The organism is Candidatus Woesearchaeota archaeon, assembly GCA_018303425.1.
Taxonomy (GTDB): domain Archaea; phylum Nanobdellota; class Nanobdellia; order Woesearchaeales; family JAGVYF01; genus JAGVYF01.
The window spans coordinates 1-46,606 of the sequence record JAGVYF010000034.1; the positions used below are offsets into that span (position 1 = coordinate 1).

The 46,606-nt window shown below is 32.1% G+C and carries 54 protein-coding genes and 1 tRNA gene; 40 read left to right on the top strand and 15 right to left on the bottom strand.

What is annotated here, in order from left to right; genetic code table 11:
- The coding region (locus tag J4418_04790) for a hypothetical protein (protein ID MBS3113371.1) at positions 1 to 536 on the bottom strand (536 nt) is incomplete at its 3' end.
- Between the two features lie 350 nt (positions 537 to 886).
- Here J4418_04790 and J4418_04795 point away from each other — a divergent pair.
- The 21 genes from J4418_04795 to J4418_04895 all read left to right on the top strand — a co-directional run bounded on the left by J4418_04795 (position 887) and on the right by J4418_04895 (position 15,658).
- Entirely contained in the window at positions 887 to 2,356 is a 1,470-nt protein-coding gene (locus tag J4418_04795; GenBank protein MBS3113372.1) for a DUF835 domain-containing protein, read from the top strand.
- A 273-nt stretch (positions 2,357 to 2,629) separates the two neighbouring features.
- A complete protein-coding gene (locus tag J4418_04800; protein ID MBS3113373.1) occupies positions 2,630 to 3,112 on the top strand; it encodes a hypothetical protein in 483 nt (160 codons plus the stop codon).
- 9 nt (positions 3,113 to 3,121) lie between these two features.
- Positions 3,122 to 3,817: a thioredoxin domain-containing protein gene (locus J4418_04805; protein MBS3113374.1), complete on the top strand. Its 696-nt coding sequence runs from the start codon at positions 3,122 to 3,124 to the stop codon at positions 3,815 to 3,817.
- A 1-nt stretch (position 3,818) separates the two neighbouring features.
- On the top strand, positions 3,819 to 4,376 hold the full coding sequence (locus J4418_04810) for a 4Fe-4S binding protein (GenBank protein ID MBS3113375.1): 558 nt from the start codon (positions 3,819 to 3,821) through the stop codon (positions 4,374 to 4,376).
- A 43-nt stretch (positions 4,377 to 4,419) separates the two neighbouring features.
- Complete coding sequence (locus J4418_04815) at positions 4,420 to 5,244, top strand: cupredoxin domain-containing protein (GenBank protein MBS3113376.1); 825 nt, start codon at positions 4,420 to 4,422, stop codon at positions 5,242 to 5,244.
- A 34-nt stretch (positions 5,245 to 5,278) separates the two neighbouring features.
- On the top strand, positions 5,279 to 6,607 hold the full coding sequence (locus J4418_04820) for a 4Fe-4S binding protein (GenBank protein MBS3113377.1): 1,329 nt from the start codon (positions 5,279 to 5,281) through the stop codon (positions 6,605 to 6,607).
- A 1-nt stretch (position 6,608) separates the two neighbouring features.
- Complete coding sequence (locus J4418_04825) at positions 6,609 to 7,055, top strand: hypothetical protein (protein ID MBS3113378.1); 447 nt, start codon at positions 6,609 to 6,611, stop codon at positions 7,053 to 7,055.
- Positions 7,056 to 7,082: 27 nt separating this feature from the next.
- Positions 7,083 to 7,388 carry a winged helix-turn-helix transcriptional regulator gene (locus tag J4418_04830; protein ID MBS3113379.1) on the top strand — a complete coding sequence of 102 codons (306 nt, stop codon included), beginning with the start codon at positions 7,083 to 7,085 and terminating at the stop codon, positions 7,386 to 7,388.
- Positions 7,389 to 7,390: 2 nt separating this feature from the next.
- Entirely contained in the window at positions 7,391 to 7,759 is a 369-nt protein-coding gene (locus tag J4418_04835; protein MBS3113380.1) for a hypothetical protein, read from the top strand.
- Between the two features lie 266 nt (positions 7,760 to 8,025).
- Complete coding sequence (locus J4418_04840) at positions 8,026 to 8,202, top strand: hypothetical protein (protein ID MBS3113381.1); 177 nt, start codon at positions 8,026 to 8,028, stop codon at positions 8,200 to 8,202.
- Positions 8,196 to 10,826 carry a heavy metal translocating P-type ATPase gene (locus J4418_04845; protein MBS3113382.1) on the top strand — a complete coding sequence of 877 codons (2,631 nt, stop codon included), beginning with the start codon at positions 8,196 to 8,198 and terminating at the stop codon, positions 10,824 to 10,826. Before J4418_04840 ends, J4418_04845 begins: the two co-directional genes overlap by 7 nt.
- 132 nt (positions 10,827 to 10,958) lie before the next feature.
- Entirely contained in the window at positions 10,959 to 11,171 is a 213-nt protein-coding gene (locus tag J4418_04850; GenBank protein ID MBS3113383.1) for a hypothetical protein, read from the top strand.
- 118 nt (positions 11,172 to 11,289) lie between these two features.
- Entirely contained in the window at positions 11,290 to 11,490 is a 201-nt protein-coding gene (locus J4418_04855) for a DUF2892 domain-containing protein (protein MBS3113384.1), read from the top strand.
- A 209-nt stretch (positions 11,491 to 11,699) separates the two neighbouring features.
- On the top strand, positions 11,700 to 11,861 hold the full coding sequence (locus J4418_04860) for a hypothetical protein (GenBank protein ID MBS3113385.1): 162 nt from the start codon (positions 11,700 to 11,702) through the stop codon (positions 11,859 to 11,861).
- A 251-nt stretch (positions 11,862 to 12,112) separates the two neighbouring features.
- Positions 12,113 to 12,346 carry a hypothetical protein gene (locus J4418_04865; GenBank protein ID MBS3113386.1) on the top strand — a complete coding sequence of 78 codons (234 nt, stop codon included), beginning with the start codon at positions 12,113 to 12,115 and terminating at the stop codon, positions 12,344 to 12,346.
- Positions 12,347 to 12,406: 60 nt separating this feature from the next.
- Positions 12,407 to 12,730 (top strand): DsrE family protein, encoded by a 324-nt coding sequence (locus tag J4418_04870; protein MBS3113387.1) that lies wholly within the window; start codon positions 12,407 to 12,409, stop codon positions 12,728 to 12,730.
- 17 nt (positions 12,731 to 12,747) lie between these two features.
- A complete protein-coding gene (locus tag J4418_04875; GenBank protein MBS3113388.1) occupies positions 12,748 to 12,900 on the top strand; it encodes a hypothetical protein in 153 nt (50 codons plus the stop codon).
- Between the two features lie 5 nt (positions 12,901 to 12,905).
- Entirely contained in the window at positions 12,906 to 13,154 is a 249-nt protein-coding gene (locus tag J4418_04880) for a hypothetical protein (protein ID MBS3113389.1), read from the top strand.
- A gap of 485 nt (positions 13,155 to 13,639) precedes the next feature.
- Entirely contained in the window at positions 13,640 to 14,125 is a 486-nt protein-coding gene (locus J4418_04885; protein MBS3113390.1) for a hypothetical protein, read from the top strand.
- On the top strand, positions 14,122 to 14,961 hold the full coding sequence (locus tag J4418_04890) for a vitamin K epoxide reductase family protein (protein ID MBS3113391.1): 840 nt from the start codon (positions 14,122 to 14,124) through the stop codon (positions 14,959 to 14,961). Before J4418_04885 ends, J4418_04890 begins: the two co-directional genes overlap by 4 nt.
- Positions 14,951 to 15,658, top strand: a complete 708-nt coding sequence (locus J4418_04895; GenBank protein ID MBS3113392.1) for a sulfite exporter TauE/SafE family protein — start codon at positions 14,951 to 14,953, stop codon at positions 15,656 to 15,658. Before J4418_04890 ends, J4418_04895 begins: the two co-directional genes overlap by 11 nt.
- A gap of 165 nt (positions 15,659 to 15,823) precedes the next feature.
- Here J4418_04895 and J4418_04900 read toward each other — a convergent pair whose 3' ends face one another.
- From J4418_04900 to J4418_04910, 3 genes are all read right to left on the bottom strand, one after another.
- Positions 15,824 to 16,414, bottom strand: a complete 591-nt coding sequence (locus J4418_04900; protein MBS3113393.1) for a hypothetical protein — start codon at positions 16,412 to 16,414, stop codon at positions 15,824 to 15,826.
- Positions 16,415 to 16,431: 17 nt separating this feature from the next.
- A complete protein-coding gene (locus tag J4418_04905; protein ID MBS3113394.1) occupies positions 16,432 to 16,737 on the bottom strand; it encodes a hypothetical protein in 306 nt (101 codons plus the stop codon).
- A 197-nt stretch (positions 16,738 to 16,934) separates the two neighbouring features.
- Positions 16,935 to 17,561: a hypothetical protein gene (locus J4418_04910; protein MBS3113395.1), complete on the bottom strand. Its 627-nt coding sequence runs from the start codon at positions 17,559 to 17,561 to the stop codon at positions 16,935 to 16,937.
- Positions 17,562 to 17,763: 202 nt separating this feature from the next.
- Between J4418_04910 and J4418_04915 the strand changes: the two genes are divergently transcribed.
- A complete protein-coding gene (locus J4418_04915) occupies positions 17,764 to 19,671 on the top strand; it encodes an ATP-dependent DNA ligase (protein ID MBS3113396.1) in 1,908 nt (635 codons plus the stop codon).
- Positions 19,672 to 19,839: 168 nt separating this feature from the next.
- The gene (locus J4418_04920) at positions 19,840 to 20,223 is read left to right on the top strand and encodes a hypothetical protein (protein ID MBS3113397.1); all 384 of its coding nucleotides are present in this window, start codon (positions 19,840 to 19,842) and stop codon (positions 20,221 to 20,223) included.
- An 11-nt stretch (positions 20,224 to 20,234) separates the two neighbouring features.
- On the opposite strand, the gene J4418_04925 is transcribed toward J4418_04920, so the two are convergent.
- Positions 20,235 to 20,921 carry a hypothetical protein gene (locus tag J4418_04925; GenBank protein MBS3113398.1) on the bottom strand — a complete coding sequence of 229 codons (687 nt, stop codon included), beginning with the start codon at positions 20,919 to 20,921 and terminating at the stop codon, positions 20,235 to 20,237.
- A gap of 287 nt (positions 20,922 to 21,208) precedes the next feature.
- Positions 21,209 to 21,559 (bottom strand): translation initiation factor eIF-1A, encoded by a 351-nt coding sequence (gene eif1A, locus J4418_04930; protein ID MBS3113399.1) that lies wholly within the window; start codon positions 21,557 to 21,559, stop codon positions 21,209 to 21,211.
- A 53-nt stretch (positions 21,560 to 21,612) separates the two neighbouring features.
- Between eif1A and J4418_04935 the strand changes: the two genes are divergently transcribed.
- Positions 21,613 to 22,164: an RDD family protein gene (locus J4418_04935; GenBank protein ID MBS3113400.1), complete on the top strand. Its 552-nt coding sequence runs from the start codon at positions 21,613 to 21,615 to the stop codon at positions 22,162 to 22,164.
- Positions 22,161 to 23,105, top strand: coding sequence for a signal peptide peptidase SppA (gene sppA / locus J4418_04940; GenBank protein MBS3113401.1), 945 nt, complete (start codon positions 22,161 to 22,163; stop codon positions 23,103 to 23,105). The genes J4418_04935 and sppA overlap by 4 nt, the downstream gene beginning before the upstream one ends.
- A 107-nt stretch (positions 23,106 to 23,212) precedes the next feature.
- Here the strand turns inward: sppA and J4418_04945 are convergent, their stop codons facing one another.
- Both J4418_04945 and J4418_04950 read right to left on the bottom strand, forming a co-directional pair.
- The gene (locus J4418_04945) at positions 23,213 to 23,398 is read right to left on the bottom strand and encodes a hypothetical protein (GenBank protein MBS3113402.1); all 186 of its coding nucleotides are present in this window, start codon (positions 23,396 to 23,398) and stop codon (positions 23,213 to 23,215) included.
- A gap of 164 nt (positions 23,399 to 23,562) precedes the next feature.
- Positions 23,563 to 24,222: a diphthamide synthesis protein gene (locus J4418_04950; GenBank protein ID MBS3113403.1), complete on the bottom strand. Its 660-nt coding sequence runs from the start codon at positions 24,220 to 24,222 to the stop codon at positions 23,563 to 23,565.
- 249 nt (positions 24,223 to 24,471) lie between these two features.
- Between J4418_04950 and ppsA the strand changes: the two genes are divergently transcribed.
- On the top strand, positions 24,472 to 26,856 hold the full coding sequence (ppsA, locus tag J4418_04955; GenBank protein MBS3113404.1) for a phosphoenolpyruvate synthase: 2,385 nt from the start codon (positions 24,472 to 24,474) through the stop codon (positions 26,854 to 26,856).
- Positions 26,857 to 26,949: 93 nt separating this feature from the next.
- The gene (locus tag J4418_04960; protein MBS3113405.1) at positions 26,950 to 27,966 is read left to right on the top strand and encodes an HD domain-containing protein; all 1,017 of its coding nucleotides are present in this window, start codon (positions 26,950 to 26,952) and stop codon (positions 27,964 to 27,966) included.
- A 6-nt stretch (positions 27,967 to 27,972) separates the two neighbouring features.
- Here J4418_04960 and J4418_04965 read toward each other — a convergent pair whose 3' ends face one another.
- A complete protein-coding gene (locus tag J4418_04965; GenBank protein ID MBS3113406.1) occupies positions 27,973 to 28,722 on the bottom strand; it encodes a hypothetical protein in 750 nt (249 codons plus the stop codon).
- A 224-nt stretch (positions 28,723 to 28,946) separates the two neighbouring features.
- Between J4418_04965 and J4418_04970 the strand changes: the two genes are divergently transcribed.
- Positions 28,947 to 29,744 (top strand): hypothetical protein, encoded by a 798-nt coding sequence (locus J4418_04970; GenBank protein MBS3113407.1) that lies wholly within the window; start codon positions 28,947 to 28,949, stop codon positions 29,742 to 29,744.
- On the opposite strand, the gene J4418_04975 is transcribed toward J4418_04970, so the two are convergent.
- Together J4418_04975 and J4418_04980 are read right to left on the bottom strand one after the other, a co-directional pair.
- A complete protein-coding gene (locus J4418_04975) occupies positions 29,741 to 30,088 on the bottom strand; it encodes a hypothetical protein (GenBank protein ID MBS3113408.1) in 348 nt (115 codons plus the stop codon). The genes J4418_04970 and J4418_04975 overlap by 4 nt on opposite strands.
- 193 nt (positions 30,089 to 30,281) lie before the next feature.
- Complete coding sequence (locus J4418_04980) at positions 30,282 to 32,192, bottom strand: hypothetical protein (GenBank protein ID MBS3113409.1); 1,911 nt, start codon at positions 32,190 to 32,192, stop codon at positions 30,282 to 30,284.
- Between the two features lie 92 nt (positions 32,193 to 32,284).
- On the opposite strand from J4418_04980, the gene J4418_04985 reads away from it, so the two are divergent.
- The 10 genes from J4418_04985 (at position 32,285) to gyrB (ending at position 41,838) form a co-directional block, all read left to right on the top strand.
- The gene (locus J4418_04985) at positions 32,285 to 32,905 is read left to right on the top strand and encodes an MFS transporter (protein MBS3113410.1); all 621 of its coding nucleotides are present in this window, start codon (positions 32,285 to 32,287) and stop codon (positions 32,903 to 32,905) included.
- 80 nt (positions 32,906 to 32,985) lie between these two features.
- Positions 32,986 to 33,168 (top strand): hypothetical protein, encoded by a 183-nt coding sequence (locus J4418_04990; protein MBS3113411.1) that lies wholly within the window; start codon positions 32,986 to 32,988, stop codon positions 33,166 to 33,168.
- Between the two features lie 2 nt (positions 33,169 to 33,170).
- Positions 33,171 to 33,851, top strand: coding sequence for a hypothetical protein (locus J4418_04995; protein MBS3113412.1), 681 nt, complete (start codon positions 33,171 to 33,173; stop codon positions 33,849 to 33,851).
- A 105-nt stretch (positions 33,852 to 33,956) separates the two neighbouring features.
- Positions 33,957 to 34,097, top strand: coding sequence for a hypothetical protein (locus J4418_05000; protein MBS3113413.1), 141 nt, complete (start codon positions 33,957 to 33,959; stop codon positions 34,095 to 34,097).
- A gap of 2 nt (positions 34,098 to 34,099) precedes the next feature.
- Positions 34,100 to 34,819 carry a hypothetical protein gene (locus J4418_05005; protein ID MBS3113414.1) on the top strand — a complete coding sequence of 240 codons (720 nt, stop codon included), beginning with the start codon at positions 34,100 to 34,102 and terminating at the stop codon, positions 34,817 to 34,819.
- Positions 34,820 to 34,942: 123 nt separating this feature from the next.
- Positions 34,943 to 35,689, top strand: coding sequence for a diphthine synthase (dph5, locus tag J4418_05010; protein ID MBS3113415.1), 747 nt, complete (start codon positions 34,943 to 34,945; stop codon positions 35,687 to 35,689).
- Between the two features lie 105 nt (positions 35,690 to 35,794).
- Entirely contained in the window at positions 35,795 to 36,520 is a 726-nt protein-coding gene (locus tag J4418_05015; GenBank protein ID MBS3113416.1) for an ABC transporter ATP-binding protein, read from the top strand.
- A complete protein-coding gene (locus tag J4418_05020; protein MBS3113417.1) occupies positions 36,517 to 38,283 on the top strand; it encodes an ABC transporter permease in 1,767 nt (588 codons plus the stop codon). The genes J4418_05015 and J4418_05020 overlap by 4 nt, the downstream gene beginning before the upstream one ends.
- A gap of 59 nt (positions 38,284 to 38,342) precedes the next feature.
- Positions 38,343 to 38,462: transfer RNA gene (locus J4418_05025), tRNA-Gln, on the top strand.
- Between the two features lie 172 nt (positions 38,463 to 38,634).
- Positions 38,635 to 41,838, top strand: coding sequence for a DNA topoisomerase (ATP-hydrolyzing) subunit B (gene gyrB / locus J4418_05030; GenBank protein MBS3113418.1), 3,204 nt, complete (start codon positions 38,635 to 38,637; stop codon positions 41,836 to 41,838).
- On the opposite strand, the gene J4418_05035 is transcribed toward gyrB, so the two are convergent.
- A complete protein-coding gene (locus J4418_05035) occupies positions 41,822 to 42,832 on the bottom strand; it encodes an amidohydrolase (protein MBS3113419.1) in 1,011 nt (336 codons plus the stop codon). The two genes, gyrB and J4418_05035, sit on opposite strands and share 17 nt — an antisense overlap.
- Positions 42,807 to 43,745, bottom strand: a complete 939-nt coding sequence (locus J4418_05040; protein ID MBS3113420.1) for a hypothetical protein — start codon at positions 43,743 to 43,745, stop codon at positions 42,807 to 42,809. Before J4418_05040 ends, J4418_05035 begins: the two co-directional genes overlap by 26 nt.
- A gap of 184 nt (positions 43,746 to 43,929) precedes the next feature.
- Between J4418_05040 and J4418_05045 the strand changes: the two genes are divergently transcribed.
- Positions 43,930 to 44,649, top strand: coding sequence for a hypothetical protein (locus J4418_05045; GenBank protein ID MBS3113421.1), 720 nt, complete (start codon positions 43,930 to 43,932; stop codon positions 44,647 to 44,649).
- A gap of 32 nt (positions 44,650 to 44,681) precedes the next feature.
- Positions 44,682 to 45,326 (top strand): ribonuclease HII, encoded by a 645-nt coding sequence (gene rnhB, locus J4418_05050; protein MBS3113422.1) that lies wholly within the window; start codon positions 44,682 to 44,684, stop codon positions 45,324 to 45,326.
- Here rnhB and J4418_05055 read toward each other — a convergent pair.
- Positions 45,323 to 45,943: a hypothetical protein gene (locus tag J4418_05055; protein ID MBS3113423.1), complete on the bottom strand. Its 621-nt coding sequence runs from the start codon at positions 45,941 to 45,943 to the stop codon at positions 45,323 to 45,325. The genes rnhB and J4418_05055 overlap by 4 nt on opposite strands.
- Before the next feature lie 50 nt (positions 45,944 to 45,993).
- Complete coding sequence (locus tag J4418_05060) at positions 45,994 to 46,263, bottom strand: winged helix DNA-binding protein (protein MBS3113424.1); 270 nt, start codon at positions 46,261 to 46,263, stop codon at positions 45,994 to 45,996.
- Between the last annotated feature and the right edge of the window lie 343 nt (positions 46,264 to 46,606).

Here is a 46,606-nt window from a genome sequence, read left to right on the forward strand (position 1 = left end):
TTTTGAAAGCCTTGTGGATTATTTTTTTCGGTTTCAGCTTTAAGTCCCCTATACATTTTTGAAAGCGTGTCAAGCGAACCAACTGGATCATCAAAACTTACCCCTAGCTCCGCGCCATACTCAGGCGTACCGGTAGGGAATATTATTGCAATTGCATCATCAGATGTCTGAATATTTTCAACAGGGAAAACTGCTGCTAAAGTATGACCGGTGGATTTTAATGAATTAATATCAATACCGCTTAAGTCTGCGAAACCTCCGGAAAAAGATTTATAGCCCCCCCCTAAAGACAGGCCTATAATTTCATTTATTTGATACTGATTAAACAAAATCAAAACTGCAGCTAAAACTATTAGAGTTACAATTGGCTTGGAAAATAAAGTTTTTTCTTCATTTTTTACCTGTTTATGATTTACCTGTTTATGAGATTCTAAATGTCCATAATGTTCATGATCTCCTTGGTGTTCATGAGATTCTAAATGGTCATGATGTTCATTATCATCATGATGTTCGTAATGTTTATGGCGTTCATCCATTTTTTTGCCCCCCTATGGTTTAATTGTAAACCTTATGGTTTAATTGTAAAAATATTTATTTAGCCAGTATTTAAATAGTAAGCAATAATAGTGAAAAAATAGGGTAAATTTATATACAAACCCCCTATTTTTTAGAAATATGGGAAAAAAGTTCATCAAAGGAAACTTGTTATTAGTACTTATTTTAATCTCATTAATAATTATTGGAATAGCTATATTCACAATCAATTAAAACTGAATCTGCCGCGAATAAAATCGAAAATCATATTGTACAGGTAAAAAATGATCTTGTGACTTTAACCAAATTTCCATTATTAAAATCTTTAAATATAAATAACTGCAGCGGAGATATGAAAATAATACATGAAAATATTAATTCTAAGATTAATTCATTATTAAGAATTGATAAAGGGGGTAATATAATAGAGTGTTCTTCATCTGATTTTCAGGATTATTTAGGATTAAATGTTGAAAATATAGATTATTTCAAAATTCCAAAAGAAACTAATGAACCCTACATTACAAGCATTGAAAGGCAAGGACAGATTATAGTAACAGCCCCATTATTTGAAACAACGGAATATACGCCCTATCCTAATTTTATTGGTGAATTTAAAGGGGCATTAATGAGTATTATTGAATTGAAATACCTTTACAACCTATATCTTTTGCCTGCGCTAAAAACACAAAATAACCATTACTTAATAATTAACGCCAAAACAAATCAAATGATTGATAAGAGCACGCACCTTAGTGAATATGAAGATTTAAAGTTAAATTTACCTGAATTAAAAGATGGATTCGCAACAATTGTTAATATTGCAGGTTTTGGCGATACTATTATTACGGTTTCAAATTTAATATTGGGCAGTGAAAACTGGAGACTTATACTGATTACTCCCATTAAAACGGTTAATAATGAAATTTTAAGTATTCAATACAGGCTATTTTTCAGTTTGGGAATTGTTGTTTTAGTAATATGTATAATTGTGGGAATACTAATATTTCTAAAGAGATCTAATGATGCAACGGAATTAAAACTGAAAGAAGCCCAGGTTACACTTGAAAAATTAGGAATTAATATTGAAGTTGAACAGGATAAATTTAATCAGGCAGATATCGCACTTGAATCTAAAAAAATATACCTCATAAAAGAAGACCATGAAAATCACGCGTATGAACTTTTTATTAATACATTAAATAATGGTTTTGCAGGGTTAGGATTGGTAAGAGATGATCCAAAAAAAGTTAAGGAAAAATATAATCTGTTTAAAACTCCATTTATCTGGTTAACTAATCAGAAAATTCCGGAAATTCCATGTGAAACTAACATTGAAAATTTATTCGTTATAATTAATCAATTCATTAAAAAAAGCCAAAAAAGTGTTATATTAATAAATAGGCTAGACTATTTAATAAAAGAAAACGGATTTGAAAATGTTATTAAAAAATTACATGCTTTAAAAGATTCAATAAATAGTTCCAATTCAATTGTGATATTATCAATTAATCCTGAACTTATCTTGGATTATGAGATTAAGGCTATAGAAGCTGAAACCATAGATTTATACGGCAAACATTTGAAAAGCAGGGTTGAACTTTCTTCAATTGAAATGGAAATACTCAAATTTGTGAACGAACACAATATTATTAATAGGTTAGTTTCTTACAAGGACATTACTTTAAAATTTAACATTACAAAACCCACAACAAGATCAAAAATTAGCCGGCTTGAAAAATTAGGACTTTTATCAGTTGAACAGCGAGGAAGGGTTAAAGCAATTAAAGCAAGTTCTGCAGGAAGGAAAATTCTTGGATAGGATGATACATTCTGTCTAAAAGTCCATTAATTTTGATATTCATATCTAAAACTTAATTTAAAGCCCGTAAGAACTATCTTACCCTACGAATTAAAAAAAAGTATACTAATTGGCAATGGAACTACTTCAACAACATAAGCATAGATTTATTTTTCCAAGTATAATAACTTTCACATCAAACCCTGGCGCAATAGTTAATTTTCCCTATTTTTTCACTGTTTTTTATACGAATATTTATATATGACTTGTTAAGCATAGATTGGTGAATATACGATGAAAAAACTAACTACAAATGCAAAAGTAGGCATTGGAATAATCGCAGTAATCTTAATCATACTTGCAGTTAATTATGATGCTACTCCTAAAAATGCAATAATCAATACTTATCAAGGCACTAAAATAACGATCTTCAAATCACAATCATGCGGTTGTTGTGGGGGGTTTATAGCTGAAATTCAAAGGCAAGGATTTGATGTGAGTGTTAAAGAAATGAGTAATATCAATGATATTAAAGAAAAGCACAGGATACCTGAAACAATGACAAGTTGCCATACTTCAGAAATAGAGGGGTATTTTATTGAAGGACATATGCCGATTGAGGCCATTATTAAACTATTAGATGAAAGACCTGATATTGATGGTATTGCTTTGCCGGGGATGCCTCCAGGTGTGCCGGGAATGGCGGGGGTAAAGAATCAAGAATGGATTGTTTACAGTATCAAAGATGGCAAATCTGAAGTGTTCATGAGAATATAGAGTTCGAAATTGAAAAAGCTTAACATTAAAATCGGGAAAATAAGCATTGCAATTGGAATTCTCTTTTTTTTATTATATATTATAATTGGTTTTATAATAAGTAATAATGAGAATGTATCTGGCGAATTCACAGAAACTTTTTCAAAAAATTCAAAAAATAAAGAAATAGGTAATCTTAACATGAGTATTTTAGCAGAAAATAGCCAATTTAAAGGGAATGTTAGCGCACCAATCACTATAATAGAATGGTCCGATTTTGAATGTACATTTTGTAAAAATTTTTATTCAGAAACCTCTTGGTTGATTGATGAAACATATGTTAAACAAGGAAAAGTAAAATTTGTATATAAACATTTTCCAATAACTTTTCTTCATGAAAATGCAAAAAAAGCTGCCGAAGCTGCTGAATGCGCGGGAGAACAGGGAAAATTTTGGGAAATGCATGATTTTTTATTTGAAAAAGGAGTGGATGGGGGCATGAAAACATTTATGAATTATGCAAAAGCTCTAAATTTAGACAATGCAAAATTTGATCAGTGTCTTAAATCCGGCGTAATGGCTAAAAAAATAGAAAAAGATATGCAGGAAGGCGCAAGTTTGGGCATAGAAGGCACACCCACATTTATTGCTAATGGTATCTTATTTTCAGGGTCGCAACCATTTGAATTATTTAAACAAATAATTGAGGAAGAATTAGTAAAATAATATGATTAACAAGTTCCTAAGAAAGTCATGGTTTCCAAATATCACAAGGATAATTGGTTTAATTTTTTTCTTTTACCTCTCTTATTTGCTATTCACAAGCACAGGGAGTAAAATTGCGATGTTTATAGTTTGGACACTTTGGTGGCCAATGCTTTATATTACCCTATTGTTTAGCGCAAGAGCATGGTGCGGTTTTCTTTGCCCGTTAAGTCTCGTAAATCAATACGGCAACAAATTACGAAAAGGTAAAACAATTAATTTTGTAAAATGGGAATTTATTGCATACATTTTATTTTTCTTAGTTATAATATTTGAACAAGTATCTGGAATGTTTTTGTCAACACAAATAACACTAATTGTTTTTATATTCTTGTTTTTGCTGGCTTTTATAATGGGATTATTATTTCAACGACATAGTTTTTGTAATATTGTTTGTCCGATTGGCGCAATTTTGGGTATATTCAGCAGACTTTCGTTTATTGGAGTAAGAGTTAAAAAAAATATTTGTAAAACTTGCCGCGATAAACCCTACAAATCAAAATTGTTTATTGTGCACTAACTGTATAAAAAATTGTCCATACGACTCTGCAAACCTCCAATTCGTGTCACCTACTGAAGAGCTTACACGTAGCGTAAAATTTAAATTAGCCGAGTCTTTATTTATAATTGCATTACTCGCATTTACAACAACTCTTACTACGGCTGGCACTAAATTTTATAGAATATTAAACTTGGGTTTAACCGGAAATTTGTTAAGAGTTTCAGATTTAGTGATTGCAATTTTGTTATTCTTTATAATTTATTATATAATAACTTTCATTAGTTCTAAAATTAACGGCAAACAATTTAAGGACAATTTGAAGGATGATGGTTATGTTTATTTGCCCTTAACATTTGCAATTTTATCATACACTATTATTATAGGGTTCCTTAACCCATGGTTAAATGTTAATCAATCATTACTTTCAATTATTAAATATAGCGTAATCCTTTTAGGTGGATTATGGAGTCTTGACGTTTTGCATGAAAGGGCTAAAAAATATATAGAAATGTTGCCACATGCTATTTTAATTATAGGGATTGCTTTATTATGGTTGTTTATGTTAATACCTCAAGCGCCGGATGGGATGGGTGAAGATATATATCAAGTTGTCTCTGGTGAGATAATCAAGATGGACGCATTTAGCATGGGTTTCTCACCTTCAACATTAATGGCTAAAAAAGGCGACAAAATCATCTTAGAGATAATTAATAAAGATATTACACACGCTTTTGATATTGATGTTTTTAATATACACGAGATATTAAAACCAGGTGAAGTTAAAATGGTTGAATTTGTAGCTGACACAAAAGGAGTGTTTCAATTCTATTGCCAGGTACCTGGTCATTCCGAAGCAGGGATGAATGGTAAATTAATGATTACATAAAATTTAAATACTTGAATAACTGCTCAATTAATTAATGGGACATATTATTGCAAAAGATTATTTAAGCTTGCAAAAAAGATTGGACATGGCTGTGCAAGGCGCGCCAAAATCTGAAACAATATACAAAATTTTAGAAGTCTTGTTTACTAAAAAAGAGGCTGAATATGCTTCTTTGCTGCCATTGAAATTGTTTACTGCAGAAGATGCCTCAATCATCTTAAATAAACCAAAACCTGAAACTAAAAAAATTCTTAACAAGCTGGCTGACAAAGGAATATTATTAGACTTTAAAAATAAAAATTCCCACACCTATTTTATGGCGCCAACGATGGCAGGGTTTTTTGAATTCGCTTTAATGCGTACAGACGGCAAATTCAATACTAAGCTTTTATCTGAATTATTTTACCAATATCTGAACAAAGAGAATGATTACATGCAGATGTTGTATGGAAATAATCCCCCAGTATTGCGAGTATTTCCTGAAGAAGAGAGTATTGAAAAAAAAAGCGTGATATTGGATTATGAAAAAACCAAACACATAATTAATACGGCTTCGTGTATCACGGTTGCAAGATGTTACTGTCGGCATAAAATGGAACATTTAGGCAAAGCATGCAATGCTCCGCAGATGGTTTGTTTAAGTTTTAATAAAGTAGCAGAAAGTTTATTGAAACATGGAATTAGTAAAGAAATATCTAAAAAACAAGCGCATGAAATAATTAATAAATGTATGGCTCTCGGGCTTGTTCAGATAGGCGACAACATACAGGAAGGGATTAATTGGATATGCAACTGTTGTTCATGTTGCTGTGAAGCGTTGGGAATATACCAAAAATTTGGACCAAGAGAATATGTGACAAATAATTTTGTTTCAATAAATAAAGGAAATTGCATTGCTTGCGGAACCTGTGTAAAAAAGTGCCCGGTTGGAGCAATAAGCCTAAATATTATTAATGGGAAAAAACGGGCCAGAGTTGACCCTGTCAAATGTATAGGTTGCGGCATTTGCGGCAGATTTTGCCCTCAAAAAAGCATAAAACTTTATCGAAAGAAAAAACTGTACCCGGTGCCAAAAGATACTTTTGAAAGAATTGTATTAGAAGCGATTAATCAAGGAAAACTTCAAAATTATCTATATGATAATTTTTCATCTATGAATAATCAAGTAATCCGTAAATTTTTAGATATCATAATCCATTTGCCGCCTGCGGAACGGTTAGCCGCGGACCAACAACTTCAGTCAAGATTTATAAAAACAATCGCTAACTCAAAATACGGCAAACTATTCAGAAAAACATTTAATGACGGAAAAGAAATTAATTATAGCCACGATGAACTTAAACTAATGAAAAAGAAAAAATAAAATGAATAACGAAAAAATAAGAATATTTAGTAAAATATTAGGAATTTTATTTGTTTCAAGTTATTTACTTAATTTTATTTGGGAATCCATTCATGCAGTATTATTATATGAGGGACATAACATTCCAGTTTATGATTATTTTATAATGATGAGTTATGTTTCAACAATCGACGGATTACTGATTGTAATTATTTATTTAATAATTTCACTGATTTTAAAAGATTTGTTTTGGATGAAAAAACTTGAAAATGCCGGGATTTATTTATTCGCTTTTGTTGGGGTAGTAATTGCGGCAATCATTGAATTTGATGCCTTATATCTTCGGCACAAATGGCATTATAATGCGTTAATGCCAACTGTTTTAGGCTTAGGTATTTCACCATTATTGCAGCTTAGTATAACTGGAATATTAAACGTACTTATTGTCAAAAGATTATTAAAACTATAACACTTTAAAATCGCAATATTTAAATATATGAATAGTTATTCAAATGATAAAATGAATGTAAATCCAAAAATAATGGGCTTTTTTTCAGCCCTAAGCGACGAAACAAGACTAAAAATTGTAATAGGGCTTAAAGAAGGAAAAAAGAGCGTAACTGACATACACAAATTTGTAGGTGAGGGCAAAGTAACCTTATCAGGAATATCTCACCAATTAAATTATTTGCGCAATTTAGACATAGTCGAATCAACAAAACAAGGGAAAGAAAGGATATACTCTCTCTCAAACAATTTTTGCTGGTGTATGTTGAGAGATGCAATTTCCCATTTTAAATAAAAATGATTAAGAACATTAAAGAAAAAATAATTGGACATCTGGGATCATTTTCAGGAATAACAAGCTTATTAAGTTCATGGCAAGTATGCCATAACGTATGTTTAGCTATTATGAGCGCGCTTGCAGTTCTGGGCATAACATTAACGATAATGCCTTTTGAATTCTTAACCAAAATAGCAGTACCGGTATGGACATTTGCGTTTATCTTGCTAATGCTTAGCATAGGATTTTATTTAAATAAAAAATGTATCTCTAAAACTCAATTATACTTTAATTCAGGATTAATTATAGCGAGTGTGCCGTTTCAGCCAGTCCAAAGCGCTATAAAATATTTCTGGTTGATTGGCGCAAGTTTAGTATTGATTGGATAGTATATGGCGTAATTGCCTTTCTTGTAATTGGGGGAATTTACACTTTTTGGGAAAATGATACGAACGTTAATGACGCAAATGCTAAAGTTGCGCCAAATATAAAAAATAACGATTTAAATGGTTATTCGGGTTTTGCGCCAGTTTTAACTGGAACAACTGGTGAGGGAGATGTAGAGATTAGTTTAACGCCGGTTGTTGATGGCAGCGTAATCAAGATTCAAATTGCTGCCAATACCCACTCTGTAGACTTAAGCCAGTTTGATTTAATGAAAATAATTAAATTAGTCTATGAAAATAAAAAAATATCTCCTGTATCTGCGCCAAAATTAAGCGGACATCATGCAAATGGCGAACTTGTTTTTAATCTTGAAAAAGAAATAAATAGTTTCGCTGTAACAATCGAAGGCATTCCAAAAATTAATGAGAGGTTATTCAAATGGTAAAAGATCCTATATGCGGGATGAGTGTAGATGTTAAAAAAGCAAAAATTAAAGGATTAATTAGCAGGAAAAAAGATAAAACTTATTATTTCTGTTCAAAAAACTGTAAAGATGAATTTGAAGGAAAAAATGCAGTAACAAAAAATGAAGTAAAAACATCTAAATTAGGCAAAGAAAAGATTTCTATCAAAATAACTGGAATGAGCTGCGTATCATGCGCAGGAACCATTGAAAGCTCTTTAAAAAAAGTTAACGGTGTAAACAGGGCTGAAATAAACTTCGCAGCTGAAAAAGCATATATTGAATACAACCCCGAAACCACAAATAGAACTGAACTTGAAGATGCAATTATAAATGCAGGTTATAACATTATCAAAGAGAATGGAAAAAGCAACATATTAAAGTTAAAAATAATTGGTATGGATAATCCTCATTGTGTAAACATTGTAAAAAAAGCATTAGATAAACTTAACGGGATAACATCTAAAGAATTATTGGTTACGCAAAAAGCCGTTATTGAATACGAACCTTCAATAATAACTGTAGAAGAGATAAAAGAACAGATTACAAATGTAGGTTATAAACCTATTGATGAAAAAGCCGATTTTAAAGATGCAGAGAAAGAAGCCCGGGAAAAAGAGATTAATTCATTAAGAATACGCGTAACTATATCTGTTGTTTTGGGTTTGCCATTGCTATATTTTGCAATGGGCCATATTATAAGGTTGCCAATGCCTGGCTGGAACATTTTAACTTCCGCATCAATACAATTTATATTCGCATCAATAATAATGATTGCAGGTTCACAGTTTTTTACCAGAGGATTCACAGCAGTAATAAAAGCCAAGACAGCGAATATGGACACATTGGTAGCAATTGGCACAGGAAGCGCATATGCATATAGTATATTTGCGCTATTGAACATTTATTTTGGCTCAACAAGTTTCGGAGCAAAAGACATTTATTTCGAAGTTGCAGGCTTGTTAATCGCGTTTATTTTAGTGGGAAGATACCTTGAAGCAATTGCAAAAGGCAAAACAAGCGCAGCAATTAAAAAACTGATCGGATTGCAGGCAAGAATTGCCGTCGTAATAAGAGCAGGTAAAGAGATTAAAATTCCAATTGAAGAAGTTAAAGTCGGAGATATTGTTCTTGTTAAACCCGGACAAAAAATTCCAGTCGATGGAATAGTTGTAAGCGGGTATTCATCAGTTGATGAAAGCATGATTTCAGGTGAATCAATCCCCGTTGAAAAAACAACTGGAAATAAAGTGATTGGAGCAACAATTAACAAGACTGGAAGTTTTAGATTCAGGGCAGAAAAAGTAGGAAAAGATACTGCGCTTGCGCAAATAATCAAACTCGTTGAAGAAGCCCAGGGAAGCAAAGCGCCGATACAAAAACTTGCGGATACAATCTCTGCTTATTTTGTACCAGCAGTAGTAACACTTGCAATCATTTCCTCGATTACATGGTATTTATTAGGGTTTGGTTTTACTTTTGCATTGACAATATTTGTCGCTGTTCTAATAATTGCATGCCCTTGCGCGCTGGGTTTGGCGACACCCACTGCTATCATGGTTGGTACAGGAAAAGGAGCTGAACACGGAATATTATACAAAAATGCTGAAGCCTTGCAGATTACCCATAAATTAGATACGATTGTATTTGATAAAACTGGCACTTTGACAAAAGGAAAACCGGAAGTCACTGATGTTTATTCTTTAGAAAAAGGTCAAGAAGATAGTATATTAAAATATGCCGCAATTGCTGAAAAAAATTCTGAACATCCGCTGGGAGAAGCAATTGTGAATGGCGCAATGAAAAGAAAGTTAAAGATTGGCGATGCTAACAAATTTAAGTCTTACACTGGCAAAGGCATCAGTGCGGAATTCGGGGGCAAAAAAATATTATTAGGCAATAGATACTTGTTCAAAGACAATAAAATTAATATTAATAATGTAGAAGAAAAATTGCAGACATATGAACTCCAAGGAAAAACTGCAATGATAATTTCACTTGACAATAAAATTGCCGGAATTGTCGCTGTCGCTGATACTGTCAAAGAATATTCCAAAGAAGCGGTAAAAGAACTGCACAATTTGGGAATTAAAGTTGTAATGATGACTGGCGATAATAAAAGAACTGGTGAAGCAATTGCTAAACAACTGGGTATTGATATAGTTTTGGCAGAAGTGTTACCAGAGGATAAAGCCAATGAAATCAAAAAATTGCAGGCAAAAAATAACAAAGTTGCAATGGTTGGTGACGGAATTAATGATGCTCCGGCATTAACACAGGCTAATATAGGTATTGCAATTGGTTCTGGCACAGATGTTGCAATTGAATCAGGAGATATTGTTCTTATCAAAGAGGATCTTCGGGATGTTGTAACTGCAATGGATCTCAGCAGATATACTATGAAAAAGATTAAACAAAATTTATTTTGGGCATTTTTTTATAATGTGGCGGGAATCCCATTGGCGGCGGGCGTGTTTTATCCGTGGACTGGGTGGCTGTTAAGCCCTATAATCGCAGGTGCAGCAATGGCATTTTCATCTGTATCAGTGTTAAGCAATTCATTATTAATGAGAAGTTATCAAACAAAAATTAAAACTAAAAGGTGAACGAAAAATGGTATTTGATTTTTTAAGAAAAAAATCTTCAAAATCTGAAGAAAAAAATAAAAACGATAAAAAAAAGGGCGGCTGTTGCGGCGGTCACTAAGATGAACAGGATAAAATATGGAGGTAACACTAATGAGTTTGCTGCAAAAAATTAAAGAAAATCATTGGCTTTTAATGACGCTTACCTGTATTTTGCCGTTTCTTATTTTAGCGATATTAATTTATGTATTTGATATCCGTTCAAGTTGGCTTGTATGGACAGCATTAGCAATCTGCATTGGCAGCCATTTATGGATGATGGGTTCAATGCATAATCATGATTCAAAAGGAGGTAAGTGTCATTGAATGACAAAAATAAAAAAATACTAACTGCCATTACATTTATACTTGCAACCGGCCTTATGTTCCTGGTTATGCATCCGGAATGGTTTAGGTAATTATAAAATAAAAAGAGGTAAAAATAATGAAATCAAATTTAGGTAAATTAGACCGAATCTTACGATTTGCACTGGCATTTTGGTGGCTTGGCCCTTGGGCTCCGCAATACAGCGTTGTTTTTGTGAATTGGCTTATAGCGATAGTAGGATGGATTGCTTTAATAGAAAGTTTCACTGCATGGTGCGGACTGCATAGTTTGTTCAGCATAAACAATAAAAACCACTAAAATTAAAAAATAATTGGGAAACAATAAAGGTAATTGTTTAGCAAAATAAAGCTTTAACATAAAAGTTAGCGTCTCTTCCGTGAAGCATTATTATTCTGAACATGTAGTAACCTCTGGTTACCTTATATTCATAATTTAATATGCGAACTGACGCTAACTTTGTTCAATTGCTTCAGAAAGCTAAAGTATTACCAATAAAGATTGTAAAAATGGTCAAAAAAAATAAGAAAGAAAAGAAAATACTTTTCCAATGTGAAGAATGTAAATTATTTTACGAAAATAAAAAATTGGCTGAAAAATGCGATGCTTATTGCAAAGAACATCATGCCTGCAATATTGAACTAATCGCTAATTCAGTACGTGGTGAATAAATTGACGTATGTGCATAGCTTTTGTCAGTTATGTTGTGTATCTAACACTATATAGTAAGCCAAGCTTACATATATTGTAAAATAAACAACTTCACGGATAGGCATTAGCTATGCACGTATAAAATGGCAAAAGATTTAAATATTGAATTATCAAATGATAATTGATAAATTAAGAATTGTTTTGATTTTTAAAAAAAAGATAATACAAAATGTGGCTATTATTAGAGTCATTTAAAAGGAGGAAATATAAAATGAAAAAATTAAGTTATTTATTAAGCGGAGCATTAGCAGTACCATCAGTCATGGCTGATTTCAGTTCTGGTTGTTCAATGATGGGCTTTAACGGAAATTACGGAATGATGGGTAATTTTGGAATGGGTTTATACGGTTTGGTATGGGTTGGGCTAGTAGCATTTGTATTTGCATTAGTATTTTGGTCAACTTATAAATGGCTGATGGGCAATAAAAAAAATAGGAGAAAATAAAGATAGATTTATCACGCCCATACTTAAAGTGATGGGCTACTATTTTGATTCATAACTACAATGAAACTGGGAATAATAATAAATACAAAAGATCCAGAAAAAGTTTGGAATGCATTAAGATTGGGAAATGCAGCTTTAAAAAACAATAATACCACTAACATTTTTTTTTTAGGAGAAGGCGTAGAAGCTGAAGACTGCAAAAGCAAAAAATTTAATGTAAAAGAACAGATTAAGATTTTTGTTGAGAATAGAGGGTTGATTAAGTCATGTGGAACTTGCCTGGTCTCAAGAAAAAAAAAGGCATCCAAAGTATGTCCTTCTTCAAATTTGGGGGAATTGCTGGCATTGATTGAAAAAAGTGATAAAATGTTAACTTTTGGATAAACAAGGAGGAGAGAAATATGGATTATTTTGCAATAATAGGTTATGGTATAATTTTCTTTACACATGTGTATATGTTAGTAATCGGATTACCTGAATCACAAATAATGGGTCACGCAGTACTGAATTTAGGAGCCGGCGGAATATTACTTTATAATCAATTTTGGAGGTAGATCAAATGGCAAATAACGAATTAAATTCATTAGCGCTTGGTTATGCAGGAGCAACACTTTCAGCAGTTTGTATGTTATTAGTAGGCATTGGCTGGAATTTGGGCATCTATGTTGGAGCAGCAGAAGCAATGGCTAAGTGGCATATGTTTTTTAATGCAAGTGTTACCGGAGTTTTAGCTGGGATGGCAGAAGCAACGGTTTGGGGCTTTGTTAGCGCATACGTTTTTGGTTGGTTATACAATAGATTCGTATAATCTTTTTTTGTTTTTAAATAGATACTCATTTCGTAATACTTTAACTTTTTGAAACAAATTTCCTAATCCGCCATTTAGAAACCCCCAAAATAGAGCAACCAGAGGTTGCTGTGCTGACAAATGCACTATACTCAAAGCATTAAATGATTGTACATTTGAATGCTTTTCGTAATAAGCAAGTGTGCTTGATATTTTGCATTTTGATAACTTTAATTGTTTGAAAGTATGTCATTCTTTACTTAATTTTAACAAGAATATTCTTGCTTTAGAGTATATTTAGAGCATACTAATTCGACAACGAATAACGAAGTGATAATTCTGGGTTAACCCCGGTTTAGATAAATATATAAATAATTATTACCCTGATTAATATAATGACAAGTCCTAAAACCAAAACAGTAAATAAATCTGTAAAAAAAACAGTTAAAAAAAAAGTTGCAAAAGAAAAAACGCACGTTTGCGAATTTTGCTAAAGAGATATTAATATGAAAAAAGAACAAAACATATGGATATTATTACGATTCACAATGTCTTTTATTTTGTTATGGGCATTTTTTGATAAATTGTTTGGGCTAGGTTTTTCAACTCAGCCAGGCAAAGCATGGATTGATGGGGTTTTACCAACAACTGGATTTTTACAGTGGGGTGTGCACGGGCCATTAGCATTTTTTTATAATAATATTTCTTCGAGTCAAATTGTTGCTGTATTATTTATGGCAGGTCTATTTTTAATAGGATTATCTTTATTACTTGGAATTGGTGTAAAAATTGCTGGTTACTCCGGCGCATTATTAATGTTATTAATGTGGTCAGCTTTGTTACCACCTAAAAATAACCCCTTCATTGATGAACATATTGTTTATGCATTAGTTTTTATTGGTTTAACATTTGTTAAACCAGGACATTGCTGCGGGTTGGGTAAATGGTGGTCAAAAACAAAATTAGTTAAAAAGTATACATTTTTAGAATGAAGGAAAAAACTAGAACAAATTTGTATAAGTGGCTTATCGGGTTAAGTTTAATAGGTTTAATTATATCAATCTATTTAGTTTTTGGCCATTTTGCAGATGTTACTGAAGGATCAATTTGCGATATAAGTGCAACTATATCATGTTCTGAAGTAAACACCAGCCAATATTCTGAAATGTTTAATGTGCCGGTTGCAATCTTCGGGGTTATCTGGTTTATTGTTTTAATTTTAATGTCGTGGCGAGCTTTAAATAAAGAAGGGGTGCTGCACATAGGAATTTTACTTTGGAATATTGTAGGCTTAGGGTCTGTATTTTATTTAATATGGGCCGAATTTATACTTGGCGCAATTTGTCCGTTTTGTACTGTCGTGCATATTATAATTGTTACTAATCTGATTATTTCAATAATCTTGTTTAAAACCGGTAAAAAATTAAGCCTTGATGAATTTCAAAAATCCGCAAAATCATGGATAGTTTTAATTATTATATTAAACTTAATTCCTTTAATCTATTTTAATTTACCTGAAAAAGAACAGATAAACTATGACAATCTTACAAAATGCGTGACTGTAAACGGGGTTAGTATGTATAGCTCTTTTACTTGCGCAGTATGTAAAAAACAAAGAGAATATTTAGGGAATTCTTTTCAATATATCAATGAAATTGAGTGCCACCCGAGAGGTGAAAATCCGCAAACAGCTTTATGTCTTGAAAAAAGCATAACTGGAACACCAACATGGATACTTGAAAAAAATAATGTAGAAACTAAACGATTTGTTGGATTTATGACCGCAAAATCATTAGCAGAATTTGCAGGATGTGAATATGATGGCTGAACTTACACTTGGTTTGTTAGTGAGTGCAGCATTACTTGATAGTATAAATCCATGTGTGTTCGGTGTACTTATTTTCTTACTTGCTTACATGACCAAAGTTTTTAAAAGTAAGGTTAAAATGTTAATTTCAGGTTTAATATATACTGCTTCAGTTTACATTACTTATTTGCTAATAGGTTTAGGCATATTCACTATCACATATACTTCAGGGTTATCCAAACCATTTTATTGGTTCGCTGCTTTAATTGCAATTGGGGCAGGATTACTTGAAATTAAAGATTTTTTTTGGTATGGGCGCGGGTTTACTTTAGAAATGTTACCAGGCGGTTCTGAAAGATTAAAAAAATACCTTAATTTTATGAAAAACTTAGAAAAAAATTATCCTAAATTAAGCATGGCATCTTCCGCATTATTAGGGATATTTGTAGTATTTGTTGAGTTACCCTGTACAGGCGCACCTTATCTTGCAGTTATTGGTTTACTAAGCGCAGGTAATTATACCGACGGAATTCCTTTAATGTTATTATATAACCTAATATTCATTTTACCATTGTTTGTAATCATTGGTCTAGTGTACTGGGGCAAAAGTTCTAAAGCAATGGAAAAATGGAGAAAAAAGCACAGGGGTTTGATGAGATTAGTTATAGGGCTATTTTTAATGGCACTCGGTACTTATATGATTTGGAATATTATATAACTAACTAAAAAGAGAGTTAATCCGGAAGGGTAATTGTCTGGATATTAGTATATCATTTAACTTAGATTCTAGCAAGAAATTTCTTGCCTTTTTGGTGGATGATGTAAATACTAATTTGACAATAAAGAACGAAGTGATAATTTCGAATGAACCTAAAAAGAATAACTATGCAAACCTCATCCCATCAAAATTAAGTTCACATTGGTATCCTTTGTCTCTAACATCTTGAACTTGGCCCATCAACGAAGTAAAATGCAAAAATTTGTGGCTTTCATAACCAAAGGATGCCTGATATACTATTTCTGTTTTAGAATTGGCCAATTTTGAAACTTTTAAATGGTTCAAATCAGTTCTATATTTGACAAAGATTAAATCCTCTTTTGATATTCGTTCAATTACACCTGAATAACCTTCATTATTCAAGAGGTTTACTTTATCGCCGATTAATTCAATTTGACCGTTCACAAGCATTTGCAATGCTAAAGGATAAAGTTTATGCTCTACTTCAAAGCCGACATTTTTAAATTCTTCCAAACTTCCGTATTCAGGTTTAATTTGAATTGGCGCTTGTAAAATTATTGGGCCCGTGTTATTTAAAGATTCAACAAAATACACAGTTGCGCAAGTTGCATTTAATTTATTTAACCACGCCCATTCATAAGCATTTAACCCCTGATATTTTCTTGTATCGGCCGGGAATAAATCTACTATTTTATTATTGTACAAATTAAAAAATTCAGGTGTCAATTTTCTCACATACCCTACAAGAACAATTAAATCAATTTTAGAACTTGTAAAATATCAGATTCATCTGATAACCTTCTTTCTCCGGCAATTAAACTTAATAAATTTTGCTGCAAGACTGAATTTTTGGAAGAGATTGCTTGATTTTGGTTTGATTCACTTACTTTGTCAATTGCCTCACTATTAACATCATCACTTGCCCCACTATTAGCATCATCACTTATAATAATAGGGACATCTGCATTTATTCTATCTTCAAGACAAGCCTTAATGATTAATCTAGCATTACTCTGGTTTCCAGATGTTAAAATTCCTAATTTTAGCTTATCACTCATCAATATTCACTAAACTATAATATTTTTTTCAATTTTCCTTAATATTTATCCATTTATTACTCACAGAGTCTAACCCGTAGCTTGCAATGATTCAGCGAATAATAACCAAAAATAGGTTTTGAAAAATCACCGAATACCCCCTAACTTACTGCGGAGCAACCAACGGAAGCGAGGAGTAAGCGATTTTAGGATTTCACTCATTTTTCGGTATTCAGGCTCCAATAATCTGCAACATATTTAACTGCTTTTATTGCAAGCATTTCTTTAGATTTACTGTTTAATTCGCCATAACCTAGTTTTAGTTCGTCAATTATCATTGAGTAATCCTTATGATCAACAACAACAATAACTTTTTTATAATTCATAACAGAGCCCATTATCATTGCAGGACCGCCAATATCAAAATTTTCAATAAATTCTTCCAATGTATCATGATTTACCGATGTTTGTGTAAGTAGAGAAAAGTTACAAACAACTAAATCAATTGGAACTATTCCATTTATTTTAGCTTCTTCAGCGTCAATATTTTTCAGATATGATATTCCGCCATGAATTTGGGGGTGCAGGGTCTTTACTCTCCCCATTAACATTTCGCCCAAATCCGTAAAGTCATAAACATTAATAATCTGATCTTGTTTATATTTATCTCCCTGTATCCAATGATTCTCTTCAAAATGCTTTTCAGTGCCAACAATCTCTCTAATTGCTTTTTCAGTATCACCAAATGAAATAATTTCAATATAGGGATTGATTATGAATAAGCCATGTATTAAACAATCTAATCCTTGTTTCTCTGAAACTGATATTAATGCCCGTTCTATCATTTATTTATCACTTTCCAAAATTTTTATCAAGTTTTAATTTATTCCGTTTTAAAATATAATCAAACCTGACTTAGTTTAAAGTTTATTTAAAGTTTTGTATAATGTAAACAAATAATGCCGTTTACATCAAATAATTTTCATGCTGGTAAATACTGGCAAAAATTAGGGCAGTTTTATATATTAATAACCACTCATTCTTTATATGAAATATAAGGATTTAACTGAATATTACCAAAAAATAGAAGCTGCTTCTAAACGGCTTGATAAAACGTATATCCTTGCGCAATTATTAAAAAAAGCGCCAAACTCTGAACTTGAAACCATTGTGTTGCTTATGCAAGGAAAAATTTTTCCACAGTATGATGAACGCAAAATTGGAGTTGCAACAAAAATGGCTGTAAAAGCTATAATGGTAGCAACGGGATTAGACGAAACTCAAATTGAAAAAGAATGGAAAAACCGGGGAGATTTAGGCGAAACTGCTGAAGAACTTTGTAAAAATAAAAAACAGCAAACATTCTTTTCTCAACCATTAACAATACGGAAAGTGTTTGAAAATCTTAAAAAACTTGCTGAACTTGAAGGCCCAGGTTCTTCAGATATGAAAATCAAATTATTAGCTGAACTGCTTGGTAATGCCTCATCAATTGAAGCTAAATATATAATTAGAACAGTTCTGGAAGATTTACGCGTTGGTGTAAAGGAAGGAGTGTTAAAAGATGCAATTGTTTGGGCATATTATCCGCCAGTTGCACCCATATTTGTAAAATGCAATAATTGCGGTAAAGTAATGCCGCATATTGATAAATGTCTTGAGTGTTCTGCGAACATTGACCTGAAAGAAGAAATTAAAATTTCTGGAAAAATACTTAAAGCATCCTCTTTAGAAGATGTTGAAAAAGTTAAAAATTTGCAAGAATATTCTTTTATAGTTGCTAAAGATGAAAAGGCCGGTAGAGAGATATATAACTGGCTTAACGAAAAAGTTGAACAGGCAATTGAACTTACTAATGATTATGGAGTTGTTGCATCAAGGTGTAAAGCCGGCAGTCTGGATTATTTAATGAAAATAGGTTTAGTGCCCGGAACCCCCCTAAAAGCGATGTTATTCCCAAAAGCTAAAGATATGAAAGATGCAATGAAACAAGCAGGTAAACCTGCGGCAATTGAGCACAAATACGATGGATTTAGAATTCAAGTGCATCGCAATGGCAACGATATAAAATTATTCACTAGAAAATTGGAAGATGTAACTATACAGTTTCCAGACGTTGTCGAAGTAGTTAAAACACATGTTAAATCGCATGATTTTATTTTAGACGGAGAAATTGTAAGTATTGACCCTAAAACCAACATGAAATTGTCTTTTCAGCACATTTCGCAAAGAATAAAAAGAAAACATAACATTGCAGAAATGATTAAAAAGTTGCCAGTTGAACTTTATGTATTTGACGTTATGGAACTTGACGGAGAAAATTATCTTAAAAAATCGTTCAAAGAACGGAGAAATTCCCTGGAACTAATAATTAAACCTGTTAAATATCAAATTTATCTTGCTGAACAGATTGTTACTGATGACATTGATGAGGCTAACAAATTTTATCAGCAAGCATTAAGAGAAGGTCATGAAGGAGTAATGGTAAAAAGATTAGATGCGCCATATAAGCCAGGTTCAAGAATCGGCCATGCATTTAAAGTTAAACCTGTAATGGAATCACTTGACTTGATTATTATAGGGGCTACATGGGGCGAGGGTAAACGAGGTGAATGGTTATCATCATTTGATCTAGCTTGTCGTTCAGGGAATGTATTTTTAGAGATAGGTAAAGTTGGAACCGGCATAAAAGAAAAAAGTGAGGAGGGGCTTTCATTTATAGAACTAACTAAATTGTTAAAACCGCTAATCCGTGAAGATCAAGGCAAGCATATAATGGTTGAACCACAAATAATTATAGAAGTCAATTTTGAAGAAATCCAAAAATCATCAACATATAGCTCTGGATTTGCATTAAGATTTCCTAGAGTCATTAGGATGAGGCCAGATAAACCGGTTGAAGACGTTTCTAGCATTAAACAAGTTGAAAGATTGTTCAGAGATCAGAGGAGTTAATATAAAATTTAATAAAAATCCCAATCACAGCAAGCTGTAGTATTTTTAAACTTCACGTGTTTAAGCAATTATCATAGTATACGCGGAGATTAAACTACTGAAATAATAAATTAGTTAGATAATTAACATGAGTTAATCTATATAAGTATCCCACACCTTCTTTTAAACATGGCTAAAACCAATGATTTGAGTGAATTGGTTGTAAATGAAGATTTTACTATTGATGGAGTGATTTCTGAGATTTATTGTACTGAAAAAGGTATTTTTCCAAAGTTAACATTAAAAGTAACCCCTAAAAAGAATATAGTTGTTAAGACTTTATCTTTTGAAGGATACTCTCCAGTCGAAACAGGTGATCGCGTGTCTGCAAAAATTGCGAGATATGATAAAATTAAACGGTTAAATGTACCCTGGAGCGGATATAGTTATCATGAAAGAAATTTTAATAAAGAAGAATCAGCAATTGAATTAATAATTAAAGCAGAGGATGGTTCAGCTCTGCGAATCGATAGATCTTGGAATTATAATAATTTTTTAAAAAAAAGCGGTTAATCATTTTTTATTTAATCAATTGCTTTAATGCAAAGTTCGCATTTTTTAAATCCTTTTAGCTCGGCATCTTCAATCGTATCAATCCAAATTAGGTTTTTAATATTAATTTTCTTTGCCCAATTGCATTTGGGTGAATGAAACTTTTCCCCTGTTTTAGATGCCATATATCGGGAAGGATTAAATGTCTTTTTAATACTTCTAAGTTTAGATTTAATAATTTGTGAAACAACTTCTTTCTCATTTTCTGCAGTTTTTTCTATAGAGGGTTCTTCAAGAATAATTTCTTTAATTGGTTCTTCCTTTTTATCATTTAAAAGATCAGTTATACCTGTAAGGTCTAAAGGAAATTGTATACGCCTAATTTTTTTCTTGATAGTGTATAAGGCTGAAACAATAATGCCAATTGATGATAATAATATTGCAAAAATGAACGATATTGGTTTATAAGCCATTATTGATGGCATTAAGGCTAAATTTAATAAATTTAACGAGTATAACAAAGTTAAAGCGGCATATGCATTTTTTTTTGATTTATACCCCGCAACAATTGCAGCCATCATAGCATACCATATAATTACAAAAGTTCCTATTCTAATAAACTTTTCAAGACTAGATAAACCAAAAACTATTCTTATAGTAAATATCGCCGTAAAAACTAATAATGTTAAGTGCGCAAGCAAGCTTCTACCTTTTACCATGATTAAAAAAAAAATAATTCTGTTTATATTGATTTATGTGCTGTAAATTAGCTTTCAAGGTAATCAAATAATGATTTAATGAAATCAAAATTAGTTCAGAGACATAGAAGTAAAAGGGCGGTATCATTGCTAATAATTACAAAGAACATTTACTAATGGCGTAACTTACTTTACGCGCAATTTGTTATCAATAGATTAAGCAGACAAGTATACTTTGAATTAAACACAATATTAATTAGATACTTGATATTAGACACAATATGAATTAGATACAATAAACAAATAATTTAGAATTCTTCTTCTTGCTCAAGCTCTTTAAGAAAACCGCGTTTTTTAATCAAATCTACTTGGTTTCTACGATACTTATAGATTACATCGCCCCTTTCATCGCCGCCAAGTTCCCATGGTTCAACAAGCACTAAATCTGCTTCCCTGACCCATAAACTCTTTTTTAGCCTCCCTGGAATTCGGCAAAGTCTGGTTTTACCATCTAAACATCTTACAGACACCCTGCTCCCGCCAAGCCTTTGATCAACAATTCCAAAAACTTCTTTATTCCGCGGTAATTTGATTCTTCTAAACTCTTCTTCAGGCGATAATTCTTCAGTATGAGCATTATTTTTTTTAATATATGACATAATATAGGTTAAAAAGTAAATATTTATATACCTTTCTATTAATAATAATATAAATGATTAAAAATGAAAGAGGCAATAATAAAGCAAACTTCACAAAAAAATTAAATTTGCCAAAAAAAGATATAATTTTAATGCCGGCTTCCTATTGGAAAAGGACTTTTGCTTTTTTAATTGACTTTTTAATTATTGATTTAATTATAATTTCGCCTTTTAAAAAAATTTTAAATAGTTTAATTTTACCAAACATTAACCCCTCTTCAATAAACTTAATTTTTGAGTCCAATCCTGACTTATTGTCCCAAATTTCGACATTAATTATTATTGTCTCCATTTTATCAATAATGTATTTTTCAATTTTACAATTAAAACTCAGACAAACTTTGGGAATGATGTTATTTAATCTTTGGATATATAGTGATAATAAAGAAATAAGCATATTTAAATTAATTTTAAGCAATATTACTTTCATGCCAATTTTTCCATTTATATTATTATGGATAATCGATCCAATCTTCTTGATATTTTCAGCTTCAAAACAAAGATTAATGCAAAAATTGGCTGGCGTATATGTTGTTGAAGAAATAACATCGGGGTTTTACCAATGAATAGCAATATTAAAATAAATTCGGGTAATAAATGGATATTTTTGACATTGTTCTTAGCTTTATTGGCAATATTCAGTAATATCGGCGCATGGTTTATTAGCAAAGATTTATCCGGAGGTTATAATGTTGATGGAAATATTGCAGTTATCCCTTTATCAGGTTTAATTTTAACAGAGCCATCTAATTCTTTTTTAGGTGATGAAGTAACAGCATCAAATGACGTGCTTAAATACATTGATATGGCAAATAAAAATTCAAATATTAAAGCAATATTATTTGAAATTAACAGCCCGGGCGGATCACCTGTTGCTTCAAAAGAAATTGCTGATGCTATACAACGAAGTAAAAAAAAGACTTATTCTTTGATCAGGGATGTTGGTACATCTGGAGCTTATTGGATTGCATCTGCAACAAACAAAATTATTGCAAATGAGATGTCAATTACCGGTTCAATTGGTGTTATATCATCATATATAGACTTTTCAGGCTTATTAAATAATTATAATGTAACATATAACCGATTAGTTGCAGGAAAATACAAAGATGTGGGAAGCCCATTCAAAAAATTAGAATACGATGAAAAATTATTAATTGAAAAACAATTAACTTTAATACACGGTTATTTTATTTCAGCTGTTGCAAAAAATCGAAACTTGTCCGAATCTGAAGTCAGGAATATTGCTACCGGCATGTATTTTATAGGTGTTGAAGCCAAAAAACTCGGATTAATAGATGTGTTGGGTGATAAATATACGCTCGAGAAATTATTAAAAGAAGAGTTAAATGTTTCATCTATAAGTTATAATTATTATAGTAAATCAAAATCAATATTTGACATTTTTTCTAAAACATTTGCTGAACAGTCTTTTTATATTGGAAAAGGGATAGGTTCTCAGTTTGCGCATGAAAGTTTGTACAGTGATTCTATTGTAAGAACATAAATATGCAATGATGAAAATCTCATATAACTAATTTTGTTTTCATTAAAATTTAATTCCTTAAAAGAAATAAATAAAAAAAGAAAAAAGATTTGAAGATTGTAATTAATTTATCTTCTTCTGGTAACTTTTCTTGCTGACTTTCTTACAACTTTTCTTTTAACTACTCTTTTAGCTGCTTTCCTTCTTTGACCCCCTCTAGCCATTTTTGCTCTAGAGATGTCTCCTTGCCTATCAACAAAGTAAAGGTATCCTGATTCTTTTTTTACGCCTACTTTTGCTACTTTTTGAGCCATTTTAGTTTGCCTCCATAATATATTAATGAGTGGTAATATACCCCTATGAGAATTTTATGTTCTCCTGATTATATAGTCCAAACTCATATTTAAATGTTTCCCTTTTTCCCGTCGGACATCCGTCGGAGAATGTAGTAACTGCCAAGTAGAACTAAATATCGCCACTAAATCTCGTTAATATTTATTAACACTTTTTCTGTCCGTTTCACGTCGTCAAATCCAATTCTCGGACACATCGTGTTAACCCAGCATTCAATGAACGGAAAATTTTCAAGCTCTTCAAAATTAAGTGTATTCGTAATAAATATATAAGCATTTTTTCCGTCTGAAATTAAAGTTTGTTTAAGCGCTTCGGCTTTTTTCAGATGGTGCTGTCCAGGTTTAGTTGAGACTATAATCCCAATATTTTCGCTGACTTTATACTTTAAGATAGCTCCATTCTGTCGATTTTTCAGAAGTTTAACATCTTGTTCATCAAGTTTATGGGTCTGTTGCGTAAACGGATTAAATGAAAATACGGGCTTATTTTGTTTTAATAACAATGCTTTAGGATGAAATTCCCCAGTCCCAATATATAAAAATAATTCTGTATCTTCTTGTTTATTCATAGAACAGCCAAGAACCTGTCCGGGATATTTTGAATGTTCTCCTTTAAAAAATAAAACTCGTTTGTTCGCGTGTTCTAATTGTAGTTTTATTTCTTCCAGCGAATCAAGAAACTGGATAGTTGTAACTAATGTTACGGTATTTGGCAACAGATTAATCAGACTTTTCGGTAGCCTGAATCTCTCAGTATACCTTGCTTCTATGAAAAGTGTTTCCATAATTTGTATTTTGGAAGGTTTATTTATAAAAGCTATGGTAAAATACAGGGAATGGACTAAACCAACGAAACAGTTCTTGTCCAGAAAGTCAATTGTCTGTATATCAATATCTAAAACTAAACTTAAAGTCTGCAAGAACACTCTTGCTCATCTAAATTAATGTGAGCATACTTATTGATAATGAAACCACTCTGAACAACACGATGAAACCGCAATATATATAAACTTAATTACAGTGAGAATATTAACATGTTACAAAAAAAAAAGAGCGTCAGTAAAGATAAATCTTTTATTCTATGGTTTGAAGAATTAGGTAATACAGATGTTGCATATGTTGGAGGAAAAAATGCCTCACTTGGCGAAATGTACAGGTTGCTTTCAAAAAAAGGTATTCGCATACCTAATGGATTTGCAATAACCTCATATGCTTATAGGTATGTAATAAAAAATGCAGGAATTCGAGAAGAAATTAAAAAAATATTGGGACAGATGAATATACATGACACAAAAAGTCTTGCTGCTGCTGGTTCCAGAATAAGAAAATTAATCCAAAAAGCTGAATTTCCCCCGGAATTAAGAGAAGAAATAGTCACAGCATACCTAAAATTATGTAAAAAAGAAGGAACTACCGATGTAGCGGTACGCAGCTCTGCAACTGCCGAAGATTTACCAACCGCAAGTTTTGCAGGACAGCAAGAAACCTATTTGAATATCAATGGTGAACATGCATTGATTGAATCTTGTAAAAAATGTTTTGCGTCACTTTTTACTGATAGGGCAATTTCTTATAGAGTTGATAAAGGATTTGATCATTTCAAAGTTGCGCTTTCAATTGGCATACAGAAAATGGTGCGCTCAGATCTTGCAACATCAGGAGTAATATTTACATTGGACACAGATTCAGGATTTAAAGATGTTGTATACATCACAGGGATTTACGGATTAGGAGAAAACATTGTGCAAGGAAAAGTCAATCCTGACGAATTTTATGTATATAAACCTACACTTGCAAAAGGTTATAGCCCGATTTTGATGAAAAAAGCAGGGAACAAACATTTACGCATGGTGTATCAAATTGGAGGAAATAAAAGCACTAAAAATATATATGTATCCAAAGAAGATCAAAAAAAATTAACATTATCGGATAATGAAATATTAATTCTTGCAAAATGGGCAGTTGAAATTGAAAAACATTACAACATGCCAATGGATATTGAATGGGCCAAAGATGGTAAAACCGGAAAATTATACGTTGTGCAGGCAAGACCAGAAACAGTTCAAAGCCAAAAAAATCTAGAAATTCTGGAAACTTATAAATTAAACCAAAAAAGTAAAATTTTAATTCAAGGCATAGCTATTGGCTCAAAAATAGGTGAAGGAAAAGTTAATATTATAAAAAATGCATCTGATATCCACAATTTTAGAAAAGGACAGGTTCTTGTTACTGAAATGACCGATCCCGATTGGGAACCTATCATGAAAGTTGCTTCTGCAATTGTCACTAACAGGGGCGGAAGAACATGTCACGCTGCAATTGTATCCCGTGAACTCGGTGTTCCGTGCGTGGTTGGTTGCGGTAAAGCAACTAAAATATTAAAAAATGGAGAAAAAGTCACAGTGTCTTGCGCAGAAGGTGAAAAAGGCAATGTTTATTCAGGTTTGTTGGAATTTAAAATTGAAAAAACTGATTTACGTAAACTAAAAAAACCTGATGTTAAATTAATGATGAACCTTGCCAACCCTGAACTAGCATTTACATCTGCAATGATCCCCAATGATGGCATTGGTTTGGCCCGCGAAGAATTTATTATTAACTCATTCATTAAGATACATCCGTTGGCCTTAATCAATTATAAAACGCAAAACAAAAAGATTCGTGAACAGATTGATAATTTAACTTATGGATATAAAGATAAAACTAAATTTTTTGTTGATAAGCTTGCATCCGGCATTTCTATGCTGGCAGCTGCTTGCCATCCTAACGATGTAATTGTAAGATTTTCGGATTTTAAATCAAATGAATATGCAAACCTAATAGGTGGAAAAGCGTATGAGCCTAAAGAAGATAATCCCATGATTGGATGGAGGGGCGCGTCAAGATATTACAGCGAAAAATTTGAGAAAGCTTTTGCTTTAGAATGCAAAGCGATTAAAAAAGTTCGTGACGAAATGGGGCTGAATAATGTCAAAGTTATGGTACCATTCTGCAGAACCCCTGAAGAAGGTAAAAACGTCATCGAAGTCATGCGAAAAAATGGTTTAAAACAAGGTAAAAATGAGCTTGAAATTTATGTTATGTGTGAAATTCCTTCCAATGTGATACTTGCAGATGAATTTGCTAAAGTGTTTGACGGATTTAGTATTGGCACGAATGATTTGACACAATTAACTCTCGGTTTAGATCGTGATTCAGAATTAGTTGCGCATCTTTATGATGAACAAAACCCTGCTGTTAAAGAAATGGTTATACGCGTTATAAAAGCTGCAAAGAGAAATAAACGTAAAATTGGCATCTGTGGAGAAGCTGCTTCTATTCCTGAATTTGCAAAGTTTTTAGTTGAAAATAAGATTGATTCGCTTTCAATGGTGCCTGATGCTTTGATGAGTGTTAGGCAAGGATTAGCAAAAAAGTAACTTTCTAAGAGACTTAAACAAGTTAAATTAATTAATTAAAAATAGATATTCTATTTAATATATGTTTATATAACAAGGAACGTGAGAAGTTTTATGACACTAATTTTAGGCAGGAGAAAAAAACCTGAAAATGGAGAACTTAAAATGAATAATCCTTTTTTAGAAGATTATATAAGGATAACTAGAAGTTCTGCATTTAGAAGACTTGCATTCAAAACACAGGCAATCTCTTTACCTGATAATCCCCACACAAGTTCAAGACTTGTGCATACCAATGAAGTCCTTAATCTTTCTTTAATAATCTCTGAACAGCTAGGATTAAATAAAGAATTATGCATGGCAATAGCAGCAGGACATGATATTGGCCATGTACCTTATGGTCATTTGGGCGAAAGGGCATTAACAGAACTCAGCGCTCAAAAATTAGGAGAAAATGTTAAATTCAGGCATAATGTATACGGCGTAATAATCGCCCAAGAGATAGAAAATCGCGGCCAGGGTTTTAATCTGACCCATGAAACATTAGAAGGGATATTTCAACATTCACGGGGTAGTGGTCCATACACATCACACCCAAACATTCATCAAGAATACAATGTTGTCATGTATGCAGACAAAATAGCATACCTTTTTTCAGATTTGGAAGATGCCATAAGGTCTGAACAGTTAGAAGAAAAGGATGTGCCTGATTTTGCAGCTAAATTTGGAAAAACAACAGAAGAAAGAAAGATGAGCGCCATAAAAGCATTACTTGAAGAGAGCAAGGCAAAAGGTTATGTAATTTTTGAAGAAGGTCCTTTATCTAAAGAGTTTGACCAGTTAAAATCATATATGTATACAGAAATTTATCCAGAATGCAATAACGATCACCAAACCGATTCTATCAAACGGATTTGTGAATTTTTTGGGAAACGAAAAGAATTTGCAGGTGTTGATCCAATTGTTACTTTTTCATTACTAACAGATAATGAGACATATTATATGGGTAAACTTTTACTGCGTTCTAAAAGGATTCCGAAGAGTAAGATTGATCATTTAGGCGTATTTGAATATTTGCCGTTTTTAGAAGGTAAAAAAATTGATTACACTAAGCCGAATTTAGATTGGTAAAACAGATTAAAAACTATTTTTTATATCTTCTTCAGTTTCAAAACGTTTCCAGAATCCTTCAAATATGTAACCATGCTTATAATCAATCTTGTTTAATTGGGTTGTATAATGTTCAGTTTCATCAATTTTATCCAGCGCTTGCCTGGTAAAGATTGAGATGCCAGTAAAACAAAGATGTGAATCTGAATTTTGGGGTTTTTCAGTAAACTTTTTTACGGTGCTTCCTTCAAGGACTGCAACACCATATTTATTAAACGGGTTCATTGTTTTTAATACCAGGGTCATGTCACTTTTATTTTCTTTATGGAATGCAACAAGTTGTTTCAATTCTACTCCCGCTAACACATCCCCGTGCATTACAAGGAATTCTTTACCCAGCTGACTCCCCCATCTTTTGATTGAACCGCTTGAGGTTAATCGTTCTTCCTCAAATAAAACATTTACAGTTTTATAATTTAATTTTACATAATCTTTTACCGGTTCAGAATCTGTTGCAACATTAATATTAAAAAAGTCTTGTCTTTTCAAATACTTAATTTGATGATCAATTAATTTTTTGCCGTTAAATTCTATCAGGCTTTTATATAAATCGCCAATTTTACCTTTGCTTGTTAAAATTAAAACAGGGATATCTTCAAAATCTTTTTTTAATAAAATTTCGATATATCTAGATCTATTAATTCCTTTTCTCTCACTTATTTTATCAATTTGTCTAAGTATCTGATCATCAACAGTAATGCTTATTTTTCGTTTCATAAGCAAAGTAATACTAGTAGGATATTTAAATATTACTGTAAAGTATATATATCATATTACCCTATATATCAGCATAATATTATTCCAAGATAAGTCTGTATACTGATCTTTTAGAGTAGAATACCGCCAATAAAGCACATTTGAGGAAAATGAAAGTTTGCACCGGACTTTCTACGGATTATTTTAAGAAAAGCATATAAAGAATAATTTCTTTAAAATTCCAAATGACCGTATTTCTTAACGTGAAAAAAGAGGATATGAAATTATTGATTGACCATGGCCTGGGACTTGATAAGACTAAAACAAAGTACGAGATAATGCGTTTACGCGGTTCATGCGTTGCAATTCTTTTTACTTCCGGTAAACTTCTTATTCAGGGTTCAGATGTAAATGTGTCGCGATATAGAGACCTGATGATTGCTAAAGGATTTAAGGAACCGACAAAAATAGAATATGTTTCTCAATCAGGATTATTTATTGGTTCAGATGAATCATTGAAAGGAGACACTTTCGGCGGACTTGTTGTTGTAGGTGTAAAAGCAGATGATGTTGTTCGCGAAAACCTTAAAATTCTTGGCGTAATGGACTCTAAAAAATTAAAAGATTCGTCAATACCGCTACTGGCACAAAACATTAAAAAAATAGCTAAAGTATCAATTAGAAATATTTATCCTGAAAAATATAATCAATATAATCAAACTGAACTTATGAATAAACTGCATAAAACAGTAGCTGACGAACTAAGTCCAGGCACGCATGTAGTTGATAAATATCCCGGATGCAATGTAGGTGATATAGCTGTAACTAAGGGTGAATCTAAATATGTAGAAATTGCCGCCGCATCAATTATTGCGCGAGATGAAGCATTATCACAGATAGGAGATTTAAGTAACAAGTTAGGTTTTGATATTCCTAAAGGTTCAACACATGTGAAATCAGCTTTGGAACTGCTTAAAAAATCAGGTAAAGATCCAAACCAATTTATTAAGATGCATTTCAAAAACATAAAACCCTATTTTTAAGCTTCTTTCCGCCGAGCAATACGAATTTTAGAACCATCTTGTTTCAAATCTTTCTGAATGATCGATTCTAAATCCTTAAGTGCCATATGCAAAGCTTTTGCAAAATCCCATTCTGCTACTTTTGTAGAAACAAATATCCTAGTTGGAGCAACAGCTTTTGCATGAATCGAATATTTACACCTTGAACCAGTTTTATTGTAACATTTTAAATGTATGCTTAAAGATGTTTCATTATGCAGCCTTCTCTTGATTTTATCGTAATATTCTTCCGATATTTTCTCAAGTAACCGTTTTTGATCTTCATCCAAATCATCCATTCCAATATATTGAATTACTTCTGCCATAAATTATGATTTGAAACTTGAAGTTTATATATTTTATTGTATTCTACAAAAATTATCGCGCCCCCCCTTGTCTAAAAACCAATGTGCAAACGCCAAATTAAAAAAAGTAACAAGTATATTACTAATATCTTTGCTATATTATATAGATAAGATTATTTTATCTGAACATCACACATTATTATTGCCAGCCGAATTATGAATAATTGATAATGACGCGTCTTCGCATTAAATCTCGGTCATATAACTTATCTTGTGAACTTCTCATATGCCGTACCTTATAATAAAAATACGCTTCAGAACCCATTGTTTCAAAGTTGATGGATGAGCTATTATGGTCTATAAGTGTGCCATACAATATCCCCTCAACTCCCGGAGGAAGATTTTGAGCTGGCCTGGGTACTTCCCATAAAAGTTGCGGCGCTGTCCAGTGGATAATATCATTTGAAAATGCATAATAGACTCCGGTAACAGTCTTGCCACCAGAGATGCCTGCCCGTATTGTCGACATGACATATTTACTAATATTTTTATTAAAGAGTACAGAATAGAGTGGCGCAATACTGCCAGAACCAAACCGTATTGGTTCGCATACATAGTCTTTTGAATCTACATTTAATTCAAGATAAGGGTTTATGAATCGCACACTAAACTCTGAACCATTCCATGCTCTCCAAGACGGATTTTCAAGACTTGCAGTTCGCGCTAGACACACACCATCCTTAAGCTCTCCTTCACCTAATGTCCCCCCCCCTTGAATATTAAAAAAGGCGTAATAGTTTCCATCTGCGTGTTTGATGATATTACTTGGTACCATATATCCAAAAGGACCGCCAGCGGAATCATATTGGTATGGCGCTGAAGCTACTAGGTGCTGTGGTGCTGGCGCGTGTTGAAAAGTATTTCCACCATCTGTTGACATTCCTTGCGTGATAGACATTCTCAAACACATGTATTGATTTCCTGACGGGCAATTACCAAAATCCTCTCCATGATATTCTTCATGAATTAGTGCATAAATGTTGTTTCCTGATGTGCGATATGTCGCTGAGAGCCATTCATAATCATCATATTGGCTTGGGTCTGAATTATTGTGTGAAGTAAATACAGGGTTGCAATTGCGTGTCAGATTATCAAAATTAGGACCGCTTTCGCGATACCACATATAAAATGATGAAAAAAGTTGCAGATTACCCTGTGCGTCTCTGAACACACGCGTAGGTAAGTCAGGGATATCTTCTTGTCTGCAACGATCTATTGTCCAATTATATACAGTCTCAGGTTCTCCGGCAAGTTGCAGACTTACGTTTCCTGTCATCTGCGGTGAACCAGTTAATTCTTTTCTTTCACCAGTTTGCGCATCTATGGCGTATGCGTGGATGATATGCACACCAGTTCTTAGCGATTCTGGAACGGTGAAGGTGAATCTATGGTCTCCTGGGTAAGGGAAACCTGGGTTAGAGGTAACATTTGCTCTGATTGTTACAATAACATCACGTTCTCCAAGAGGGGAATACAGCACCATCTCTACATCAATAGATTGCATAGGAGTATCGTTATCTACTGCCCAGCCGGAAGATACGAAGTTTGTGTTAAAAGGACCAAAGATTCCTGTGGGGGCGTAATTATTGATAGGGGATGTATTCGACAATGTTATTCCTTTAATTCCACTTCTCATTGTACCGGAAACTTTATGGATCAAGTCCGCTGCATCATTCAAATAAAAATCAACTTGTAAAATTAATTTTTGTTTAAGTTGATTATCAGTATCACAAATAGTTACAATGGTTCCAATACCACCCCTTGAAATATTTGTGTCTCCAGAAGAGCTACAAAGTGAACCGCCTTCAAAATCTAAAACTTTAAATGCAGTAATAGTAATTCTATCACTTAAACCATTTCTAACAATAAACTTTGCTTCGCCTTCACCAATAATATAGTCTTCGCATATCAAACCCCCTGGAAGATTACATTCTTCAGGTAAGAACGATGTTGGTGAGAATACCCCTGAATATGCAAGTGTGCCTATTGTTAAAAAAAAAAGAAGTATGGCCCAGCCATATGTCATCAAAAATTCTATACCCGCTTGCGCCTTTTTATTTTTCAATATTTAAATATCTAAGAAATATAGATATATAAAGATTTCTGCTTATAATCAGCCAAAAAATATATAAATTCCAAAATCCTATTTTTTTATTAATGAATAAAACAATTAAACTACTTATGATTTCAGATATTTTTTTAATCTCAGGTTTAGGTTTAATTGCGCCAATTTTGGCAATTTATATTAAAGAAAACCTTACAGGGGGCACAATTTTTGCTGCGGGTTTTGCAAGTACTTTATATTTAGTAACAAAATGTATCGTCCAACTGCCTTTTTCAAAATATGTAGATATTCATGATGATAAAGTTAAATGGTTAATGTTGGGAGCTTTAATTACATCAATTGTGCCTTTTGGTTATATTTTTTCAACAAATATTCAACATATCTATTTGATAGAAATCATGTATGGAATAGGCAGCGGTCTAGCATTTCCTACATGGTTAGGTTTATGGAGTGTAAACTTAGATAAAAAACAAGAAAGTTATGAATGGAGTCTTTATTCTACATTAACGGGTTTAGGAACTGCTTTAACAGCAGCAGTTGGGGCAGCAATTGCAAATTACTTCGGATTTAAAACAACATTTCTACTTGTTGGTATAATTTCATTAATTGGTTGGTCAATATTATTCGGTCTTGAAGTAAAAAAAGAAAAACTTTCAAAAATCAAAAATATTCATTATCATAAACAGAGGAAATATACGGATAAAGAGCCCTAATTAGATAGTTCAATTTAATTCCTAAAACATTATAGAAAGATATATATATATGTAAACCAAATTAAAAAGGTGAACCAATAATGAAAAAAATAATTACTATTTTGCTTATATTAATGATAGGTTTGGTTATGGTATCTGGTTGTGATATTAATACTAATGATTCAAATAGTATACCTCAACCACCAAGTTTGCCAGATGATGACAATCAACAACAAGATGGAAGCGATGCAATACCGCAACCGCCAACACTACCGGAGGAATAAAAATGAATAACAAATTTTTAAGCATTATTATTATATTAATATTGGCTAGTTTTGTATCTATTTTTACAATTTTAGTTTCTGCTGAATGGGAAGAAGAACCATCTACTGAAGGCAGAGTTCATTTATTTGAAGGATGGAATATAGTCTCATATTATGCCATTGATGAATGGAATTTTGATGCACTTCAAAAGAATGAAATAACTGCAATTTTTATGTACAATTCATTTGATAAAGAGTATATCAGATTATACCCTAATCATGACGTTGAAAAAATGAAAGAATTCTATTCCAAATTGGTAGCTAATAAACAAGATCATACTGTCGGAAATATGGCAATTTGGGTTTATTCCAATAAAGAGCAGATCATACAATTTAACACAAGAAACACAATTTATTCTGTGTCGCTTATGGACTTAAAAAAAGGTTGGAACTTTTTAGCGATAACGAATGAATTTAAAGATGAAATCAATTGGGATTTTACATTTGATGAATATAAAGGAACTTGTGATATCCAGAAAATATATTTATTTTTTTATAATCAATGGCTGGAAGTACAATTAAACACTGATTTTGCATTCAGGGATGCATTGTGGAGCGGAGTAATACTTAAAGTATCAAACGATTGCAATCTTGGAGAACCTGTAGAAAAAGCTCCATCTGCACCGCCAACCATTCCTAGTTAAATATTTTTTTAAACTTTGGTTTATTACCGGAAACCAAAAATATAAAGTGAACCAATAATGAAAAAAATAATTACTATTTTGCTTATATTAATGATAGGTTTGGTTATGGTATCTGGTTGTGATACTAATACTAATGATTCAAATAGTATACCTCAACCACCAAGTTTACCAGATGATGGCAATCAAAATCAACAACAAGATGGAAACGATGCAATACCGCAACCGCCAACACTACCGAGAGAATGAAAATGAATAACAAATTTTTAAAAAAAATATTATTAATTTCAATTATTCTAATAATATTAATTAGTTTAGCTGTTTTTGTTTCGGCTTATTTATTTGAAGCAGAAGATACTATTGTATTTGATGGATGGAACTTATTATACGGGTTTACTGAACCAGAACAATTAACAAAAGATTATGGTCCTGAAGCCGTTAAGTATGTCAAAGCGATTTACACTTTCATTCCAACAACAAAAGAATACATACGCCTTTACCCAAACCCTGAAACTAGTAAATTTTATAAAATTAGCGATTATGACTTAAAACATACAGCATCTTGGGTATACTTTGAGGGTATTGAAACATATTTAAGAAAGGTTGGCAGAAGAATTGTAGAATCGGCATATTTGACAACAGAATATGCATTAAAAGAAGAGTATCCTAATCTTGAATCTATGAAATTATCTCGCGGTTGGAATTTAATTGGACCTACTGGTAACATGTATTTAGTTAAAGAACCATTTGATTATTTCACATGGGAAGAAGTACAAGGAAACTGCGAGTTTGAAAATATTTACTTTTATGAAGCTGATGATCTAGAATGGACTAAAATTCAGGGAGATAATTTCAAAATAAGTAATATATTCGTACATATGGGATTTGCAATTAAAGTAAAAGACAATTGTCATCTCGGAGAGCGGAAAGAAGAATTGGATATTTCATCCCCTCCAGCCATTCCTAATTAAATGTTTTCTTTTTCTTTGTTTTTTTTGTGACTATTCTAATTTAATTAAAATTACTGCTAAAAAATAATGCTAGGCTTGAGTTTAACCGCAGTATTTATAAATAAACATTTTAGCCTAAACAATATGTTATACATTATAGGTTTAGGGTTAAGTGATGCTAAAGATATCACAATGAAAGGTCTGGAAGCAGTAAAAAAATGTTCGAAAATATACTTGGAAAATTATACTAGCTCATTTCAAGCCACAAAAGAAGAACTTGAAACATTGTATAAAAAGCCAATTATTCTCGCAGATAGAGAAATGATAGAAAAAAGTTCAGACAAAATATTTGGAAATTCAGGCAATGAAGATATTGCGCTTTTAGTTATTGGAGATCCAATGGGCGCAACAACCCACATAGATTTTATATTAAGAGCAAAAGAAAAAAAGATTCCAATTAAAATTATACATAATGCATCAATCATTAATGCAGTAGGCATTACCGGACTGCAGTTATACAAGTTTGGTAAAACTACATCAATATGTTACAAAGAAGGAAATTGGTTGCCTGAAACACCATATGACACAATTAAAATGAATCAAACAAATGGTTTGCACACTCTTTGTTTATTTGATATAAAGAAAGATGAAAACCGATATATGTCAATAAAAGAGGCAATTCAAACATTGCTGGAAATTGAAAATAAACGCAAAGAAAACATTTTCACGGAAAATACTTTATGTGTTGGCTGCGCCAGAATTGGTTCCGATACTGAAATTATCAAATCAGGCAAAGCTTCAGATTTGTTAAAACTTGATTTTGGCGGACCATTGCACTGTTTAATTGTGCCAGGTAAGCTTCACTTTATGGAAGAGGAAGCTTTAAAATAGGTGCTGTCAAAGTACCTAAAAAGTCAGGTGTAAAAGAGTTAGCTTCACTTTCGTAAAGGTGAAATAGATAACTTTAATAATCTAAATAATATAATATTTTTGTTAATGTCTAAAACGATTATTGAATTAAAAGATGTTAGTAAACATTTTTATAATCAAGAAATTCTAAAATTAGTTAATTTAAAAATACGAGAGAATTCAATATTAGGTCTGATTGGCCAAAGTGGAGCAGGTAAAACCACTTTAATCAGAATAATACTTGGATTATACACCCCAACAACCGGAGAAATTTATATTAAAGGAAAACTCGCTACAAACAACCAAAATAGACAGGTAGGGTTCGCAAGCCAAGAATACTCTTTCTACCCGAGATTAACTGTTGAAGAAAATTTAAAATTTTATGGCACAATGTACCGCATGACTAAAAATGCGCTAGAAAATAGAATTGACGAGCTTCTGGAAATGATGGAACTTGCACATGCAAAAAAAATAAGAAGCTCAAAACTTTCCGGGGGAATGAAGCGCAGGCTTGATATAGCGCTCGCGTTATTAAACCGCCCGCACATTTTGATACTTGATGAACCAACGACCGGTTTGGATATTGTACTTAAAGAAAAAATTTGGGCAATGATTGAAAAAATTAAAAAGACAGGCATAACTATTATTATCTCAAGTCATGACTTAGAAGAACTGGAAGAACACTGTACAGATATCGCTTTTGTCAGAGAAGGGTTTGTCTATTCTCCCGAACAACTTAAAGAATATTCCAAAAAATATCATCCACTAAAATTATCTGATCTTTTTAAAACATGGTATGTTGAAAAAAAATGATTAAAACATTTTATACTCTAGTTGCAAAAAATTGCAAGAACCTATTTCGTAATTGGGCTTCTATATTATTATTAATAGTTGGACCATTAGTTATTCTTTTGATAATGATAGTTGCATTTTCAGACATAAGTTTCCACGGGATTACAATTGGATACATAGGAGATCATGAACTTGTACAGCCAATAATTGGCCGAATGGATTATTTGGGAAATTTTCAACAATACCCTGTATTAGAAGATTGTCTGCTTCAATTGAAACAACAAAAAGTTCATCTTTGTTTAGACCTAAAAAATTATCAATCAACTTATATTGATTTATATTATGATAACACGCGAGGAGTAATTTCTTTAATGTTGATCTCGCAATTGCGTGAAGGCATTTCAAGAGAAAAAGAGAATATACTTAGAAACAAAACACATTCACTCATAAGCGGGCTAGATGAAATTCAAAACTTCATTAAAGATAAACAAGGAAATATTCAAAATATTATTTCAAGTTTAGAAGGATATAAATTAGAAATAGCAACCACCCAAAACGAAATGCTTGTCATCAAAAATGATATTGATTTCCAAATAAATGAATTAAATATTATGAAAAATGACCTTCATACTTTAAAAGACGATATAGATTACGGATATTCAAAATTTAACCAAAATAGAAATTCAATATACCAAACTCAAAATCAACTTCAAAATATACGAAATAATCTGATTAATCTTAATCAGGATACGGCCGCTATTGATCAAGCGATATATGCGCTTGATAGTCTTCAATCGGGCTTATCAACAATACAATATACAATTGTAGATGCACAAAATAAAGTAATTAATACGATTTCAAAAATTGACCGGGCGATTTCATCATTACAAAATGCAAAGACCTTTATTATCCTAACGGATGATAAACTTAGTAATATTAAATCTTCTTTAACAGGTAAAATATCAGAACTTAGTATATTAAATGGGGAACTAAACAACAAAAACCAAATAATCTCCAAAACTGCAAATATAGATGTTGAAAATATGGTTAACCCATTCCTTTTAGACATTAAACCAATGTTCCAAGATTCAAAAAGAGTTCAAGTTTTTAAAGAAACATATGACTTGTCTCTTCCAAAAAGACAAACGCCAGATCTAACAAGTATAGATTCTGTTCAAACACTCCTGCCATTTTTAATTTCAATTTTAATCTGTTTTGTTTCAATTATGATTTCAAACATCATTATCTTAGATGAAAAACATTCACCTGCTTATACTCGAAATTTAATTAGCCCCATATCTGGATTTATCCATATATTAAGTATTTTATTTACAATTTTAATAATATTACTTATAATGATTAGTATAGTATTAGGTGTAAGTTATATAGTCTTTTTTTTAGATATAACGCAAAGCATAGCAACAATTTTAACTGTAACTATATTTCTAATCTTGATTTATTCATTATGGGGTATTGCTTTAGGTTTTATCATAAATTCCACAACTACCTCTCTTTTAATTACAACTTTTTTTATGATTATTAATGTTTTCTTATCAGGCGCAATATTTCCCGTTGAACGTATGTCTAAAATAATTTTAGAGGTTAGTTCATTTATCCCATTCAGGGACGGTTTATCAATACTACAACAGTCTATTTTTTATAATATTCCATTAACCAGCTTCGTTCCACAGATAATAAATATGAGTATTATATTAGGTTTCAGTATAATAGTTCTAATGATAAGTTACAGTATCTCAAAAACAAGATTTAAACAAGGAATTTAAGACCTTAGAAACCACTAATTTTATAAATAGTTAATAATTCAAAGAGAATATCCGTTTAAAGCCCCGTAGTGTAGCGGCCAATCATCTTGCCCTTTGGATGCTTTATGCAAAAGATAGGCGAGGACCACGGTTCGAATTTGCGCTGTAAAATATCGCAAACGAAAATCCGTGCGGGGCTATTTTTTTAGTTTTTAATCAGTCCCTATGTTTTTCCCGGGGTTTTATTAAAACGCTGTGCGGGGCTATTTTATTTTCACTTTATATATCTAACAAGCGATAGTTTTATAAACCCTAAAATTATTCAATTTATTATGCTTTCTCGTCGGAGAATTAAATATTACAGAGATTAAAATGGAACAAGAAAAAGAATCATATGGAGCAGATAAAATCACAGTACTAGAAGGTCTAAAAGCAGTTAGAAAAAGACCGGGCATGTATATAGGTTCAACAGGCCCAAGAGGTCTTCACCACATAGTTTATGAGGTAGTTGACAATTCAATTGATGAAGCTTTGGCAGGATATTGCAGCAAAATTAATATAATAATTAATACTGATGGTTCTATATCAGTTGAAGATAATGGGCGAGGGATTCCAACAGGCATGCACCCAAAACTTAACATGTCAGCGCTTACTGTTGTTCTGACAAAATTACATGCAGGAGGTAAATTTGATGGAGAGGCATACAAAGTATCGGGGGGATTACATGGAGTAGGCGTCTCAGTTACAAATGCGCTTTCGATAAAATTAAAAGCCATTATAAAACGCGAAGGTAAAATCCATGAACAGGATTTTTCCCAGGGCAATCCAGTAAACAAAATACATATCATAGGGGATACAACTGAAACAGGCACAACAATTATATTTACACCAGACCCCGAAATATTCACTGAAACCACTATTTTTAGTTACGAAACTTTGCAATCAAGATTAAGAGAATTGGCGTTTTTAAACAGGGGCATTGAAATAAATATTAAAGATGAAAGAATAAATAAAGAACATACATTTAAATATGACGGAGGCATCAAAGAATTTGTATCCTACCTAAACAAAAATAAAATCGGTCTTCATGCTCCGATATATTTCGAAAAAAATAAAGATGATATAGGTGTAGAAATTTCATTGCAATATACTGATTCTTATCAAGAAAACATTTATTCTTTTGCAAATAATATTAATACTCACGAGGGGGGCACGCATTTATCCGGATTCAAATCAGCTTTAACAAGAGCAATAAACCAATATTCAGAAAACAACAAATTACTCGAAAAAAATGAAAAACTTTCAGGTGAAGATGTAAGAGAAGGTTTAACTGCAATTATAAGTATTAAGATTAAAGAACCGCAATTTGAAGGCCAGACAAAAACAAAACTGGGAAATTCAGAAGTTAAAGGTATTGTTGATTCAGTCATATTTTCAGGCCTAATGTCATACTTTGAAGAAAACCCGCAATCTGCCCGCCAAGTAATAAGCAAATGTGTAACAGCACAAAAAGCGAGAGAAGCAGCTAGAAAAGCTCGTGAATTAACAAGAAGAAAAGGTGTGCTGGAAAGTTCAGCTTTACCTGGGAAACTGGCTGATTGCGCAAACAACGACCCTAAACTGTGCGAAATTTATCTTGTTGAAGGAGATTCGGCAGGGGGTTGTTTTTCGGGAGATACAAAAGTCGCGCTAACTGACGGTCGCAATTTAAGTTTCAAAGAATTAATAAAAGAAAACATTAATAATAATAAAAATTATTGCTATACAATTAAAAATGATGGCGATATTGGGATAGAGATTATCAAGAATCCGAGAGTAACTAAAAAAAATACAAATGTAATTAAAATAATCCTTGATAATGATGAAACAATTGTATGTACACCTGACCATAAATTTATGACTAGAGATGGAGAATATTGCGAAGCAGATAAACTTACTGCTGAAATGAGTTTAATGCCATTGAATAGGAAAATATCTAAAATCGAAGGTCGAATTACGATTGAAGGTTATGAAATGGTTTATAGTTCTAAATCACATAAATGGATTTTGACACATTTGCTTGCAGACCAATATAATCTCAAAAATAAAGTTTACCAAACATCAGAAAAAAACCCTAAACATCATGCAGACTTTAACAAATTAAATAACAACCCTTCAAATATAATTAGATTGGCTAAAAGTGAACATCTCAAATTACACACACAAATTCTTAAAAAAACTTTACACCGAAAAGATGTAATAGAAAAATGTAAAAAAATCAAGCAAACCCCTGAATTCAAAAATAAAATTAGTAAAATTATGTCAAGTCCAAAAATGAAAGATATGCTTTCAAAAAGAGCAAAAAAACAATGGCAAGATGAAAACTACAAGAGATATATGGCTAAAAAATATTTAGAATTTTATAATAGCAATGAAAAATATAGACAAACAAATTTAGAAAAGTTAAACAAAAGTCAAAAAGAATATTGGTCATCTTTAAAGAATAGAGAAGCTCAAGCCCAAAAAATTAAAGAATTTTATAACCAAAATCCCGAAACAAAAAAAAGCTTGTCTGATAAAGCTAAAAAACAATGGAGCAATCAAGAATTAAAAAAATGGCGAAGTAAAAAAACTAAAGAACAATGGACCCTTGAATTTAGAGAAAAAAGAAAAAAAGCATATGACAAGACTTATTTTTCACATACGGTATCTTTAATGAAAAAAGTATTTGAAGAGTATGGTAATTTAGAAACATTTGATGAAGAAAGAAAAAAAAGTAAAAACAAGAATATCCTTAAAAAAAGTAAATTTCTTGAAAAGTTTTTTTCGAATGATTCTGAAGCTATGGTGGAAACAGTAGCGAATTATAATCACAAAATAAAGAAAATTATTCATCTAAAAAAGAAAATTGATGTTTATGATATTGAAATTCCAAACACCCATAATTTTGCATTAACAGCAGGAGTATTCGTGCATAATTCAGCTAAACAAGGCAGAGATAGAGAATATCAGGCAATTTTGCCTTTGAAAGGCAAGATTCTTAACGTAGAAAAAGCAAGAATAAATAAAGTAATCTCAAATGAAGAAATAGGTATAATTATCACTGCGCTGGGATGCGGGATTGGTGAAGATTTTAATATTTCAAAATTACGGTACCATAAAATTGTGATAATGACAGATTCTGATGTTGACGGTCAACACATTACCTGCCTTGCATTAACATTCTTTTACAGATATATGAAACAGCTTATTGAAAATGGAAATTTATACATTGCTCAACCCCCTTTATACCTTATTAAATCTGGTAAAACCCAAAAATACGCGCAAGATGATAAAGAAAAGGACCAAATATTGAAAGAATTGGGTACTGAAGAAAAAGAGGTAAATATACAAAGGTATAAAGGTTTAGGAGAGATGAACCCAGACCAGTTATGGGAAACTACGATGGACCCAAAAAAAAGAACTTTCAAAAAAGTTACAATTGAAGATGCAGTTGAAGCAGATCATACATTCACAACTTTAATGGGCGAACAAGTTGAAGCCCGCAGGAAATTTATTGAGGACCATTCAAAAGAAGTTATTAATTTAGATGTATAGCGCAGGCAATAAACACTTTTTTACATATTTCTACAACTTCATCTGATGGATAAAATTCTTTAGAATGAAGTCTGCCAGTTCCGCACCCGATCCGAATCATGCAGATAGGCCCATTAGACTCAAAAAAAGCAAAGTCATCATTTCCCAACCTCGGATTATTTTCAATTACTTCAAATTCACGCTCTAAACTTTTTCGCAGTTTAACTGCTAGCTCTGGAGAATTATACAAACTCGGATATCCTATGATAAATTCAAAATTAATTTTAACCTGAAATTCTGTTTCAATCTTTAAACAAATCTTTTCAATCTCATCCTTTATTTGAAATCTTAACTTTTCATCCAACGCCCTTGAAGTTCCAGTCATTCGCACATCTTCACATACAATATTATCTTTTACTCCCCCATTAATTAACGATATTACAACAGAACAATTCTTCCCAATAAAAGCCTGATGCGTCTTTTGGATAATTTCCGCGCTCGCAAGAATTGCATCTTTGCCTTCATATGGTGTTGCAGTATGAGCGCTTTTACCTGTAACTTTAAACTTAATCAAATCCACTGAACCCATCACATAACCAGCCCTTATTCCAATTTTACCTATAGGGATAGACGGATCAACATGCAAAGATATACCTGCATTAAATCTTCCAATAAAATCAAGCACATATTTTGCCCCGGAAGGGTAATCTTCTTCAGATGGCTGAAAAACACCTATAACATTATCAGCACTTACTAAAACTGAAGCTAATGCAGCCATATGCACATCATGACCGCATGCATGTTTGACCTCTGCACCAAAAGATAACCCGTCAAGTTCTGCTCTCAGGAGCACATTTGGAACGCCCTTTCTGACAATTAGGCCATTTTTCGGCAATCTTTCAAACTCAATGTTGTTTTGGGTAAAGAAATCACAAATTATTTCAGTAGTTTTAAACTCATGCCAACTGCATTCAGCATTTTCATTTAATTTATTTCTTAATTCGGTTGAATTCATATGTTGCCAGCCTCTTCAAACATTGTTCAGGTAAATAATCTTTAAATTCATATCCTGAATCTTGCGGGTATAACCAAACATTTTCAGCGTGTTTACCGTCATAATACAAAGGATATTCTAATCCTTTTAACCAATAGTCTGAAAATTGGGATTTATGCAATGACGGAAACTTTTGCAATAATATAATCCATGACTTTTGTTGCTTTTCAATTTTAGGGTCAAGATTAAATTCTGAAAATAAATTTTCAATCTCATCATATTCACGATTCTGCGCAGAAGACTGAAATTTATATCCTCTGCTTAAACCAAAAGCTGCAACATAATGATGCGAAGGTGAGACTGTTACTTCATACCCTAACTGATTTACTAAACCTCTTGCATTGTCCGCAAAATAATTAGCAGCCCCCTTCAAAGGTAAAGCGCTTTGACCTGGATAATGCCCCGTTACAAAAGCACTTTGCCAAAGTTCAAGAAACTCAGAAGGGTCTCCAAAAATATAATCAAATGGTTCACGCACAAAAGTAGTTAACTCTGTCTTAAGAAAATATTTATCAGGGTCTCTTGAATATCTGGACAATTCTACAGCCGGGCAATCAACTTTGTCATATGGCGCATCATAAGACCAATCTGTCAAAAAAGAAACGTAATTGGGCGTACCATCAAAACGCCTATCACGGATTTTAAATTTAACAACTTCTTTGCCATCTTTCATTAAAACATGCAATAATATGGAATTAAAGTCTCTTAAAACATTAATTACGCCATCATTATGATGATAAATAACCTTCTCAATATCTTCCTTGTTTTCAGAAACTTTTTCTAGCCTGCCTACTCGCTCAAAGACTAATGGATGCAATAATTCTAAAAGTGTTTCATTTTTGATTTGTGTAATAGGCGACTTTGTTTGTATCATAATATAACCATTTGTAAAGAAGTATTAATATTATTATGACATAAATATTCGTATGAGAATATTAAACAAGCTAGCTGAGAAGGTTTCAAAGTAGCCTAACTTATAATATAAGTTAAATTTAACACAAAGCTCCGATACACCGAAAGCTTTATAAAAGGTTTATAGATTCTTATACTAAGTTAAAATGGTTAATCCAAACACTAGAAATATAGGGCGTAAAACGAAAAAAGTATGGTATCCTTTAATAGCCCCAAAATTATTTTCAAACCAGATTATAGGGAAAACATTAGTTTATTCACCTGAGGACCTTATGCACAAGCCTGTTTCTATAAATTTAATGAACTTAACAGGAGACGTTAAAAACCAAAATATTAATATTGGATTTAGAGTATTAGGCGTAAAAAATGGCCAGGGATTAACTGATTTATGGTCATACACAATTATACCTTCTCATGTTAAAAGAATTGTAAGAAAAAAATTAGACAAAATAGATGATAGTTTTATATTGCAAACAAAAGATAATGTAAAATTAAGAGTAAAACCCTTGATTTTAACATTAAATAAAACAAGCAGACAAATCAGAAAAATACTAAGAAAAACAGCTAAAGAATCTTTAGCAAAGACATTTAACAGTTTTATATATGAAGACCTTATAAGAAATATATTAATGCGTAAATTGCAAAATGGTTTATCAAGAGAACTAAGAAAAACCACGCCTATCAAAGCATGTGAAATAAGAGTTTTAGAAAGATTAAGTGAAAAAGATGACGAAAAAGCAAAAGTAATGCAAATACCAAAAGAAACTAAAACTAAACCTCTCCGCGAAAAAGCTGCACCAAAAAAAGCATCCCTAAAAGCATCAGCAAAACAAACAGTTGAAGTTGCTAAAGAAACTAAAGAGTAAATGTTTTATACTCGCGCTTAATTCTAAATGATATGATAATTGCTATCGATGAAGCGGGCAAAGGTCCGGTTATAGGTCCGTTAATCATGTGCGGAATTTTAATTGAAGAAGAAAAAGTGCAAAAACTTATTGATATTGGTGTTAAAGATAGCAAGCTTCTTACACCAAACAAACGTGAAGAACTTTTTCCTGAAGTTAAAAAAATAGTTAAATCTTACAAAGTTATTTCAGTAAATCCTGCGGAACTTGACAGTTTGATGAAATCAGGGACAAATCTTAACAGGATTGAACTTCTGAAAACTGCCGAAATAATTAACTCATTAGAGGGAGATAAAGCAATTATTGATTGCCCATCAGTAAACCTTGAGGCATACAAAAGAGAATTACTTGCGCAGCTTAGCCGCAAAGTTGCGCTTATTGTTGAACATAAAGCCGATTTCAACTATCCTGAAGTAGGCGCAGCCTCAATCATTGCAAAAGTTATACGCGATACTGAAATAAAAAAATTACAAGAACAGTATGACGCAGACTTTGGCTCAGGCTACATGTCAGATCCATTAACTCAAAAATTTATAGAAGAAAACTGGCAAAAGTATCCTGAACTGTTTAGGCATTCTTGGTCAAGTTGGAAAGATTTAGCATTCAATAAGAATCAGAGTAAATTGGACGATTTCTAAACACCGCCAAACAACAAAAACACTACCCCAACTGCAACAATCCCGCCATACACATTCTTGTTCCATTTTAAAACCTTAGCGCCATCAAGTATCCCGACCGGTATCATGTTAAACAAAGCAAGCCACGTATTAATCAGATAACCATACTTAATTATCATACCAGTTACGCCAACAGCCGGAATAAAAAAACTCAAAAATAAAAACATTGCAGCCAAAATGATATTAACTATCGGTCCGCTCGCAGAGATTTTTCCATTAGTTATATTATTTACATACCCAGATATCATAACAGCGCCTGGCGCAGCAAAAATAATTCCGGTAAACGACATTGCAACTGCTAAGAGTAGCATTGTAAAGCTTGCTCTAAACTCTGCAAAGCACCCAAACCTTTGAGCAGTTATCTTATGCCCCAGTTCATGACAAATAAATCCGGTGCCTACTGTAACGGCAGAAATAAACCACACTATTAAAAATTCAATTGTAAAAGAAAAACCGCCACCCAACGCAATTGCAAACGCCAATGACAACATTACCCATGCGAGCGTTAAATCTTTAATTTCCTTTTCAGAAGTAGTATAAGAACCTATCTTATATTGTTTTGAATTTGCAGCAAACATATAATTAAGTTAAATTTTATAGTATATAAAGATATATAAAAAAGAAAAATCTATAGAAGTGATCTTACGCCTTCTATATGATCTGAAACATCTTGACCTTTCTTTGTTAAACTAAGTAATTTTAATCTACCCTGTTTTTCAAAGTTAACTAATTCATGTTTCTCCATTTGTTGCAAAATCTTAACTACGTGTGAATATGTGCAATCAACAGATTTAGCTAGTGAAGAAGCATACAGCGGCCCTTTAGTGTTCATTAAACCTAACAGCATTAATGCTGGTTTTTCTCTAAAAAATACGTTAAAAATTTCTTTATTCTTCATGTAAATTCAACCCCCAATTCATTAAAGTGTTTTTCTCGATTCACGTTTTTCTCGACGCTAAACCAGAAAATTTGTATCGTAATAACATTGTTGTTAAACATATGTATTATGTGGGTCCTATTTAAACCTATCGAAACCATGTTATAGTTTCTGACCAATAATAACGCAATGGGATTAAAAAATAACAAGGGTTTAAAAATATACGCTTTTAGAATAATACTTTAGCTTTTTCCTAAAACGCCAGTTATGAAAAATAATATTATAATTCTCACAACTACTGCTTAAAATAAATCAATGCTGCTTAAAAAGCAATAATAAAAAGAAATAAACTTATTCCAACATT

Bases quoted from the DNA above. Each gene is read 5' to 3' on its own strand.
- J4418_04795 (MBS3113372.1), top strand. From the start codon at position 887: ATGAAAATAATACATGAAAATATTAATTCTAAGATTAATTCATTATTA.
- J4418_04800 (MBS3113373.1), top strand. From the start codon at position 2,630: ATGAAAAAACTAACTACAAATGCAAAAGTAGGCATTGGAATAATCGCA.
- J4418_04810 (MBS3113375.1), top strand. From the start codon at position 3,819: ATGATTAACAAGTTCCTAAGAAAGTCATGGTTTCCAAATATCACAAGG.
- J4418_04820 (MBS3113377.1), top strand. From the start codon at position 5,279: ATGGGACATATTATTGCAAAAGATTATTTAAGCTTGCAAAAAAGATTG.
- J4418_04825 (MBS3113378.1), top strand. From the start codon at position 6,609: ATGAATAACGAAAAAATAAGAATATTTAGTAAAATATTAGGAATTTTA.
- J4418_04830 (MBS3113379.1), top strand. From the start codon at position 7,083: ATGAATAGTTATTCAAATGATAAAATGAATGTAAATCCAAAAATAATG.
- J4418_04835 (MBS3113380.1), top strand. From the start codon at position 7,391: ATGATTAAGAACATTAAAGAAAAAATAATTGGACATCTGGGATCATTT.
- J4418_04840 (MBS3113381.1), top strand. From the start codon at position 8,026: ATGAAAATAATTAAATTAGTCTATGAAAATAAAAAAATATCTCCTGTA.
- J4418_04845 (MBS3113382.1), top strand. From the start codon at position 8,196: ATGGTAAAAGATCCTATATGCGGGATGAGTGTAGATGTTAAAAAAGCA.
- J4418_04850 (MBS3113383.1), top strand. From the start codon at position 10,959: ATGAGTTTGCTGCAAAAAATTAAAGAAAATCATTGGCTTTTAATGACG.
- J4418_04855 (MBS3113384.1), top strand. From the start codon at position 11,290: ATGAAATCAAATTTAGGTAAATTAGACCGAATCTTACGATTTGCACTG.
- J4418_04860 (MBS3113385.1), top strand. From the start codon at position 11,700: ATGGTCAAAAAAAATAAGAAAGAAAAGAAAATACTTTTCCAATGTGAA.
- J4418_04865 (MBS3113386.1), top strand. From the start codon at position 12,113: ATGAAAAAATTAAGTTATTTATTAAGCGGAGCATTAGCAGTACCATCA.
- J4418_04870 (MBS3113387.1), top strand. From the start codon at position 12,407: ATGAAACTGGGAATAATAATAAATACAAAAGATCCAGAAAAAGTTTGG.
- J4418_04875 (MBS3113388.1), top strand. From the start codon at position 12,748: ATGGATTATTTTGCAATAATAGGTTATGGTATAATTTTCTTTACACAT.
- J4418_04880 (MBS3113389.1), top strand. From the start codon at position 12,906: ATGGCAAATAACGAATTAAATTCATTAGCGCTTGGTTATGCAGGAGCA.
- J4418_04885 (MBS3113390.1), top strand. From the start codon at position 13,640: ATGAAAAAAGAACAAAACATATGGATATTATTACGATTCACAATGTCT.
- J4418_04890 (MBS3113391.1), top strand. From the start codon at position 14,122: ATGAAGGAAAAAACTAGAACAAATTTGTATAAGTGGCTTATCGGGTTA.
- J4418_04895 (MBS3113392.1), top strand. From the start codon at position 14,951: ATGATGGCTGAACTTACACTTGGTTTGTTAGTGAGTGCAGCATTACTT.
- J4418_04905 (MBS3113394.1), bottom strand. From the start codon at position 16,737: ATGAGTGATAAGCTAAAATTAGGAATTTTAACATCTGGAAACCAGAGT.
- J4418_04910 (MBS3113395.1), bottom strand. From the start codon at position 17,561: ATGATAGAACGGGCATTAATATCAGTTTCAGAGAAACAAGGATTAGAT.
- J4418_04915 (MBS3113396.1), top strand. From the start codon at position 17,764: ATGAAATATAAGGATTTAACTGAATATTACCAAAAAATAGAAGCTGCT.
- J4418_04920 (MBS3113397.1), top strand. From the start codon at position 19,840: ATGGCTAAAACCAATGATTTGAGTGAATTGGTTGTAAATGAAGATTTT.
- J4418_04925 (MBS3113398.1), bottom strand. From the start codon at position 20,921: ATGGTAAAAGGTAGAAGCTTGCTTGCGCACTTAACATTATTAGTTTTT.
- eif1A (MBS3113399.1), bottom strand. From the start codon at position 21,559: ATGTCATATATTAAAAAAAATAATGCTCATACTGAAGAATTATCGCCT.
- J4418_04935 (MBS3113400.1), top strand. From the start codon at position 21,613: ATGATTAAAAATGAAAGAGGCAATAATAAAGCAAACTTCACAAAAAAA.
- sppA (MBS3113401.1), top strand. From the start codon at position 22,161: ATGAATAGCAATATTAAAATAAATTCGGGTAATAAATGGATATTTTTG.
- J4418_04945 (MBS3113402.1), bottom strand. From the start codon at position 23,398: ATGGCTCAAAAAGTAGCAAAAGTAGGCGTAAAAAAAGAATCAGGATAC.
- J4418_04950 (MBS3113403.1), bottom strand. From the start codon at position 24,222: ATGGAAACACTTTTCATAGAAGCAAGGTATACTGAGAGATTCAGGCTA.
- ppsA (MBS3113404.1), top strand. From the start codon at position 24,472: ATGTTACAAAAAAAAAAGAGCGTCAGTAAAGATAAATCTTTTATTCTA.
- J4418_04960 (MBS3113405.1), top strand. From the start codon at position 26,950: ATGACACTAATTTTAGGCAGGAGAAAAAAACCTGAAAATGGAGAACTT.
- J4418_04965 (MBS3113406.1), bottom strand. From the start codon at position 28,722: ATGAAACGAAAAATAAGCATTACTGTTGATGATCAGATACTTAGACAA.
- J4418_04970 (MBS3113407.1), top strand. From the start codon at position 28,947: ATGACCGTATTTCTTAACGTGAAAAAAGAGGATATGAAATTATTGATT.
- J4418_04975 (MBS3113408.1), bottom strand. From the start codon at position 30,088: ATGGCAGAAGTAATTCAATATATTGGAATGGATGATTTGGATGAAGAT.
- J4418_04985 (MBS3113410.1), top strand. From the start codon at position 32,285: ATGAATAAAACAATTAAACTACTTATGATTTCAGATATTTTTTTAATC.
- J4418_04990 (MBS3113411.1), top strand. From the start codon at position 32,986: ATGAAAAAAATAATTACTATTTTGCTTATATTAATGATAGGTTTGGTT.
- J4418_04995 (MBS3113412.1), top strand. From the start codon at position 33,171: ATGAATAACAAATTTTTAAGCATTATTATTATATTAATATTGGCTAGT.
- J4418_05000 (MBS3113413.1), top strand. From the start codon at position 33,957: ATGGTATCTGGTTGTGATACTAATACTAATGATTCAAATAGTATACCT.
- J4418_05005 (MBS3113414.1), top strand. From the start codon at position 34,100: ATGAATAACAAATTTTTAAAAAAAATATTATTAATTTCAATTATTCTA.
- dph5 (MBS3113415.1), top strand. From the start codon at position 34,943: ATGTTATACATTATAGGTTTAGGGTTAAGTGATGCTAAAGATATCACA.
- J4418_05015 (MBS3113416.1), top strand. From the start codon at position 35,795: ATGTCTAAAACGATTATTGAATTAAAAGATGTTAGTAAACATTTTTAT.
- J4418_05020 (MBS3113417.1), top strand. From the start codon at position 36,517: ATGATTAAAACATTTTATACTCTAGTTGCAAAAAATTGCAAGAACCTA.
- gyrB (MBS3113418.1), top strand. From the start codon at position 38,635: ATGGAACAAGAAAAAGAATCATATGGAGCAGATAAAATCACAGTACTA.
- J4418_05035 (MBS3113419.1), bottom strand. From the start codon at position 42,832: ATGAATTCAACCGAATTAAGAAATAAATTAAATGAAAATGCTGAATGC.
- J4418_05040 (MBS3113420.1), bottom strand. From the start codon at position 43,745: ATGATACAAACAAAGTCGCCTATTACACAAATCAAAAATGAAACACTT.
- J4418_05045 (MBS3113421.1), top strand. From the start codon at position 43,930: ATGGTTAATCCAAACACTAGAAATATAGGGCGTAAAACGAAAAAAGTA.
- rnhB (MBS3113422.1), top strand. From the start codon at position 44,682: ATGATAATTGCTATCGATGAAGCGGGCAAAGGTCCGGTTATAGGTCCG.
- J4418_05055 (MBS3113423.1), bottom strand. From the start codon at position 45,943: ATGTTTGCTGCAAATTCAAAACAATATAAGATAGGTTCTTATACTACT.
- J4418_05060 (MBS3113424.1), bottom strand. From the start codon at position 46,263: ATGAAGAATAAAGAAATTTTTAACGTATTTTTTAGAGAAAAACCAGCA.